The sequence below is a fragment of the candidate division WOR-3 bacterium genome, from assembly GCA_016934535.1.
Classification (GTDB): domain Bacteria; phylum SDB-A; class SDB-A; order SDB-A; family SDB-A; genus JAFGIG01.
Genome location: JAFGSQ010000037.1, coordinates 1 through 57,671 on the forward strand (window position 1 = coordinate 1; position 57,671 = coordinate 57,671).

At 44.6% G+C, this 57,671-nt stretch carries 48 protein-coding genes and 1 tRNA gene (1 of these 49 running past the window's edge); 34 read left to right on the forward strand and 15 right to left on the reverse strand.

The window, feature by feature from the left end:
- Positions 1-828, reverse strand: an 828-nt coding sequence (locus JXL83_05925; GenBank protein MBN2363650.1) for a hypothetical protein, incomplete at its 3' end; no start/stop codon positions are given.
- Positions 825-4,565: a hypothetical protein gene (locus tag JXL83_05930; GenBank protein MBN2363651.1), complete on the reverse strand. Its 3,741-nt coding sequence runs from the start codon at positions 4,563-4,565 to the stop codon at positions 825-827. The genes JXL83_05925 and JXL83_05930, both read right to left, overlap by 4 nt.
- A 108-nt stretch (positions 4,566-4,673) precedes the next feature.
- Here JXL83_05930 and JXL83_05935 point away from each other — a divergent pair, with 108 nt between their 5' ends.
- The 4 genes from JXL83_05935 (at position 4,674) to JXL83_05950 (ending at position 9,218) form a co-directional block, all read left to right on the forward strand.
- A complete protein-coding gene (locus JXL83_05935; GenBank protein MBN2363652.1) occupies positions 4,674-4,853 on the forward strand; it encodes a 4Fe-4S binding protein in 180 nt (59 codons plus the stop codon).
- A gap of 124 nt (positions 4,854-4,977) precedes the next feature.
- The gene (locus JXL83_05940) at positions 4,978-6,213 is read left to right on the forward strand and encodes an SLBB domain-containing protein (GenBank protein ID MBN2363653.1); all 1,236 of its coding nucleotides are present in this window, start codon (positions 4,978-4,980) and stop codon (positions 6,211-6,213) included.
- A gap of 15 nt (positions 6,214-6,228) precedes the next feature.
- A complete protein-coding gene (locus JXL83_05945; GenBank protein MBN2363654.1) occupies positions 6,229-7,443 on the forward strand; it encodes a 6-phosphofructokinase in 1,215 nt (404 codons plus the stop codon).
- 11 nt (positions 7,444-7,454) lie between these two features.
- Positions 7,455-9,218 (forward strand): phosphoenolpyruvate carboxykinase (ATP), encoded by a 1,764-nt coding sequence (locus JXL83_05950; protein MBN2363655.1) that lies wholly within the window; start codon positions 7,455-7,457, stop codon positions 9,216-9,218.
- Positions 9,219-9,236: 18 nt separating this feature from the next.
- Here the strand turns inward: JXL83_05950 and JXL83_05955 are convergent, their stop codons facing one another.
- From JXL83_05955 to JXL83_05985, 7 genes are read right to left on the reverse strand one after another with little or no spacing between them, the layout of a single operon-like run.
- Positions 9,237-12,629: a translocation/assembly module TamB domain-containing protein gene (locus tag JXL83_05955; protein MBN2363656.1), complete on the reverse strand. Its 3,393-nt coding sequence runs from the start codon at positions 12,627-12,629 to the stop codon at positions 9,237-9,239.
- Positions 12,630-12,681: 52 nt separating this feature from the next.
- Entirely contained in the window at positions 12,682-14,478 is a 1,797-nt protein-coding gene (locus tag JXL83_05960; GenBank protein MBN2363657.1) for a BamA/TamA family outer membrane protein, read from the reverse strand.
- Between the two features lie 19 nt (positions 14,479-14,497).
- On the reverse strand, positions 14,498-15,754 hold the full coding sequence (gene serS, locus JXL83_05965; GenBank protein MBN2363658.1) for a serine--tRNA ligase: 1,257 nt from the start codon (positions 15,752-15,754) through the stop codon (positions 14,498-14,500).
- Entirely contained in the window at positions 15,747-18,134 is a 2,388-nt protein-coding gene (locus tag JXL83_05970; GenBank protein ID MBN2363659.1) for an AAA family ATPase, read from the reverse strand. Before JXL83_05970 ends, serS begins: the two co-directional genes overlap by 8 nt.
- Complete coding sequence (locus JXL83_05975) at positions 18,131-18,448, reverse strand: acetyl-CoA carboxylase biotin carboxyl carrier protein subunit (protein ID MBN2363660.1); 318 nt, start codon at positions 18,446-18,448, stop codon at positions 18,131-18,133. The genes JXL83_05970 and JXL83_05975 overlap by 4 nt, the downstream gene beginning before the upstream one ends.
- Before the next feature lie 9 nt (positions 18,449-18,457).
- Positions 18,458-20,002: an acyl-CoA carboxylase subunit beta gene (locus JXL83_05980; protein ID MBN2363661.1), complete on the reverse strand. Its 1,545-nt coding sequence runs from the start codon at positions 20,000-20,002 to the stop codon at positions 18,458-18,460.
- A gap of 11 nt (positions 20,003-20,013) precedes the next feature.
- Positions 20,014-20,310, reverse strand: coding sequence for a DUF3467 domain-containing protein (locus JXL83_05985; GenBank protein ID MBN2363662.1), 297 nt, complete (start codon positions 20,308-20,310; stop codon positions 20,014-20,016).
- A 134-nt stretch (positions 20,311-20,444) separates the two neighbouring features.
- Between JXL83_05985 and JXL83_05990 the strand changes: the two genes are divergently transcribed.
- The 17 genes from JXL83_05990 (at position 20,445) to mreC (ending at position 40,939) form a co-directional block, all read left to right on the forward strand.
- Positions 20,445-21,104: a DnaJ domain-containing protein gene (locus tag JXL83_05990; GenBank protein MBN2363663.1), complete on the forward strand. Its 660-nt coding sequence runs from the start codon at positions 20,445-20,447 to the stop codon at positions 21,102-21,104.
- A 172-nt stretch (positions 21,105-21,276) separates the two neighbouring features.
- Positions 21,277-23,388, forward strand: a complete 2,112-nt coding sequence (locus tag JXL83_05995; protein ID MBN2363664.1) for a ComEC/Rec2 family competence protein — start codon at positions 21,277-21,279, stop codon at positions 23,386-23,388.
- A 25-nt stretch (positions 23,389-23,413) separates the two neighbouring features.
- Positions 23,414-24,733: a saccharopine dehydrogenase NADP-binding domain-containing protein gene (locus JXL83_06000; GenBank protein ID MBN2363665.1), complete on the forward strand. Its 1,320-nt coding sequence runs from the start codon at positions 23,414-23,416 to the stop codon at positions 24,731-24,733.
- Positions 24,734-24,785: 52 nt separating this feature from the next.
- Positions 24,786-25,964: a radical SAM protein gene (locus JXL83_06005; protein MBN2363666.1), complete on the forward strand. Its 1,179-nt coding sequence runs from the start codon at positions 24,786-24,788 to the stop codon at positions 25,962-25,964.
- A 35-nt stretch (positions 25,965-25,999) separates the two neighbouring features.
- The gene (locus tag JXL83_06010) at positions 26,000-27,220 is read left to right on the forward strand and encodes a MiaB/RimO family radical SAM methylthiotransferase (protein MBN2363667.1); all 1,221 of its coding nucleotides are present in this window, start codon (positions 26,000-26,002) and stop codon (positions 27,218-27,220) included.
- Positions 27,204-29,765 carry a DNA mismatch repair protein MutS gene (mutS, locus tag JXL83_06015; protein MBN2363668.1) on the forward strand — a complete coding sequence of 854 codons (2,562 nt, stop codon included), beginning with the start codon at positions 27,204-27,206 and terminating at the stop codon, positions 29,763-29,765. Before JXL83_06010 ends, mutS begins: the two co-directional genes overlap by 17 nt.
- Positions 29,758-30,663: a hypothetical protein gene (locus tag JXL83_06020; GenBank protein MBN2363669.1), complete on the forward strand. Its 906-nt coding sequence runs from the start codon at positions 29,758-29,760 to the stop codon at positions 30,661-30,663. The genes mutS and JXL83_06020 overlap by 8 nt, the downstream gene beginning before the upstream one ends.
- Before the next feature lie 6 nt (positions 30,664-30,669).
- Positions 30,670-31,914, forward strand: coding sequence for a hypothetical protein (locus JXL83_06025; GenBank protein ID MBN2363670.1), 1,245 nt, complete (start codon positions 30,670-30,672; stop codon positions 31,912-31,914).
- 26 nt (positions 31,915-31,940) lie between these two features.
- Positions 31,941-32,159, forward strand: coding sequence for an exodeoxyribonuclease VII small subunit (gene xseB / locus JXL83_06030; protein ID MBN2363671.1), 219 nt, complete (start codon positions 31,941-31,943; stop codon positions 32,157-32,159).
- Positions 32,156-33,037, forward strand: a complete 882-nt coding sequence (locus JXL83_06035) for a polyprenyl synthetase family protein (GenBank protein ID MBN2363672.1) — start codon at positions 32,156-32,158, stop codon at positions 33,035-33,037. The genes xseB and JXL83_06035 overlap by 4 nt, the downstream gene beginning before the upstream one ends.
- On the forward strand, positions 33,034-33,510 hold the full coding sequence (locus JXL83_06040; protein MBN2363673.1) for a divergent PAP2 family protein: 477 nt from the start codon (positions 33,034-33,036) through the stop codon (positions 33,508-33,510). Before JXL83_06035 ends, JXL83_06040 begins: the two co-directional genes overlap by 4 nt.
- Complete coding sequence (locus JXL83_06045) at positions 33,507-35,402, forward strand: 1-deoxy-D-xylulose-5-phosphate synthase (GenBank protein ID MBN2363674.1); 1,896 nt, start codon at positions 33,507-33,509, stop codon at positions 35,400-35,402. Before JXL83_06040 ends, JXL83_06045 begins: the two co-directional genes overlap by 4 nt.
- Positions 35,402-37,474, forward strand: coding sequence for a sensor domain-containing diguanylate cyclase (locus tag JXL83_06050; protein MBN2363675.1), 2,073 nt, complete (start codon positions 35,402-35,404; stop codon positions 37,472-37,474). Before JXL83_06045 ends, JXL83_06050 begins: the two co-directional genes overlap by 1 nt.
- A 12-nt stretch (positions 37,475-37,486) precedes the next feature.
- Positions 37,487-38,167 (forward strand): hypothetical protein, encoded by a 681-nt coding sequence (locus tag JXL83_06055; protein MBN2363676.1) that lies wholly within the window; start codon positions 37,487-37,489, stop codon positions 38,165-38,167.
- A 2-nt stretch (positions 38,168-38,169) separates the two neighbouring features.
- Positions 38,170-38,928: a uridine phosphorylase gene (gene udp / locus JXL83_06060; GenBank protein MBN2363677.1), complete on the forward strand. Its 759-nt coding sequence runs from the start codon at positions 38,170-38,172 to the stop codon at positions 38,926-38,928.
- Between the two features lie 128 nt (positions 38,929-39,056).
- A complete protein-coding gene (locus JXL83_06065; protein MBN2363678.1) occupies positions 39,057-40,070 on the forward strand; it encodes a rod shape-determining protein in 1,014 nt (337 codons plus the stop codon).
- 47 nt (positions 40,071-40,117) lie between these two features.
- Positions 40,118-40,939, forward strand: a complete 822-nt coding sequence (gene mreC / locus JXL83_06070) for a rod shape-determining protein MreC (protein MBN2363679.1) — start codon at positions 40,118-40,120, stop codon at positions 40,937-40,939.
- 1 nt (position 40,940) lies between these two features.
- On the opposite strand, the gene JXL83_06075 is transcribed toward mreC, so the two are convergent.
- On the reverse strand, positions 40,941-41,528 hold the full coding sequence (locus JXL83_06075; protein ID MBN2363680.1) for a class I SAM-dependent methyltransferase: 588 nt from the start codon (positions 41,526-41,528) through the stop codon (positions 40,941-40,943).
- Positions 41,525-42,307 (reverse strand): hypothetical protein, encoded by a 783-nt coding sequence (locus JXL83_06080; protein ID MBN2363681.1) that lies wholly within the window; start codon positions 42,305-42,307, stop codon positions 41,525-41,527. The genes JXL83_06075 and JXL83_06080 overlap by 4 nt, the downstream gene beginning before the upstream one ends.
- A gap of 81 nt (positions 42,308-42,388) precedes the next feature.
- On the opposite strand from JXL83_06080, the gene recJ reads away from it, so the two are divergent.
- Genes recJ through JXL83_06100 form a run of 4 tightly spaced genes read left to right on the forward strand, consistent with a single transcriptional unit; the run spans position 42,389 to position 46,214 of the window.
- Positions 42,389-44,074, forward strand: a complete 1,686-nt coding sequence (recJ, locus tag JXL83_06085; GenBank protein MBN2363682.1) for a single-stranded-DNA-specific exonuclease RecJ — start codon at positions 42,389-42,391, stop codon at positions 44,072-44,074.
- On the forward strand, positions 44,071-44,715 hold the full coding sequence (locus tag JXL83_06090) for a polyphenol oxidase family protein (protein ID MBN2363683.1): 645 nt from the start codon (positions 44,071-44,073) through the stop codon (positions 44,713-44,715). The genes recJ and JXL83_06090 overlap by 4 nt, the downstream gene beginning before the upstream one ends.
- Positions 44,712-45,989: a TonB family protein gene (locus JXL83_06095; GenBank protein ID MBN2363684.1), complete on the forward strand. Its 1,278-nt coding sequence runs from the start codon at positions 44,712-44,714 to the stop codon at positions 45,987-45,989. Before JXL83_06090 ends, JXL83_06095 begins: the two co-directional genes overlap by 4 nt.
- A 39-nt stretch (positions 45,990-46,028) precedes the next feature.
- On the forward strand, positions 46,029-46,214 hold the full coding sequence (locus JXL83_06100) for a 4-oxalocrotonate tautomerase family protein (GenBank protein MBN2363685.1): 186 nt from the start codon (positions 46,029-46,031) through the stop codon (positions 46,212-46,214).
- A gap of 11 nt (positions 46,215-46,225) precedes the next feature.
- Here the strand turns inward: JXL83_06100 and JXL83_06105 are convergent, their stop codons facing one another.
- From JXL83_06105 to trmFO, 4 genes are all read right to left on the reverse strand, one after another.
- A complete protein-coding gene (locus JXL83_06105; protein ID MBN2363686.1) occupies positions 46,226-47,650 on the reverse strand; it encodes a transglutaminase domain-containing protein in 1,425 nt (474 codons plus the stop codon).
- The gene (locus JXL83_06110; protein ID MBN2363687.1) at positions 47,647-48,921 is read right to left on the reverse strand and encodes a serine hydroxymethyltransferase; all 1,275 of its coding nucleotides are present in this window, start codon (positions 48,919-48,921) and stop codon (positions 47,647-47,649) included. Before JXL83_06110 ends, JXL83_06105 begins: the two co-directional genes overlap by 4 nt.
- Before the next feature lie 16 nt (positions 48,922-48,937).
- Positions 48,938-49,369 carry a ribose 5-phosphate isomerase B gene (gene rpiB / locus JXL83_06115; protein MBN2363688.1) on the reverse strand — a complete coding sequence of 144 codons (432 nt, stop codon included), beginning with the start codon at positions 49,367-49,369 and terminating at the stop codon, positions 48,938-48,940.
- A 106-nt stretch (positions 49,370-49,475) separates the two neighbouring features.
- Complete coding sequence (trmFO, locus tag JXL83_06120; protein ID MBN2363689.1) at positions 49,476-50,789, reverse strand: methylenetetrahydrofolate--tRNA-(uracil(54)-C(5))-methyltransferase (FADH(2)-oxidizing) TrmFO; 1,314 nt, start codon at positions 50,787-50,789, stop codon at positions 49,476-49,478.
- Positions 50,790-51,080: 291 nt separating this feature from the next.
- On the opposite strand from trmFO, the gene JXL83_06125 reads away from it, so the two are divergent.
- From JXL83_06125 to JXL83_06165, 9 genes are all read left to right on the forward strand, one after another.
- Positions 51,081-51,785, forward strand: a complete 705-nt coding sequence (locus JXL83_06125; protein ID MBN2363690.1) for a tyrosine-type recombinase/integrase — start codon at positions 51,081-51,083, stop codon at positions 51,783-51,785.
- A 1-nt stretch (position 51,786) separates the two neighbouring features.
- Positions 51,787-52,644 carry a rhomboid family intramembrane serine protease gene (locus tag JXL83_06130; GenBank protein ID MBN2363691.1) on the forward strand — a complete coding sequence of 286 codons (858 nt, stop codon included), beginning with the start codon at positions 51,787-51,789 and terminating at the stop codon, positions 52,642-52,644.
- A gap of 108 nt (positions 52,645-52,752) precedes the next feature.
- Entirely contained in the window at positions 52,753-53,646 is an 894-nt protein-coding gene (locus JXL83_06135; protein MBN2363692.1) for an AAA family ATPase, read from the forward strand.
- Between the two features lie 2 nt (positions 53,647-53,648).
- On the forward strand, positions 53,649-54,365 hold the full coding sequence (locus JXL83_06140) for a DUF3108 domain-containing protein (protein ID MBN2363693.1): 717 nt from the start codon (positions 53,649-53,651) through the stop codon (positions 54,363-54,365).
- Positions 54,362-55,420: a mannose-1-phosphate guanylyltransferase gene (locus JXL83_06145; GenBank protein MBN2363694.1), complete on the forward strand. Its 1,059-nt coding sequence runs from the start codon at positions 54,362-54,364 to the stop codon at positions 55,418-55,420. Before JXL83_06140 ends, JXL83_06145 begins: the two co-directional genes overlap by 4 nt.
- Entirely contained in the window at positions 55,386-55,991 is a 606-nt protein-coding gene (gene rdgB / locus JXL83_06150; protein MBN2363695.1) for an RdgB/HAM1 family non-canonical purine NTP pyrophosphatase, read from the forward strand. Before JXL83_06145 ends, rdgB begins: the two co-directional genes overlap by 35 nt.
- 12 nt (positions 55,992-56,003) lie before the next feature.
- Positions 56,004-56,076 (forward strand) — tRNA-Pro (locus tag JXL83_06155).
- 28 nt (positions 56,077-56,104) lie between these two features.
- Entirely contained in the window at positions 56,105-56,509 is a 405-nt protein-coding gene (locus tag JXL83_06160) for a hypothetical protein (GenBank protein ID MBN2363696.1), read from the forward strand.
- On the forward strand, positions 56,484-57,671 hold the 5' portion of the coding sequence (locus JXL83_06165; GenBank protein MBN2363697.1) for a DUF1926 domain-containing protein. It continues 918 nt past the right edge of the window; only the first 1,188 of its 2,106 coding nucleotides appear in the window; it begins with the start codon at positions 56,484-56,486; its stop codon lies off the right edge, out of view. The genes JXL83_06160 and JXL83_06165 overlap by 26 nt, the downstream gene beginning before the upstream one ends.

The window sequence follows — 57,671 nt, forward strand, 5'->3', positions numbered from 1 at the left end:
TTTTATGAATTTTTCAATTTCGGAAACGGAAGAAGGAAGAGACGAGAGGTCTCCTTTGACCGACGAGAAATAGCTCTCGACGGAACCCATGAGCTCTTTCCGATTTTTTGCAACAAATTCTTCAAGAGATTTTAATGCCGTTTCTCTTTCGGCCAGTTTCTTCTCTTCACTTAGCTTCAGAAAATCAATTATCTCTTTGTAATTGGGTTCCGAAAGGAGTTTTTCAATGTTTGTCGAAGCAGACAAGAGATATGAAGACAGGTTCTCGATAAGAAGAGCCTGGTTTTTTTCTATCGAATTGTTAACGTCAACAGCGAGAGTATCGAAAAAGTCTTTTTCGTTGTTTCCGAGGTCTTTGAAAGAATTTTCAATGTTCTTTAAATCTACTTTCTGTTTGATTTCGGAAAGGTTCGCGACCGTTTCTTTAAGCAGACCGAGCATTTCGTTGGATTGAGTATCTTTGGCCTGCGTTTTCAGTTCTTCGAGAAGAACGGTTGATTTTGTTATCAGTCCGATTATTGTATCCGAAACTGTCCAGTAGTTGTCGATTTTTTGCGGGATGGGTTCTATCGCTTCCCTGACAGTGTTTGAAAAGTCCTTCATGTTTTCGCGTGTAGGCAGTTCTTTTATCTTTTCTCCTGTCAGAGTCTGGTCGTTTTTCAATTCGATGAAAGATTCTTTAAGTTCTTCGGATTTGTCTTTGATTTCTTTTAAAACGCCGACGATTTCTAGGAGTCCGCAATTGTCACTCTTTGTGTCGTAAAAATTGCAATCGGGACCGCATAACTTTACTTCTCCCGGCGTTGATGAAAAAGGACAGTTCTTCATAATTCCTCAATTGCTTTTTGGATTGTTTTTTCATCGAATAAACCGCTGTTTTTTCTAATTTTTGTGTATATCAGGGGGGGGGATTCAGATAGTATTTTCCCCGCTAAATCGCTGTAAATTCTTTTTTCATTGTCATTTAAATAGTTTGAAGCCGTTTTTAAAACGGACATGGCAGAAAGAAAATCAGACATTTCGACGTGACATGAAATGAGAAGTTTCAAAAATTTACCCAAATATTCCTGGCCTGATTTCATGCCTGAAGATTTTATCAAATTAATTGCCCGGGGATAATCTCCAGCGGAATAAAGACAGACGCATTTCTCGAACAAAGCTTCGGGTGTGTTTGCGTCATTGAGAAGAGCGAGAGCTTTTTTCGGGTAACCTGCGGCTCTGATTTTTCTGGCGAGAGAAAGATTGTCCGAGGAAATTTTTGTTTTTTCGATTTCTTTCAGTCTTTTTACGTTTGCCCAAGAAATGAATTTTTCATCCCCCGTGATCGCCTTGTAGGACTTCAAAAATTTCTGAGCTCTTTTTTTATCGTGAGATATTATAAAATCCAGAGCCGCGTTGAGAACGTGCTCTTTCTGAGAGGAATTCAGATTTGAGGAATCGAGAAGCTCTACTCTTTTGACGGCCTGCTGTATCATGTTATTTTTTATCATGATATCGAGAAGAATCAGCTGAAGGCTGAAGTTGTCGCTGGACGGAGGTATCTTTGCGAATCTAAAAAGGATTTCTTTAGTGATCTGATCGGGAAGATCGCCGGCGATATCTTGTAAAATACGTGCACTTTCCTCGAAATTCTTTTTTTCGTACATGATGTAGCATTTTAGTACTTCAGCTTTGAGATTTTCAATTTGTGAAATTTGAGGGAGTATTTCTTCCGCGAATCCCGGATTCAAATCAAAAGCTCTCGAAAAGGATTCGACAGCCTTTTCTTCGAATCCGTTCTTGGATGATATTTCACCGTGTTTGAGGAAAAGGTCGGGATTTAGAAAACCTTTGTCAATGATCTCTTCTATCAGCGTCGCAAGAATTCCATTTTCAAACGAGTCCTCGGTCTTGATTTTCAGAAGGATGTCTTTGGCTTCGTCATAACGGTCGTTCCTCATAGATATTTCGGCCCATATCAGTTTATAAATGTTTTTATCTGGTTCGGACGCGATTTTCTTTTTCGAAAACTCGGTTATAGATCTGTTGGAGGGATTTCTCGATACAATTCTCTTTATTGTCGTGTACAATACGTCGAATTTCTGGCATTTGTCAGATATTGTTATCATGATGTTCAGATTCTTTTCAGAGTCGCTGTTCGTTATTATCTTTTCCATTTCCTCAAGAGATCTAATCGCGAAAGATTCGTCGTAGGAAACGCTGAGCTGGAATTCCACGGCGGCTTTGTCGAGTTCTCCTTCTGACGAAAGAATTTTTCCCAGATAAAATCTCAGGCTCGCATCGGTAGGAGCTTGCTGAAGCTGCATCTGGAATTCTTTAATGACTTTGTCGGGAGATACGTATGACTTGGAATAAAGCTCGTACAGCAATTCCGATGATTTTTCGAATTTACCGGCTTTTGAATAAGCCTTTGACAGGATGTATAAAACTTTCGGATCTTCCGATGTTTTTTTTACTTTTTCGAGCAGATCTATTATTTGGTTTGAATAATTTGGTGAAAAATCGAGACTCTTCGATACGTGATTCAATCCGCCCTTGACGTTACCTGATTCGAAAGCCACTTGGCCTTTGATTAGATTAAAATAAGATTTATCCTCAGGAGGTAGTTTCTCGGGAATTTTTTCCATTTCAGTGTCAAGTTGAGAAAAAAGTTTTCTCTTGAGTAGAAAATCCAGATAACCGAACAGAACGCGGTGGTCGTCGGGATAATGGTTTTTCAATTTCTTGAAAAGATCGAGAGTCCACGTGTCTTCTTTTGGATAATCCATTAAATCACGTAATTTATCCAGTGCCAGAGAAAGATTTTTCTTTCTCAGCAATATTATTATATTGCTTTTGAGGACGTCTTTGTTTTTGGGGAATTTTTCTGAAACTTTATCAAGAAGATCGTTAGCGAGGTCTTTTAAGTCCTGGCGTTCTCGGCCCAGTATCTGAATGTACTTGAGAGCGTTTTCAGGATTTTCCGATTTGATTGAAGAGAGGATTTCAGCGACAAAAGAAACGTCTTCTCTCTGAATTTTTTCGGTGAATATTGATGTAATTTGTGAGACATTTTTGCTGACGTCGGGGTATATTTCGCTCAGGACGTCGAGTTTGATGAGAAGTTCAATTATTGTTTTTTCATCTCTTTCCAGGAGAGCTTCGGATGTTTTAACAGCCAGATTCATTTTATCGAAGACGGACGCGAGGACAAAAGAAACGTTCAATTTCAAATTGTCGGAAAACCTCTCCATGAGGCCGGAGCATATATCGTAGGAATATTCGATGTTTTGAATAAAACCCGAGAAGGTCAGGAAGTCAGCGATCAGGATCGCCTTGTCGAAAGTACCTCTCTCCGCGCTGATTTTTCCAAGCAAATAAATGGCTTTGTAGTTTTCGAGGTTCTGTTCAGTCGCGTCCAGCAGGCAGGATTCGGCTCTTTCGTAAGATTCCGGATAGTTTTTCAAAAGCACTTCAATTATGTCGACGGCTTTGCCTGATTCTCCTTTCTTCATATAGATGTCAATGCAAAGGTTGTATATCTGTTCGTCAGGGGATTCAAGCAGAAGGTCTAATTTGCCCGAAACCCATTCGATGTATTCGTTTTTATCCGTGAAAAATTCGAGTTCCGCCGATGCTTCCGAAAGTTTTTTTTCAGTTATCAACTGTTCAATATACTGCATTCTCGCTTTAATGTTTTTTCTGTCCGTCTGAAGCATTGATTTGAGGTATTTTCCTTCGGTTTCTTTCGGAAGATTCGATTTGTTTACAAGTTCAAGCGCTTTGTCCTGATTGTTGGTCGAGACGTATAAATTGAAAAGGAAATCCATTGTTTCTAAGCTGAGCTGATTTTTTGACGATATTACATTTATTATCTTTTCGGCGCATCCGGTATCTATCTGAATAGCTCTGTTGAAAGATTCAATGGCTTCCCTGTCTTTCCCGAAATTGAGATTGAACTTGCCCAGGTAAATGTGAGAAACAGGAGATCTGTATTCGCTTTTGGCCATCCACGCGAGTTGACTGGTTATCAGATCCGCTCTGTCAGGAAACTCGGTGGCGACTTCCTCAAAAAGAGTAATGGCGGCGTCTTTATCGACGTAAAGCGTCAGGGAAGCTATCGACATCAAAAGGGAGGATCTTTTTTTTAGGTTAGCGGTACCCTGAGGGAAATTTTTAAGTATCTGGTTTTTTGCGGTGATGTCCTTTGTGACATAATCCTTGGGCACGTCTTTAAGGAAATCGTTCGCTTTGTCGAAATCCCCCTGCTCAAGATATAAAGAACCTATGAAGAGACCCACTTCGGAAAGTCTGTTGCCGAGAAAGAATCCGTCTTCCGCTCTGCTTATCGTGTTCTGTATGTTCTCGGGAGCGAGCATGTGAGCCATAGTCAGGTTCCTTGTGGCTACAGGCATGTTCATTTTTGCCTGCATCCTTCCCAGTTCAAGATAAATGCTGTAATCCTCGCGGTTGCGCGATTCTTTGTCCAGAAGATCGAGGGCTTTTTTATTTTCACCCTGATCCTCGAAACTTCTGACTTTTTCGAGAATTTTGTTTATGTCTTTCCCGAGTATAAATTCAAACATAGTTATCTATATTTTACATAATTGGCATTAGCGGTCAAGGTCAATGAAAGAAGAGCTTGCATTTTTTATGAGCCCAAATATAATAAAACAATAATTAAAGGAGGTAAAATGAGACCATACGTTAACGAAGCCGACTGTATTGCCTGTGGTTTGTGCAAAGACGTTTGTCCGGCAGATCCTAAAGTTTTTGAAATAGAAGATAAAGCGAAAGTAGTACATCCGGACGCATGTACGGGTTGCATGGAATGCCAAAACAATTGTCCGGTCAGCTGTATTGAAGTCAAATAAAATTCTTTTATTTTCTTATTAAAGCTCCCTGTTCCGGGGGCTTTTTTCTTTATCTGTGATGTTGAAAAATTTCTCCGTATAATTTATAATTGCGGTTTTAACTGATTCAAAGGAGCGCCGGAATATGACGTTTTTTATTTTTCTCATGGAACTCATGGTCGTCAATCAGGTCAGAGACGACGTTTATCTCATCAACCCTGAAACTTATACTCTTCACCCGAGAGACAGGCTCCAACTGGTCATTTCAGGAGCTCAGGGTTTCGTTCAGGACCTCGTGGTAAACGGTGACGGAACGATGATAGTGACGGTCGGCTCTCCCGCAATTATAGCCGAACCAAGTGAAACACCGATTCCCGGAGAGACAAGCATGATGACTGCCGATTTCGCATCGGGGATGCCCCTCGGAGTAGTATACGCCGAAGGCAGAACGCTGAAGGAAGTCGAAGAAGAAGTCAGGACACTGGTCAGAAAATATTACACAGGTGTTGAAGTCCGTTTGATTATAGTAAGACCGAGGCATTTTATAATTATGCCGACAGGGGCGGTTCAAAGCGGAAATACTCCTTTGGAAGTCACTCCCCTTACGAGAGTGTCTTACGCTGTCGGAACTCTTTTGCTGAAATCCACGGCATCACTTATGAACATCGAACTGAGGTTTCTCGACGGGACAGTAGATACGGCCGATTACATACAATTCCTCAGGACCGGTGATATAGAGTATGACCCGCCTTTCAGGGAAGAAGGCGTCGTCCTCTATTTTCCGGAAATGAAAAAATCCGTGACAGTTTTCGGTGCAGTGCATCCTTACGGCACTTCCGACGTGATTTGGTCGACAGACACTCTCGAGACTTTTCAGAGTGTTTCGGCAGTCCATGAAATATTCGACGGCGAAAATTTAAAAGATCTTATCGAGATCGCCGGAGGATTTCTCCAGAACGCCGATGTATCAAATATCACGGTAAAGAGAAACGGGACATTGTTCAGGATAAACGGCAGAGATCAGACCGCTTTGGCGGATTTCGTCCTCGAAGACAGCGACACGATAATGATACCTGAAATAAGGAATTCAATAATCGTTTTGGGAGGAGTGAGAACTCCGGGGGAATATTCTTTCGTTCCCATGAAAACCGCTTTTGAATACGTCAGCATAGCCGGAGGCGTCACCGAAAGAGGAATGCTTAACAAAGTCACGGTGTATTCTTACGACGGCGTTCACAAGGGCGACGGAATAAACACGCCGGTGGAAAGGGGAGACGTCGTCAAAGTCCCGGAAGTGACTCTCAGATGGTGGCAGGATTACGCAAGTATTATGGGCACCTTGATAAGTATAGCATCATTTATCGTTCTCATATCTCAATAACATGGAGGTTTGAAAATGGCCGAACTCGTCGGAAAAGCTGTCGTCGCGCAGGGCGGTGGGCCAACTGCAGTGATAAATCAAACGCTCGCGGGGATCGTCTTCAGATCCAAGACCTGTTCACACATTTCCAAGCTTTACGGATCCATAAGAGGAGTCAGGGGGATAATTGACGAGAATTTCGTCGATCTGTCTTCTGTTTCTTTTGAAAACATGAAGAAGGTTGCTCTTACCCCTGGCGCCGCTCTCAAAAGCACGAGAGACAAACCCGACCCGGAATATTGTCTTAAAATATTCGACGTGTTCAGAAAGCATGACATAAGGTATTTTTTCTACATCGGAGGAAACGATTCCGCCGACACCTGCAGGATAATTAACGAACAAGCGAAGGATAGCAATTATGACCTAAGGGTCTTTCATGTCCCCAAGACAATAGACAACGATCTTTTAATCAACGACCACACTCCGGGATACGGATCGGCGGCTAAATTTGTCGCTCAGGCTTTCGGAGGAATAAACTGCGACAACGATTCTCTCGGGGGAGTTTATATCGGAATAGTAATGGGAAGGCACGCCGGTTTTCTCACCGCCGGGTCCGCGCTTTCGAAAAAGAACGAAAGGGACGCGCCTCATCTGATTTTTCTTCCGGAATACCCTTTTGACACAGGCAAGTTTCTCGCGGGTGTTGATCGCGCCTTTTCAAAATACAAAAGATGCGTCGTAGCTGTCAGTGAAGGGATTACAGACGCCGGTGGACAGCCAGTTATAGCAAGCCTTTCAAAGGGGAAAAAGGAATTCGATTCACACGGCAACATACAGCTATCGGGAACCGGCGCGCTGGGAGACATGCTTTCCGAACTGGTCAAGTCTGAACTCAAAATAAAAAGAGTCAGATCAGACACTTTCGGCTATCTTCAGAGGTCGTTTTCCGGATGCGTCAGCGCAACTGATTCAAAAGAAGCGCGGGAATGCGGAGAAATGGCTGTCGTTTATTCGTCCGTCACGGAGAATGACGGGTCCGTTACAATCCACAGAACGGGAGAATACGAGATCGAATACAGACTGTCTCTTTTGGCGGACATCGCCGGAAAAACCAAACTGATACCGAAGGAATTTTACGATTCCGGTGAAAACTTTGTCACGAAGCTTTTTTATCAATACGCCGGACCACTCGTCGGTGAATTGCCTGAAACGGCGAAACTGTCGGCTCGGCAGATTATAATACAAAAATGAAGGAGTAAAAAATGATGGCAAATGTCATTCCAGCCGGCGTCGAATTGATAGACAATCCGGATCAGGAGAAATTCAGAGATCTCACTTTGAAATACGGGCCTGCATCGATGAAAACGGCATACGGAAACATGCTCAAACTGACTAGAAATAAAGCGAGAAAAGCCGAGTACACATATATAGTTGCAGAAGAAAGCGCCGCCAAACTATTTTCAAGTAAAATCATCACTCGCGAAAAAGCTGACCATTACATAAAAAATGCCTGCGATTACATGAAAAAGCAGGGAAAGATGATAAAAATTGACCGATACGCCGGTATAGGCAAAAGAGCTGTCGGAGTGACATGGTATTACGATCTTGTGTCGGCTAATCTCGGCGCCATGCAGCAGATACTGTCGTTTCCCAGGTCATCGGTCGAAAACGCTGAATCTCTGAAAAAACCTTTTGAGCCGGTTTTCAGACTTGTATTTTTGGCCGGTTTTCCCGCGCAGGGTCTTCCCGGAAATCAGGCCATTATTTTTGACATTGAGAATTACATCACTTACGTTATGGGACCGGATTATTTCGGAGAAAGCAAAAAAGGCATGCTGAGAATGCTGAACGAGTATGTCTATCAAAAGGGCGGCCTCGTTCTTCACGCGGGAGCGAAAACGGTCAAAACGAAAGACAAAGAGATTTCGGTTGCCATCATGGGACTTTCCGGAACCGGAAAAACTACGACTACTTTTTCTAAGCAAGGCGAATACAGCAAACCGATCCAGGACGACATGATTTCTCTTTGGCCCGACGGCACGTTTTCGATAACGGAGAACGGGTGTTTCGCAAAAACATACGGTCTTACCGAGGCATCGGAACCTGTTATATACCGGGGAACGCTCAGCCCATCCGCCTGGGTGGAGAACGTCTATCCCGACGAAAACGGCAAATTCGATTTTTCTAAAGAAATTCTGGAGCCCGGCGAAGTCGCAAGGCTTAAAAAAATGTTGGTAGAATCCGGGGCCGACTCCGTAAACGTTGAAAAATACATAAAGGGAGAAGTGAAATCCGGCGAAGTGGTCGATGAATACCTTACTCCCGCCGATGGCTGGGATTTTGTCGTGTGGACTCAAAACGGAAGATCCATAATTCCGATGAGCGACATCGAAAACGCTGCCGATTTCAACAATCTTCCCCCTTTGAAGTCTTTGGGGATTTTGAACAGAGATGAAGGGAAAGACGCGGCGACTCCGGGAATAGTCCTTTTCTCCTCTCCGGAACAGACGGCCGGTTACTTCATGCTCGGAGAGACTTCTAAAACTTCGGCCGCAGGCAAAGACCGCGGTAAAACACGATCTCCATTCACTCAGCCTTTTTTCCCGAGAACCCATAAACTCCAGGCCGACAGGTTCAGGGATTTGGCCGCATTATTCGACAATTTGCAATCCTGGATGATGAACACGGGATTTGTTGGCGGCGACGCAAGGGACGTCGAGAATAAAAAGGCTCTGAAAGTCAAGATTTCGCATTCCTCGGCGATGATAGAAGCTTTGTTTGAAGACAGAATCACCTGGAAAAAAGATCCTGATTTCGGTTATCAGATAGTAGATGTCGCCGACGGAGCCAATTCGTGGCTTCTCGAAAGAGTACCCGCCGAGATCCTCAATCCGGTTTTGTTTTTCGAAAAAAGCGGGAGAATGGAAGAATACCGGTTCTGGGTTCAGAAAATGAAAAGCGAAAGGCGTGCTTTTCTCGAAAAATTCAAGGTCGAAAGCAACATTATTGAATCTGTCTGCGGCTGAATCGTTTGTTCAAGCAGTTCAATACCGCCATATCCACTGCAGACCTGCTCCCATGATGTCATCGGAGTCCTTGTTAAGGATGAAGGAAGTGTTCTTCCATATCCTGTAGGTCAAAGTAATATCCGCAGGGGTGTTGTTGAGAATGTCTTTCTTGTATTCGACATAGACATCGCGAGTGACGTATTTGGCGAGGGTCAGTTTGGCGCTGTTCGACGAACCCAGTTGAGTCTCGAGATTTATTACACTGAGGTTCAAAGCCCTTTCGAGTCTTGAAAATACTTTGGTCCTGAGAAGGTAGTTTACCGCCCTGTTAGGCACGGCAGATGCAATAGTTGAAATCGAAGTTATGTTGCTCCAGGTCGTGTTGAAAGTCAGCAGTGAAATGATATCCTGTTCAGACATTTTCGGTTCAGATGTCAGTGTCAGGGAAGGTGAGTTGATGTTGCCTGAAAGCCGGGCGATTATTGTCACTTCTCTCGACTCAGGAGAAGTCCCGTTCGCGGGATCGGAGTAATATATTTCAGTCTTTCCGTAAAAATCTATTTCGCCGTCAATTTGAGTCGAGTCGGTTATGAGCAGCAGTTGTCCCTCGGTTATCCTGAAACTCCTGTCGAGATAGAAAATGCTGCCGCGTTCTGCGATCAATTCGCCTTTCGTGCTGATCAAGCCGTCGAATGAAGAAACATTGTAAGTCCCGCTGAGTTCGACTTCGGCCATTTCGTGCCTGAATATAATGTTCCCTGAAGAACCGTCAATGAATATTTCCATGTCAGGTATTTCCTGGTTTGCGGCAGGCTGTGACTGTGTTTCTGAAACAGGAGAGATGAGAGCCTGATTTATGAAAGCGTCGCCTCTTATAGACGAGTGAAAATTGGAGTCTACTTGAATTTCGAGATTGCCCGTGACGTTTGCCCAAACTCCTTCGAATCCCGTATAGTCAACGTCCTTGAAATCTATTTTTATCCGGGAATTGAACGACCTGTAACCTTCGGTCATTACCAGGTCGCCTTCGACGCCGAAATGTCCCCGTGAATTCGTGCCTGCGACGCTGAAATTTATAGAGTCGTCGTGAAAATCGGCTTTAGCCGAAATGTTTTGAGCTATTTGACCTGCGGGTTTGATGAACGCGGCGCCTTCGACAAGCTCAACTTGTCCGTAAATGTCCGGATCTTTGTACGTCCCTTTTATGGAGGCGTTTCCCCTGACATTCCCGGAGAGCATGACAGCAATGTCTGAGAGGAATTCAAGAGGCCAGAGGCCTATGTCGTCGAAAAGAATTTTAAGATCGATCTCGTCTTCAGTCCCGAAGGGGAGATAACCCGAAATTGTCGAGGTTCTATTTTGAAAAACCAGCTCGCATGTATCGATTTTCAAGCCTCTCAAAGTCGTTTCGCCTTCCAAGTGAGCGAAGTCGAGAAAAAGCAGTCCGGACTTGACTTTTCCCGTACGGATCAGAACGTGAGCCCGTGGGTCTGAAAGCGGGCCCGAGAAGCCGGATCTAAGGTTTAGATAACCGTGTATAGGGGGTAAGGATGGAAAAAACGGATTCAAGTTCATGCTGACGCTGTCTGCGTTGAGAAATCCTGATATGTTGTCCCCGTTTATCTCGCAGGAAGCGGAAAAATTCAGGCCGGAATAACCTTCGGCGTAAAATGTGTCCAGTGACAGACGATTGTCGGCAAAACTGACGATCAACGGCGAAGTCGTCAAAAGAAAAAACGAATCCGAGTTGATAGTTAAATTTTCAAATAAGATATTTGAATTTTCAGCGTCAAAAGCGAAAAAAGAACCGGCGTCGAAAAATTCAGAGGAGAGTGACACTTTTCCTTCGAGCAAATCGTCCGTTGTTTCTGCAAAAAGGGCAAACGTTTCTGCCGTGAACTTATTGTAAACCAGACCTCTTCCCGAAATCCTGACTGCGTCGGCGGTGAATTTTGTGGCTTCGAAGTTTTCAAATTCCATGTCTATGAAGCGGCAGTAAAAACCGTTGAATTCGGCGTCCTCAGCGGTTACGTCGGCGTTTAGAAATTTTCCATCATACGTCAGAACGCCGTTGAGCCTGCCCCGGATCTGCCGGTCCGTGATTTTAAGTTGCGACAACAGAGAAACATTGAAATCCTGAAGACGGCAACTTAAATCGTAACCGTTTTTTGAAAAATCTATCTGTGCTCCCAGGTTACCATACTCTCCTGTAACGCAGGCGATGGAGAGAGCGTAATGTCCCGCTCCTGCATTTAGCGTTCCGTAAAGTGAATTCAACGAGACATCGTTTACTGAAGAGTTGGCGAAAGAAAAAACCGCTTCGCAGACAAGAGAATCGGGATTCTTCAGTTCTTTTATCCAGCCTGCGGCCGTCCCGTTGGCAGTGAAATGATTTGGTGAAAATCCGGAAAGAAATCCTATGTCCAGAGATCTGATTCCTTGAAATTCCGACTGAAAAGACATCGAATCAGTTTTGGGAGCGTAAGAACAGTTAAGAAGCATCTCTCCGCCGCCCAAATATATCCTGGAGTTGTCTGTCGATATCATTTCATCTTCGTAGGAAATTTCCGAGGAAATCGAGTCGGCGAAATACTTGTCAAACGACAACCCTTCGGCAAATAAATTGAAATCGGCATATTTCAACCCTTCATGATATGTAAAACTTCCCTTTCCTGTAATTCTTCCTGAAATTTCTTTGCGCCACTCACTGACATCCGACCAGAAAGTGTCGATGACTGCACTGAATCTTGCTTCTCTCGAAAACACGTCGGCACGGGCAACAACGAAAGTGTTGCCGGTTCCGATTTCCACCAATCCTGATAATCTAAGGTCGGGATAGAGCACGACATCTGATTTTAAAAAAATCTGACTGGAAACATAACAGGTCGAAAAAGCGGCTTTTTCGACAGTTATGTTTATGCCTTCGGGATAAGACAGCAGGACAGCGTCGACCGATATGTCGGATATTTCTTTGGCGTCGTAAATGAGACGGCCGTTTGAAACAAATATCCTTTCGGCGGAAATTCTGGGGAAAGATATGTCTCCGGGCGGTTTACCGTCCTGAGGTTTAGGATCAAGATTCCAGTTGAGTACACCGGATTCGGAGTGCGTGAATTGCAGAAACAGCCCGTCCGAAAAGACTGATTTGACTTGCCTTTTGTTTATAATGTCAAAAAAGCTGAAATTGATTTCAGCGTAAGGACAGCTCAGAAGCAGTTCTTCTCTGTCGTTGTATACGTGAAGGTCTTTGATCCAGACAGAAGGCTTGGAAAAAAACCCGGCCTGTTGATAGGTGACTTTGATGTCGAAAATATTTTCGAATATTTTTACTGTCTCTTTGAAAGCGAATTCTTCGGCTTTACCCTGAAAAACGGACGCGATGGCAAAATAGAGAATCCCCGTTGCAAATAAAAGGGGGACGAGTCTCAATCGCGGAAAGAATTTCCTCCAGCGCTCTTTGGGTTTTACTGTCCGTTTATTGTCAGAAGGGATTGCCGAAAGCAAATTGGATCATTCCTTTGTAACGATGTTCGCCGACCATTGGCAATCCGTATTCGAGCCTGATCGGTCCGGCCGGTGTGTTGTAAATAATTCCGATTCCCAGTGAAATACCTACGTTTTCGTAAGGCGATATATCTTTCGAAGAGTTCCACAATCCTCCTGCGTCGGCGAAGAATTCAAGCGCGAATTCGCCTGAGCTGTAATGGATTTGCGTCATGGCGTTCATGAGGACGTTGCCGCTGTTGCCGCCGATTTCATCGGGGTCTCCCAGGGAACCCTCCGGATAGCCTCGGAGTGAATTCACTCCGCCCAGTGTGATTTTCTGGTCGGAACTTATGCCGTTTTCGAGGGACACCGAATAAGGAAAAGTCCATGTCGAACGAAGGAAAACGTAGTATCCGAATTGCGACGGTTTCGCCAGCCGCACCCAGTCCCAGCCGAGTCTGTAGAAATAATTGTCACCGCCAAGGGGTCTGCCGGCCATCTGAAACCTAAAATTCTGTTTTAGACCGGTAGTGGGAGAAAACGGATTGTCCCTGGAATCGAAAGTGTAGCCGAATATAAGACTGTTTGTGAATTTACTGTATGTAAATTGCGGCTGATCCGTTCCGGATGAAGATGTCGTGTCAAGCCATGCTTTGTGAAAGACGAGGCCTGAATAAACAACGCCGCAGGCGGATATCCTTTTGCCCAGAGAAGGCGAAAATTCAAGGTATTCAATGTTTCTTTCTCCGATACCTTTTCTTTCGCCTTTAAGAGAGCTCGAAAAAATAAGCGAAGTGCCTAAAAAATAAGGTTCGGAATAGTTCAATTCCGCATTTTCAATGTAATCACCTTGAAAATCAGTGTCGTAGGAGACAGAAACTGAAATCCTCTGAGCGTTGCCGAAAAGATTGTAGTTTCCCCACTTGAGATTTATACCGGTTTTTCTGTCGCTTTTGTAGTTCAGTGAGACGAGGAAAAATGACATTTTGGATTCCTCGACCATGATTATGACTTTCAAACTGTCTTCGTGCAGTTTTGACGGCATAGGTTTTACCGAGACATACGAGAAAAGACCCGTGTAATAAAGATTGTTCCTGACCCTGGCGAGCATATCGGGGAAGAAAAGCTGTCCGCTTTTCAATCTTGATTCCATCTCTATTATTTTTGTTCTCACTCTGGAATTACCAAGTATTTCGACATTGTTAATAAAAACTTTGTTTCCAGTGTCTACGGAAATAAAAATGTCGCACAAAAGTGAATCCGCACTCAAAGGAACGATTGTGTCTTCGATCTTTATGTTGTAATATCCTCTGTTTATGTATTCTGAGGCAATTTTTATCTGTACCATCGTGAGGTTAATCTGATTCAAAGGCTTTCCCGGAAGGATGTCGTGCTGTTCAAAAGCCGACATGTCTGTTCCGGAATCACACCCAGACAAACTCACTGAATTGATGACCGACCTTTCTCCTTCATTTATCTCGTATTTCAGGACGTATCCTCTGGGTGTGAGAGAATCGGTTTGATTGAGAACAGCCGCTTTGAGAAATCCGAGCTGAGAGTAATAAGCGAGTATGTTTTTGACATTTTTTGAGCTTGAGAAAGGGCTGTATAAATCGTTTTCGTCCGAATAAAGATAAGGCCGTATGTCTTTTACACTGACCTCTTCACAACCGGTCAATTCGACTTTGTATATTCTGGCAAAAGAACTGTACGGGTCTTTTCTGGTTCCGCAAGAAAAAAGAAGCAAAAGTGCAGTCGTAATAATTATGGGTTTAAGTTCGAGGTGTTTCATGATTGGACAGAAAAGCGGATCAGAGAGATAAAGTCTCCCTGCCCGGGAAGTATTTTTTCAAAACTTCAGGAACCGACACTTCTCCGTTTTCCTGCTGATAATTCTCCAATATGGCTATCATCGTTCTCGGGGTGGCAAGAGCGCTTCCGTTTAAAGTGTGAACGAATGAAATTTTACCTTCTTCGTTTTTAAAGCGGATGTTGATCCTGCGTGATTGAAAATCCCTGAAAAGCGACACCGATGACACTTCGAGGTACTTTTTCGACACGGGAGCCCAAGCTTCCAAATCGTATGTTATCGCGCTGGCAAAACTCATTTCACCGGTGCAAAGTTTTCTTGTCCTGAAAGGTATTTCTAATTTTTTAAGCACGAGCTGACTTTCTTCGAGAAGTTCCTCGAGACTGTTTCTGCTTTCCTCGGGTTTCGACAGATGCACGAGTTCGACTTTGTTGAACTGATGCATTCTCATTAGACCTTTCGTCTCCTTTCCGTAGGATCCCGCTTCACGCCTGAAACAAGTTGTGTAAGCGCAGATTTTTACAGGCAGTGATTCACAGCCGAGTAATTCCTGGGAAAACAGGTTTGTAACAGGCACTTCTGCGGTCGGATTGAGGAAGAGGTCGTCTTTTTCAATCAGATACATGTCCTCCTCGAGTTTCGGAAGCTGGCCCGTGCCGAACATCGCGTTTCTGTTGACGAGATAAGGCGGCAATAACTCTCTGTAACCGTTTTCGGAGTGCATCTCCATCATAAACATAATAAGAGCGAGTTCAAGCCGTGCTCCGTTTCCAGTGTACAGAGGGAAAGCGCTTTTTGAAACTTTTCCCGCGGAAGCGAAATCGAGAAGTTTTAATTTTGAAGAAAGCTCAAAATGGTCAAGTCCCTTTTTCTCGGAGCCGGGTTTGCCCCAGGAATAAACCGTTTCGTTGTCTTCGGCTGATTTTCCCGTTGGCACGTCCTGGTCCGGCACATTCGGTATCCAATACAGGGCTTCTTTCCATTTTTTGTCAGTTTCGGCGAATTCCTTTTCGTCGGACTTTATCTCGGAAGAGAGTTTTTTTGACTCCGCCAGGAGATCCTGTCCGTTTATTTTTTTTGCAGATATTTCTTTTGAAAGAGCGTTGAGCCTGCTTCTCTTGTTTTCTATCATCTTTAAAGAGAACTTTCTCGCTTCATCAATTTCAAAAAAAGCGTCAAGATCGCATTTTTCTCCTTTCGACGCGACGGCAATCTTCACATATTCTCTGTTTTCTCTTATATATTTTACGTCAAGCATATCTTCCTCTCTTCACGGCGTATGATTTTTCGAAGTAATTTTTCAAACCTTCTTTTATGCGTTTTTCTATGTACTGCATTTTATTTCTTTCGTTTCCGGTGTCCAATATCAGACAAAGCGTTTCGTCAATTGAATTCACGGAATATATAGAGAATGATCCGGCGGCTGACGATTGTCGGATGTCTTTCCCGAGCATCAGCGAATTTTCGTTGTCTTTGGGTATTATGAGCGATCCGTTCCTTATTTTTTTCATTTTACACGTTCTGTAAAAACCTTCTATTTTTTCGTTGATTCCTCCGACTGCCTGAACATTTCCTGTCTGATCGACTGATCCGGTAACGGCAAAATTCTGTTTGACAGGGATTTTGGAAATGCATGACAAAAGAGCGCATATTTCTGCGACGGAAGCGCTGTCGCCGTCGATAATGTTGTAGGACTGCTCGAAACAAACGGATGCGTGTATGGACAAAGGGGATTCCTCGGCGTATTTACCTCTGAGATACCCGCTTATGATATTGACTCCCTTTGTGTGGATTTCTCCTGAAAGGTTGGATTTTCTGTCTATGCTTATTATGCCTTTCTCTCCGGGTGACACCCGCGCTGTTATCCTCGCCGGCAGTCCTACGGGGATGTCGTCTGTGTCAATAATCGTCAGGCCGTTCACTTGACCGATCTGACTTCCTTTGAGAAAAATTTTAATGACGTTGTCACGTATCAGTCTGAGGTATTCTCTTTCGAGAGACGTTCTTCTGAATCGCATCATGTCTATTGCTTTTTCGACGGATTTTTGGGTGACCGTTTTCGCTTTTTTGTTTTTCTTGGTTTCCCAGTAACTGCTTTCCTTCATCAGATCGGATATTTTTCCGAATTTTGTGCTTATCAGTTTTTTGTCCCCGGCGAGTTTGACGGCGTATTCACAAATGCTGATCACCGACTCGCGTGAAAAATGCGGCAAATTTTCTTTTTTCGACGTCAGGGCGATGAAATTTGAATATTTTTTAAGGTTTCTTTTCGAAAGCAACATGTGCTCGTCGAACTTGGCCTTGATTTTGAATATCTTCGGGAAATCGGGATCCTTGTAATATAGCGCAGAATATATTTCGTCGTTCCCTATCATGACAACTTTAACGTCGATTTCAACCGGATTCGGTCTTAGATAACTTCGCGAGGAGAGAGGATTGGCCACGGGTGTTATTTCCAGTCTCTGGGTTTTGAGCGTTCTTTTAAGTCTTTGCCATGAATTTTCCTCCTGAAGGAGGTCAAATGCGTCGATTATCAAAAAGCCTTTGTGGGCTTTTAGAAGACTGCCGGCTTTAATGCTGGTGTGGATCTTTTCGCTCGAGCTGACGTTTTCGACAGTTCCGAACAGATTGTTCTCTGACGGAAAACTCTCGATAATGACTGGCCTTTTAATTTTTTTGTGGTTGTTGACGGCGACGTTTATGCTCATAATACTGTCTATGCTTTCTTTCTCGGATTTCCATTTTTCTTTGTCCTGTTCGGCCTCCATGAGAGTTTTCCAGAGAGATATGTTGGTAAGCATATAGTCGAGGTAAAAATCGAGATAATCTTTCATTTCCGCCGAAGAAGTGAGCTCTTTCAGGTCTTCGAAAATGAGTTTCAGAAAAGGGTATGCCGTGTCTATGTCGAGCTTTTTCTTTCTGTTTGAAAAAGCCGTTCTCAAAGTTTTAAAATCGTTCAGATATAAAGCTATCGTTTTTTCGATCTCGTCTTTTTTTTCGAGAAATTCCTTCAGTTTTTTGTTTTTTAGCTGGTTTTTCTCAACCAGTTCGGTAAGTTCGTTGAAGCTGAAAACTTTTTTTTTGTGAACGGGCATAAGTTCCATTTTCGAGCCTTCTCCTTCGGTCTTCATCCACCTGAATCCCGAAGTTTTAACGAGTTTGTCGATTTTGGAAAAAATTCTGTTCTCTTCCTTTTTTTCTTTTTTTTCAAAAGTCATAAGTTCCGACATGTATTTGTCGTTGAAATAAATGGCCGATATAAGATTTTCAAGATTCTCGAGAAGTTCCTCCAAAGCCCGTGAAAGCAGTATTCCTTCACCTTTCGAGAGTTTGATTGAAACAGGCTCTTCGGGAATGTCGAAGTTGTATAGAAAAATTATGTCTTCAAGATTTTTTTCGCCTCTTCCTATTTTTTTAGTAAGAAACTTGTGAAGAGTGCTTTTTCTCCCCGTACCGGCTAATCCGGAGATGAATACGTTGTAACCCTGCCCGTCTATCTCAATGCCGGTCGTTATGGATTCTATTGCTTCCCGCTGACCTATTATGTCTTCGGTGGGATTCAACTCGGAGGTGGTTTTGAATTTGAAAACATCTTCTGGGCAGGACCATGTGAGCTTGGAAGCGATTATTTTTTTCAATCATCGCTCCTGTATATAACTACGTCCCCTTTTTTTACTTTATCACCCGGTTTGATTTTCAGAACCATTACTTTTCCGCGGTATTCGGAAAAGATCTTGTTGTAGGATTTCATCGCTTCAATTACGTAAAGGATGTCTCCTTTTTCAACCCGAGAGCCTTCGCGGACAAAGATTTCTTTTATTATTCCGGGGATCGGAGATTTCTCTTCCTTCTGCGTGTTTTTTTCAAAATTGACGCCAGGATTTTTTCTTTTGAAATTATTGGTTATATAAAAAGAGTCGTCGACGTTGAGTTCTATCTTTTCGTTAAACATCATTCGCTCCTAAACAGGCATATTGCCGTGGTGTTTCCAAAGCGACTGCCTCGACTTTTCCCTAAAAATGCCCAGCATGTTTATCAGTATCTGGCGGGTTTCTTCGGGTTCAATGACGGCGTCGACGAAACCCTTTGAGGCGGCGACATAGGGATTTGCGAATTTTTCCTGATATTCGGTTATTTTTTCTTTTCTCGTTGCGTCTGGATCCTGGCTGTTTTCTATTTCTTTCTTGAAGAGTATGTTCGCGGCGCCTTCCGGTCCCATGACTGCGATTTCCGCGGTCGGCCATGCCGCGACGAAGTCAGCACCGAGGTGTTTACTGCACATCGCAATGTAGCCTCCGCCGTATGCCTTTCTTATAATAACTGTCAGTTTAGGTACAGTGGCTTCGGAATAGGCGTAAAGAACTTTCGCGCCGTGACGAATGACTCCCGCGTGCTCCTGATCTATGCCCGGAAGATAGCCGGGAATGTCGACAAAAGTCAGAAGGGGAATGTTGAAGGAATCGCAAAATCTTATAAAACGAGCAGCTTTATCCGCCGCGTTGACATCGAGAACTCCAGCGAGATAATAAGGCTGGTTGGCGACTATTCCGACAGAATGTCCCCCGAGTCTGCCGAAACCGACAACTATGTTTTTTGCCCAGTTCTCGTGAACTTCCAGGAACTCGGACTTGTCGGTTATTGAGCTTATAATGTCAAGCACGTCGTATGTGACTTTCGGATCGGATGGTATCGTTTTTGTTATGTCGAATTGTTTTTTCGGGTTTTCTGCAGGGATGAGAGAAGGCATCTCTTTGTTGTTGGCAGGGATGTAAGACAAGAGAGCTTTTATGAGGGAAAAAGCTTCCGGCTCGCTGGGAGCAACGAAATGCGCGTTGCCGGTGATCTCGGCGTGGGTCATTGCCCCGCCCAAATCCTCCATGGAAATTTCTTCACCTATGACGGCTTTAATAACTTCCGGACCGGTTATGAACATATTGCTTATTTTTTCGACAACTATCACAAAATCGGTGAGGGCGGGTGAATATACCGCCCCTCCTGCGCAAGGACCAAGTATGACCGATATCTGAGGCACAACACCCGAGAGTTTTGTGTTTTTATAAAAGATGTCGCCGTATCCCGCCAGTGCGCCGACTCCTTCCTGAATTCTTGCTCCGCCTGAGTCGTTTAGGCCTATGAGAGGCATGCCGGAATCTCTTGCCATGTCCATGACTTTCACTATCTTCGAGGCGTGACCTTCTCCGAGAGATCCGCCTGCGACGGTGAAGTCCTGGGCGAAAAGAGCCACGGGTCGGCGGGAAATTTTTCCTACGCCGGTTATCACTCCGTCACCGGCAAGCATGACTCCGTCCAGTCCGTATCCTCGAGCTTTGTGTTCGACGAAGAGGTCTGTCTCAAAGAAACTGCCTTCGTCGATCAGAGCTTCGATCCTTTCTCTGGCTGTCAGTTTGCCCTTGTCTTTCTGCCTTCTGATTGATTTCTCGCCGCCTCCGGATTTCCACTTCTGAACTCTGACAATGAAATCGGCAATTACAGATTTAATGTCCATTTTTTACCTCTTTAGATGTTGTTGAAACCCATTACGTTCTTTTCGGGTTCATCGGTTTTTATGATGCCGAACTTGTCCTCGAAATCTTTCACGCGTTCTTCGAGAAGTTTTATCAGTCTTTTTGCTGTCTGAGGGGGCATTATAATTCTGCTGTTGATCTTTGCTTTGTTTTTTCCCGGTACAAGCCTCGCAAAATCAACTACAAATTCGGCAGGTGAAGACAAAATTATGACAAAATTGCTGTAAGTTCCGTCGGAGACCTCGTCGGGGAGTTCTATGGATATCTGCGCCGGAATTTGTTGTTTCATCAATCCTCCGTTTTTATGAAAATTTGCATACAATCATTGATTATACTTTAAATTTTCAAGCCGTGGCAAGATAATAACTTGCCATGGCAAGATAATGACTTGACAGAAATCTGTTCAATATTTAATATCTCAAGATGGAAGATTTCTACGAAATCCTCGGAGTGACGTTTAATGCCACAGACTCTGAAATAAGAGAAAGATACATAGCCCTTGCCAAACAGCATCACCCGGATCACATTGAAGATAAAACGGGTCTTTCGTGGAGGAAAGCAAACGACAGATTCGCTGAGATAACAAGAGCATACAAAACCCTGATAGACAGAGACAGAAGGAACGAATATGACAGAAAACTTTCCGGAGAGGTCGACAAAAGCCTCGTCGTTCAGGCGAAAAACCTTTTTGCCCAAGCCAGAGCGGCTGTTAAAGCGAAAAATTGGTCCAGGGCCGAGATACTGATCGATGCCGCCATTAAAGTGCACAAAAAAACGGAGTATCTTGTTTATCTTTCGATGATTAGAGTATCAACGGGCCGGGAAGTAGCGAAGAACATTGAATCAATCCAGAGATCGCTCAAGGACAGAATTTTCGAAGGATTTTTTCACGCCGTATACGCCTGGGCTCTTTACGGAATGAGAAGATTCGACGAGGCCCGTTTTTCCCTCAACGAAGCTTTCAAATGGGATCCCGAATGCATCGAGGCCATTGATCTGAAAGAAGTTCTTGAAGGAGATTTCCCCGAAACGGCAAAGAAGGGTGTTTTCAAAAAAGTCAGGAATATTTTCAAAAAAGAGTGATTTTTTAAGAGAGAATATAGCTTTTTGGCTTTTTCTCTGCGCCTGTCTCGGAACATATTTTGCCGGTTGTCTTTTTCCGCTTAATATTGCGATAGTGTGTTCTGTCTTGTTATTGTCCACTGGTATTTTACTGGCGATAAAAAACAATACGGTCCTGTCCAGGTGGTTGTTTATGTCGGCTGCGGTCTTTCTGTATGTAATCTGGGGTTACCTGAAAATACCAGGACCCGGCTCCGAATACATCTACCAAGAGAGAATGGACTGTGAGATAACCGGCAGTGTCAAGCCGGTGACTAGAAAAAGCAGGCGCATTTCGATAACTCGTCTGAACGGCAGACCAGCCAGGTTCGACGCCTGTATTTTGACCTATCAGCCTCTCGAAGACGGCCAGAATGTCTGGGCTTTCGGGCATTTTGGCACTTTGCCTTTTTCGACGAATCCGCATCAATTTGACTACGGCAGATTTCTTCTCGAAAATTCGATGAGCGTCGTTTTTTATTGCGACAGTTTCATTGTCACCGGAAACAGCCGCTGCCTGTCCGATTTGACGAGAAACAAAATAAGGCGTCTAATACTCGAAGAATTTTCCGACGACAGCGCTTTGGCTTCTTTCGCTTTAGCTGTTTCGATAGGTGACAGGCTGTTCATAGATGAAGAAACCAGGGAAGATTTTCTTAAAAGCGGCATTTCACACATATTGGCCATTAGCGGACTTCACGTCGGTATAATTCTGTTCATAATTCTCATGGCGGCTTCTGCCGTCGGCGTCCCGAAAAAAGCTTCATACCTCGTCTCCATAATTTTGATTTTTCTCTATCTCTCTCTGACCGGAGGTCACCCGTCTGTATGGAGGGCGACAGTTGGTTCTTCGGTTTTTTTAGCCTGCCTCATCTTCGAGAGAGAAAGAAATCCGTATCAGATGCTCGGTATTGCGGGCACAGTGATTTTGACGAGAAATCCTCTTTCTCTTTGGAACGCGGGATTTCTGATGTCTTTCGGCAGCGTTCTCGGCTTGGTGTCTTTTATGCCTCCTGTTTCCGGTCTGATCAAACAAAAACAATTCAGCGCTCCTGTTACATATATGTTGCTCGGATTCGCTGTTGTCACAATTGTCAATATATGCCTTTTGCCCGTCATTTCCGTAACTTACGGCAGAGTTTTCCTTTTCTCTACTATGGCTAATCTCTTCGTCATTCCGATTTTGTACATTTTCATTCTCTCTCTCGGACTTTTTATTTTTTTTCCTTATTTCCCTGTTTTTTCGGGAGCCGTCTGGGCTGCCGGAAAGTCAATATTGCTCATTGCCGACGCTGTTTCAGTGTATTGTCCCAATGTTAGTCTGTCTCCATTTCAACCTTACGAAACTGTTTTGTTTGTTTTTTGCCTTATTCTTCTTAAACTCGCCTTCAAGAAAAGAAAACTTCTCGGCTGCTTTTTCGCATTCGCTTCAGTTTTTCTGGCCGTTTTTTTCGGAAGGAGGATTTTATTTGAAAAAAGTTACATACTTTTTTTCGACGTGGGTCAGGGAAACTCGTGTTTGGTCCATTCAAATGAAGGTCACAACTTCGTTATAGACGCCGGAAGAAACGAGCATTGCGCTCAAATTATTGTAAATTACATTGATCTTGAACATTCAGGATCTGTCGACGCAGTCTTCGCAACTCATCAGGATAAAGATCATGTCGGGGGAATGAAAAGCGTCATTTCCCGACTCGAAACCGAAGTCGTGTTTTTCAACGGTGTGCTGAAAGTAGAAGACTTTCTTTCCGATTACATGGTCTCAGCGGGCGATAGACTGAAAGAGCTATCTTCTGATGACACTTTGATTTTCGGTGAGATTTTCGTCGCCGTGCACTCTCCTGAAAAAGAAGGTAAAGCAGAATTTTCGGGAGATCAGAACGGATTTTCACTTTTTATGACCGCCGCCTCGGGGAATTGCCTCATTTTATTGCCCGGAGACAGAACACTTTTCTGCCGGCCGGAATTTTTATCATATGACAAGGTGGTTCTTCTCGCGTCGCATCACGGTGACGGCAGGGCTAATCCTCTGGATGTAATCGGTGAGATCTCTCCCGACATGACCGTTATAAGCGTTGGCAGAAACAATCCCTACGGGCATCCTTCAAAAGCGTTGATCGAATATCTTACGGCGTTGAAATCGACCGGTTTCAGAACCGACAAAGACGGAGCCGTTAAAATATTTCTTCCGGATTTGTCGGTCAAATGCTACAATAACAGAAGTTATCTTTGGCATTTTAGCCGGGAAGAAGTTCTCGGAAAATGAAGTTATACTGGTGAAGGAGACAATAATGAAAAAAATTCTTTTACTCGGGGCGGGACTTGTAGCAAAACCTTTGATTGATTATTTTTTGTCTTTTGAAGACATAAATTTAACTTTGGCCAGCAGAAGCGGCGACAAAGGTCTTTTGGCAGGAAGGCCGCGCGGAACCTCGCAGAAATGGAACATAGAAGACATCCCTGGTCTTCAGAAACTGATTGATATGCACGATCTCGTGATAAGCCTTTTGCCGGCGGACTATCATCCTGTCGTCGCCGAATGCGCTCTGAAATCCTCAAAGCACATGATGACAACTTCATACGTCAGTCCTAAAATGCGTTCTTTCGACGAAGAAGCCAAAAGCAAGAATCTTCTCTTTTTGAACGAATGCGGAGTTGACCCCGGAATGGATCACATGTCGGCGATGAAGATAATAGATACGGAAAAAGCAGCCGGAGGGAAAATCAAAACTTTTATTTCTTTTTGCGGAGGACTCCCTTCGCCGAGTTTTTGCGACAATCCTCTCAATTACAAGTTTTCGTGGAGCCCGAGAGGCGTCCTCGTCGCCGCGACCAGCCCTGCCAGATATTTGAAGAACGGAAAAACGGTCGAGATTGACGGGTCCGAACTTTTTCACTGCTGTGAATGCGTCGAGGTCGGTGACATAGGAATATTCGACGGATACCCCAACAGGGATTCTACTGTATACAAGGAAATATACAGCTTGAACGATATTGAAACCCTTCTTAGAGGGACCCTCAGATATCCTGAGCACTGTGAGCTTTTCAGCAGAATGGTAAAACTGGGTCTTTTCTCAAAAGAGAAAATGGATTTTTCAAACAATCCGACGTATTCGGGAATGACGTCGAGACTGATCCCAGATTTTACGGGCGGAGACATCAGGAAATCTTTGGCCAAATTCATAGAAACCGATGAAGACGGCGAAGTGATGAAAAAACTGGAGTGGCTCGGGTTGTTCGGAGACGAAGAACTTCCATATAAAAATGCCGCTCCGATAGATCTGATGACCGATCTCATGAAAAAAAAGATGGAGTTCAAGCCCGGCGAAGTTGACATGATAGTCATGAAGCACAGGTTCGAAATCCTGTGCAAGGACAGCAGATTGAAGGAAATAATATCTTATTTCGTCTATTACGGCACTCCGGACGGCGATTCGGCCATGTCGAAGTCGGTCAGTTTGCCCGTCGCCATAGCGGCCAAGCTGTTTTTGGACGGAAAAATAAAACTCACTGGCGTCAGAATACCAGTCGTTCCTGAACTATACCTCCCGATACTCGAAGAGCTCGAGAAACTCGGAATGGTTTTCAAGGAAGAAGAAAGATTCCTTTAAGGCTTGAACCGGGGATTTTCTTTGTGTTATTTTTGGACTTGAACGGCTGATTTTGCCGGAGACTTATTCAATAAAGGTATTCGGCTGTAAGGTAAACCAGTACAACGCCGAAATAATTGAAAGCTCTCTCTCATCGGCCGGTTATGTCAAAAAGAAAAATTTTCCCGATTTTACAGTTGTTTTTTCCTGCAGTGTCACCGAAGAAGCGCGCAGGGAATGTATTTCCCAGATAAAAAAATCAAAAAAAGAATCGGGCAGGATTTACGTCAGCGGCTGTTTTAAAGGCGAAGCCCAACGAGGTGAAGAGATTCTGAATGAAATCGGCGTCGAAAAAGCGGATTACCCTCTTGTCAGGAAGAGATCGAGGCCTGTTGTCTCAGTTCAGGAGGGCTGCGTTTCCTTTTGTTCTTTTTGCGTCGTCAATCCGATGAGAGGGAGATCAGTTACGAGAAATCAGGCGAGTGTAATACAGGAGATCTCGATGCTCGAAAGTTCGGGTTATCCTGAAGTTGTGATTGCCGGCATAAGTCTCGGCAAAACGGAAGGCGGATTCGGCAAGTTCCTTAAAAAACTTGTTTCGTCCACAGAATCAATAAGCTTCAGAATAGGCTCGCTCAATCCCCGCGATATCATAGACGACGCCGAATTCAATGAGATGTTGAACGAAAAACGCGTGTTGCCTCACCTTCATCTTTCCATGCAGAGCGGATCACCGGCAGTTTTGAAGGACATGATGAGAAAATACGAACCGCAAGAGGTTATAAAATTTGTTTGTCATTTCAGGGACAAAAGAGAAAATCCGGGTGTAGGGGTGGACATCATTGCCGGATTTCCGACAGAATCCCCTGAAAGCCACGCCGAAACAATGGATTTTCTTCAAAAACTGTCTCCCTCCTATGCTCATGTCTTTCCTTTTTCGGCGAGGAAAGGCACTCTTGCCAACCTTTGTCCCGACACTGTCGGATCGGAGGAGAGGACGAAAAGGGCTTTGGAAATCAGGAATATGGCTAAGAATCTCAGCAGAAAATTTCTCGAAAGCCTTGTCGGGACAACAAGACTTGCCGTCGTCGAAAGGAATAACGGCGGTTTATATACGGCGAGAACAGACAATTACGCCGTCGTCGAAATAATCTCCGATAAATATATGAAAAACTCTTCAAAAGTGAGAATTGTGATAGAATCCTTCGATCAGATAAAAAGAAAACTGAAAGGAAAGCCGTGTTCGGAGTGATGGAATCAAGATTCTTTCTGATATAATCTTCGTCTATGAAATACTATATAAAGACATACGGCTGTCAGATGAATTTCTCTGAGTCGAGATACATGGCAGAAGAGCTCGGTTCGAGAGGGCTGTTGTGGACCGACAACCTGAGCGAAGCGGACCTTATAATAGTCAACGCCTGCTCTGTTAGAAAGCACGCCGAAGACAGGGCGGTCGGATGGATAAGCTCGGTTTCGGGGAAAAAGGCAAAAATCCTCGCCGTGGGCTGTCTCGCCTCACACGTTCCGGAAAGGCTCAAAAGCGCCGGAGCCGACGAAGTCTCTGCAAAAATAGATTTTGAAAAAATTGACCGGATTGAAAGAGGGGAAGGTATTTTTTCAAATGATCTTAAATTCGACCGGATCGAATACGAAATTCCTGTTGTCGTCGGTTGTGACAGATTTTGCACTTATTGTATAGTTCCTTATCTTCGAGGAAAAGTCGTGTCGAAAAATCCTGAAGAAATTTTTAGCGACGTCGAAAAATGTGTGTCAAAAGGAGGCGAGGTATTCAGTCTCCTCGGTCAGAATGTCAACAGATATGATTACAAAGGTTACAGGTTTTCTTCTCTTTTAAACGACGTGTCATATATTGCAGGTGTGAAGAAAGTGACTTTTATGACGTCTCATCCCGCCGACCTTTCAAAAAAAACAGTGGAGACTGTCGCCGGAAACGGAAAGATACTCAAGCATTTTCATCTGCCCTTCCAGACCGGTTCTGATAAACTTCTCAAACAGATGAAGAGAGGTTACGACGTAAAAAAATATACTGATGACATAAGTATGATAAAGGATATTTATCCTGAAATGCGCCTGACAACTGACGTAATGGTCGGTTTACCCGGAGAATCGAAATGTGATTTTGAAGATACGCTCGATCTTGTAAGAAAAATAAGATTCGACGAAGCATACATGTACGCTTTTTCTCCGAGAAAAGGAACTCTCGACAACTTGATGCCCTGTCAAGCAGAGGAAGATGTCGGGAAAAAACGGCTGGCCGAACTTATAGTTTTGCAAAACGGCATATCTCTGGAAAAAAAGAAAGAGAGACTGAACACCATGCAAAGAGCTATGATTACGTCAATATCGCGTTTCGGCGGATATTCTCTGGGAATACTTGCTGATTTTTCACCCGTTTTAATAGACGCCGAATTTGAAAGGGGCAGGGAGTTGGACGTAATGTTGAGCGGATTGAAAGGAGCGACGCTTTTTGGACGGCCTGTTTGAGGATGCTCTTTCCGTACCGCAGACACCTTTTCTGAAGCAGTATTTCAGGGAAAAAAGCAAATTTCCCGACGCCATCCTTTTTTTCCGGATGGGCGATTTTTATGAGACGTTCTTCGACGACGCCAAAACGGTTTCGGAACTCACCGGAATAGCCCTGACTTCGAAACCGGCGGGTAAAAACACGAGAGTCCCTCTTGCAGGGGTTCCGGTCAAGGCAGTTGACAATTATATCAACAGTATTATAGGAAAAGGATACAAGGTCGCTGTGTGCGAGCAACTCGAGCCGCCCGGAAAAAAACTGATAAAGAGGGAGATAGTCAATCTGATAACACCGGGAACGGCGGTCGAGCCGTCTTTGGTCAGCCCTGAAAAAGATCTGTACGTATGCTGTATCATACCGGGGAAAAAAACCACGGGATTCGCTTTCGCCGAAGCTTTGAGCGGTGAGTTCAAAACCGGGGAAATACAGACTGAAAATCTCGAAGAAGAACTTCAGAGAATTTCCCCCAAAGAAATACTTCTGCCCGAAGGAATTGAGTTCGAAGCAAAAGACTGGTTTATATCGCGTCTTGACGACACATATTTCAGTCCTGCCGTGTCATCCAAACTTAAAAAAAAGCTCGGAACCGCAACTTTTTTGGGTTTTGGAATAGAGGACGGCTCCCTACCGGCTCTTGCGGCCTCCGCGCTTTTTGAATATTTGTCGAGGACGACAAACAGCGGAATGGACCATATGAATAAGCTTCAGAAGCACGATTTTTCAAAATCCATGACCTTCGACAGAACTACGGCAAAAAATCTCGAAATAATCGAATCTTCTTCTGGCGATAAAAACGATTCTCTGTTCGGAGTACTCGACTACACCGAGCTTTCCTGCGGAAAAAGACTTTTAAAAAAATGGCTGTCCGAGCCTCTTACTGAAGCGGAAAATATTGAAGAAAGACTGGACGCCGTGCAGGAATTGAAAGAAAAAAGCGGGATCCGAGACGAGTTGACTTTTCTTTTTAAGGATCTGCACGACCCGGTCAGGCTGTCAGGCAGGCTGGGGACGGGCAGAGCAACCGTTTACGAACTCACAAAATTAAAAAGCGTATTGAAGTGCATTCCTGAAATAAAGAAAACGGTTGGTGCGCTTACATCAAAAATTCTCAGAGACATATCTGAAAAACTGGATCCCCAAAGCGATGTATATGAAGTGTTGAAAAATTCTTTGGCTGAGATCGCTGAAGAAAGCGTCAAAAGAGGATTCAGAGAAGAGCTTGACCTTTTGAGGGATGACGTCAAAGATGCTTTGTCCAAGATCACTTCACTCGAGAAGGAACAGAAAAAAATCACGGGAATTTCATCCCTGAAGATAAAGTATAACGCCGTAATAGGTTATTACTACGAGATCACGAAACCGAATCTGGACCTTGTGCCGTCGGAATTCCGCAGAAAACAATGGCTTTCCAACGCAGAGCGATTCAGCGACAGAGAACTGGAAGAACTTGAAGAAAGAATTTTAAGCGGACAGCAGAAAATAAAAATCATGGAAGAAAATATAATAGACGAAATAAGGACTCTGTGCTGCTTAGCGTCGAAAACGACAAGAGAAAACGGCGAACTGATTTCATGTCTCGATGTTCTGATGTCTTTCTCTAAAGCCGCAGAAAATCAAGGATACGTAAGACCGAAACTCGCCGATAGCAATGTTTTACACGCATTGGAATCCAGGCATCCCGTCGTTGAGAAAAAGACGGGAAACGATTCTTTCGTTCCAAACGACATTTTTCTCGACGGTGAAAACGGCCCTTCTCTTGCCATAATAACAGGCCCTAACATGTCGGGTAAATCAACTTACATGAGGCAGGCGGCTCAAATCGCAATAATGGCCCAGGCGGGTTCGTTCGTTCCGGCAAAATATGCAGAGATCGGGTTGACGGACAGAATATTTTCGAGAATTGGAGCCAGTGACGACATTTCAAAGGGAATAAGCACATTCATGGCCGAAATGATTGAAACAGCCAACATTACAAACAACGTCACACCGCGCAGCCTCGTCATCCTCGACGAGATCGGAAGAGGGACAAGCACATACGACGGCATTTCAATAGCGTGGTCAGTCGCCGAATATCTTGTCTCGCGTATAGGATGCAGAACTTTGTTCGCGACTCATTATCATGAATTGACGGGACTTTCCGAAAAATATGATTTTGTCGAGAATCTTAATATTTCGGTTCAGAGATCGGGTGAAAAAATACTGTTTCGGAGAAAAGTGGAAAAAGGATCGAGCAGTCACAGTTACGGAATTGAAGTTGCGAGAATTGCAGGACTGCCCGTCGAGATTATTAAAAAGGCAAGGGAAATACTGAAAATACTTGAAAAAAGCGAAACCATCATTCATGATTCAGCGGCAGAATCATCTGAAATAATCGAAACTGACGGTTTGGAAAATGTAATAGTCGAATACTTGAAAAAAATTGACCCTGAGAATATTACGCCGAAAGAGGCGCTCGACGTCCTGTTCAGGTTAAAAAAAATAGAAAGGGAGGGAAAAATTGTTTGAAATTATTTATATTATCCTCTCAATTCTCGACTCTCATAACGTTTCCTGCCTGGAATATGAATCCGGTGCAGTTTACGCCGGTACTTTGGGAGGCGGGCTTTACATTATTGAAACGGAAGATTTTCTTGTCAGAAAATTGCCGGATTCCTGTCTGCCTTGTCCGTATGTCTCATCAGTCTACAAGCGTGGAAATATTTTTCTTGTGGGCACATATAACGGATTTACAGCCTTGAGCGAAGACGGCACCTGCCTGTTTTCGTACGTCTCCGCAGATCATTACGAGAGATTCGTGACGTCTATCGAACGATTCGGCGATCGCACGGTTCTCGGAACTTCGTCGGGAATTGTGGTTCTTGGAAACGGATCCGTTTTTAAAAGACCTGTGACTTCGCCGGTTTCCTGCATGGTTATAGCCGGTGATTCCCTTTTAATAGGCGCTATGGACGGAATCTACGTGATGAGAGAGGATTATGAATCCGAAAAGATTTCTGTCAACGGTTCATTTTTCAATCATCCGGTCAGATCTATTCTCGTCGACAGCGGATGGATATGGACAGGTCTCGAAGACGTTTACGAAGGATATTCACCTGGCGGGTTGTATCTTGTGGGGGGGCCAAATCTTTTTTTCAGATTGGATGTTTTGACCGGATTAAGGTACTACGGAGTCCGGGCACTCTGCATGGTCGGAGACTCACTGCTTGTAGCGACTTATGAAAATTCAACCGGATCCGGATTCGGAGCCCTGCAGATATTGTACGCGGGAAAGATCGAAGAATTCGAATCGCCGGGTATCGGATCATCTTTCAACAGAGCGGTGAACGATATTCTCTACATAAAGGAAAGAAAAGAGATCTGGATTGCTACGTCCAGAGGGATTGAGATAGTAAAAACGGAATAGGTTTGTTTGAAGTATATTGAAATCAAAAAACTGATAGACGGTCTCGAAAACCGCGAAAAAGGTATGATGAGGTATTTCGAGCCCAATTTGACCGGGCTCAGGAATGTCGCCGCTTCTATGAGCATGAGAAAAAGAAAAACGGTCAAAGTTGTCGGCACCAACGGCAAAGGTTCAGTCTGCGCTATTTTGACGTCAATTCTCGCTGAAAGCGGACTTAAAACAGTCACTTTCACTTCTCCTCATCTCGTCAATGAACTGGAGAGGATTAGAATAAATGGAACCGACGTCCCCGAGGAGATTTTTTATCCGGCGATTTCAAAGGTCTTCAGATACGCCGGCAAGTTTCTCACTTATTTCGAGGCGATGTTTTTAACAGCCCTGACAGTAGCTGAAGATGAAGACGCAGACGTTCTGATACTCGAGGCGGGGATGGGAGGTAAATTAGACGCTACTAACGCAGTTGAATGCGACGTGTTTTGCTGTACGTCAATTTCCATCGATCACTCTGATGTTCTCGGAGAGACAGTATTTCAGATAGCACTGGACAAGGCCGGCGGAATGAGCCCCGGTTGTGACGTAGTGTTAGATCTCAAAAAGCCATTGAGAGATCTGTTCGAGCTCCGGGCTTCCCTGAACGGATCGAGATTTTTTCCGGCGGACGATCTGATAGAAAAAGTGTCAGGGCGCTGTTCCGGCGAAGGAATCCTTTTCAATTGTCGAAATTTCGGAGAAGTATTTGTTCCCCTCAAAGGCATGTTTCAGATAGAAAATATCAAATTAGCCCTGGCGATAATAGAAAGACTGAAAAGCGAATTTAAAATCGAAACCCGTCATGTGCTGATAGGCGCTGAAAAAACAGTTCATTTAGGGCGGCTTCATTATGTAGGTCGAAATCCCCTGAAGATTATAGACGGAAGCCACAACGTCAATGGTGTGCGCGAAACCGTGAAATTTCTTTCGGATACACACGGGGGCTTGAAATTTTCAGTTTTTTTTTCGGCCATGAGGGACAAGGATTATCTTGGAATGATAGAAGCACTCGATTCTGTAGCCGGAGTGTTTTACGCATCTGGAATAACAGACAGAATTCTTAAAAAACAGGAATATGAGGAGGCTTTTAACAGGATTGGTCGCAAGTTCAATTATCTGGAAAGAGATGAATTCATTACGGAATTTATAAAAAACAAAGATGACAGCATAGCGGTCGGAAGCCTTAGAACGGCCGGCGAAATTCTTAAAGCGTTGACATAAAATAGCAATGGTGATAACTCTAAACTATGGAAAAATCAAAGAGCGTGTCTTTTGAGAAGATGATGTCGAGGATAGGCGAGATTGTCGACTCTCTGGAAGACCCGAATTTGCCTCTGGAAAAGTCTATTGATCTCTACGAAGAAGGCATGAAGCTCATAAAAAAGACCCGATCGTATCTTTTTGAAGCCGAAAAGAGGATCAAAATAATTACCGAAGAAGATAAGATCGAGGAAGCGGATATTTGATCTCAGTGGAAAACCGGCTAAAAGAGAACAGGGGACTGGTCGAAAAGTGGCTGAATGAGAACTTGCCCCAAAAATCCGATTTTCCCGAGATCATACACGAAGCGGTAAGATACTCGGTCCTCGGAGCAGGCAAATATCTGAGGTCATATCTCGTTCTCGAAGCTTGCAGAGTGTCCGGCGGCAAAGAAATAAACGCCCTTCCGGTCGCCGGAGCCATAGAGATGCTTCATTCGTACAGTCTTATTCATGACGACCTGCCGGCGATGGACGACGACGATCTGAGAAGGGGAAAGCCGACCTCTCACAAAAAATTCGGCGAGGACATAGCCGTTTTGGCCGGTGACGCCCTTTGCACTTACGCTTGGCAGGTTATAGCGGATTCAACACCTCCTGAAGTCTGCTCGGAAGTCGTCAAAGTGTTGGGAAAAGCGGTCGGCACAAAAGGAATGATAGGCGGACAGGTTGCCGATATGCACTGGCACCGGATGACTTTCAAAAAACAAAAAATGCTGAGATACATCCACAGACACAAAACGGCGGCTCTCATTTCGGCTTCTTTAACATGCGGTTCCGTTTGTGCCGGTGCCGACAAGGTTTTAACAGGTAAATTTGAAAGAGCCGGCATACTTCTCGGCATGGAATTTCAGATTGTCGACGATATTCTCGATGAAACGGGCGATGAGAAAAAAATGGGTAAAAAACTGAAAAAAGATTCTTCGAGCAACAAACTCACTTATCCTAACTTTTACGGTTTGAAGACTTCGAGGTTTTTAGCCGAAAATTACGCAAAAAGAGCCGAGAAGATTTTTTCGAAGATGGGCGAAAAAACCTCCGATTTGATTGAATTGACTCATTTCATACTGGAAAGATCAAACTGATGGAAATCCCTCGCAACGGAATTAGCATTGTACTCATAACTTTGTTTTCGGGATCTCTGGTTCAGACTGTTAAAGTTATAATAGGTGTTCTGGGAGATTACAGAAAATATAAAAAATTCATTCTCGGAAAAAACATAAAGAGAATAAACGAACCCGGCGGTATGCCTTCTTCACACTCTTCTTCAGTAATCACGCTGTCGTTTTTAGTCGGTTACTGGAACGGATTCACGAGTTTGCTTTTCGGCATAACACTCTTCTTTTCTCTAATAGTCATATACGACGCCGCAGGAGTCAGGCGTTCAGTCGGAAGACAGGCGCAAATCCTCAACAATATAATAGATGAAATGAACAGACTGGGTCATATGAAAGCCGGCAGGCTTAAAGAACTCCTCGGCCACACGGCTTTCGAGGTCTTTATCGGCTCTTTGATAGGTTTTGTCATCGCTTGGTTTTTCGGGAGGTTCCTTTCATGAAAACTAAAGAAAATCAATTTCTTTCAGGGATAAACTGTCCCGGCGATGTGAAAAAACTTTCAAACGACGAGCTTGCTGTCCTGGCGGATGAACTGAGGAAATTTATTATTGATGTCGTCGCAAAGAATGGAGGCCATCTCGCTTCAAACCTCGGCGCCATAGAACTCACCCTGGCAATGCTCAGCGTTTTTGACGTGACTCGGGACAAGATAATATGGGACGTCGGGCATCAGTGTTATGCATATAAGATTCTGACAGAGAGGAAACATCTGTTTCATACAATCAGACAGTTCGGAGGGATTAGCGGGTTTCCCAAAATCAGTGAAAGTCCTTACGACGCATACGGCACGGGTCACGCCTCTACCTCGATATCCTCAGCCGTCGGAATGGCCGTCGCCAGAGACGCTCTGTCTCAGAAACATGAAGTCATAGCGGTAATAGGCGACGGGGCTCTCACGGGAGGACTCGCCTGGGAGGGCTTGAATCACGCCAGCAGTTTCAGGGGTGACATAACAATCGTAATAAACGACAACGGAATGTCGATAAGTGAAAATGTCGGAATGATCTCGGAATATCTCAACAAACTTGTCACTGCGCCCGTATACAACAGGATGAGGGACGACGTATGGGAGCTTCTCGGACTTTTGCCTTCCTTTCTCAGCAAAAGGGCGAGGGATGTTGCAAGAAGGGTAGAGGAAGGTTTTAAAAACCTTCTGATTCCTACGATTCTTTTCGAAGAGCTCGGTTTCAGGTACATAGGCCCGGTCAACGGTCACGACATTAAATCCCTCATCGATGTTTTTAAAGGAGTCAAAAGGCTTAAAGGACCCAAAGTCGTCCACGTACTCACTCAAAAAGGCCGGGGTTACGATAAGGCGGAGAATGACCCCGAGGTGTTTCACGGTATAGGACCTGTCAAAAAATCCTGTGACGAAACGGATCCCCATAAAAATGCGGTTTCGTGGACGGACGAAGTATCGGATTTGCTTATCGAACGAGCCGAAAAAGATCCGTCAATAGTAGCAATAACGGCGGCCATGCCTCTGGGAACAGGACTGGACAAGTTTTGCAGACAGTTTCCGGAAAGGTTTTTCGACGTCGGCATTGCCGAAGCACACGCGTCGGTTTTTGCCGCGGGCATGGCGGCTAAAGGCTTGAAGCCTGCTATCGCTCTGTATTCATCTTTTCTTCAGAGGGCTTTCGATCCGGTCATTCATGACATAGCTTTGCAGGGATTGCCCGTTTCTTTTTTCATTGACAGGGCAGGATTTGTCGGAGAAGACGGCCCGACTCATCACGGTTTGTTCGATATCGGCTTTCTTTTGTCGGTACCCGGTATAGTGTTCATGTCGCCTGCCGACGGAAACGACTTAAAGCAAATGATGGACGTCTCTTTTGAATGCGGAAAACCGACTGTTTTGAGATATCCGAGAGACAAGATGAGAGATGGTCTTGAAGGATTTTCGCCCGAGAAGGTCGAGATCGGAAAACCTTCTTTTCTCGAAGGAGACTGCTCTCTAGCGATAGTGGGAGTTGGAACGTGCGTATACACAGCCGTTGAAGTGAGGGAGATGATGAGCGCCAACGACGGACTGACACCATGGGTAGTGAACGCGCGTTTCATAAAACCGGTCTCCGGCGAACTCGTAGATTTCCTGAAAGACAAAAAGGCAGTTATCTGTATCGAAGAGGGTTCAAAAATAAACGGATTCGGGGCTTTCCTCTCTTTGTCACTCGCTGAAAGCGGATTCTCCGGAAAGTTTTATTCGGCGGGAGTCGAAGACAGTTTTCAGCCGCACGGTTCGAGAGACGTTCTCATCAGACGTGCCGGTCTTGACGCCCGGAGTATTTATGAAAGAACTGCCGACCTTGCGGCCGGTATCAAGAGTTGATGAATTTTAAAAAACCGCCTGAAAAAATCCATTATTATCTCTTTTTATACGCTCTTATGTTTTTGTCGCTTTTTTTTTCCTCGAACGGTACTTTTTACGACCTCGGCATGAGAGTTTTCAACAGGATCGGGATTGTTCTTCTTTTGATTGTCTGCTCCGGATTCATAATAATGCTATTTGTCAGGACTCAAAAGAACTTTTTTAAGGCGATTACATTTCACGGCATCGCCACTCTTGTTTCAACTTTTGTTATGCTCGTTCAGCTTTCCGGAGGAGTACTCTGGGGTTTTTATTTTCCTTTGATGGTTCTCATTTCGTTCCGTTCGGAAAAGAAAAAAGCTTTGGCAGGTTTCTCGGTAATAGCTTTTGCCGAAATATCTTCGTCTGTGTTTTCAAATTCCGGCAACAACTTCGGACAAGATTACAATCCTCTTTCCCTTAGGCTCATTCAGTTGGTGTGTCTTTTCGCAACTGTCGAACTTTTTCACAGGATTTTCGTTTTCAGAAAACCTTCTGTCAGGCAAAGAGAGGCTGAATCTGCTTTCCTGCCTCCGCTTGAAAGAATAATTCCGTCAAAAAAGATTATATCCCGCAATGTCTCCAACATTCTCGGAGTGATTTTCAGCAATCCGAATGTCCGAACGGTTGTTTTGCTGTTCATTGAGAACTCGATCGAAGGAACTGTTTTTAAAATTTTTGATTTCAGGTCTTCGGCTGCGGATTTCATCGATGCTTCAAAATACGTGAAATATTCCGGCAGTCTTCTTTCAATTGCGGCTCGAGAGCCGAAATATTTTTTGTCGCGCAATTTTACCGGAGCCGCTTTTAATCTGGGTTACTACACGGACGATGTGGCGGTTAAATCCTTCTGCGCCTCTCCCGTCAGGATCGGCGAGGAAACGGTCGGTTTGCTTTGTGTAGACAGTGATGTTCAAGAAGCCTTTTCCGAAGAGACGGCTTTCGACGTTCACAGGTATTCCCTGATTCTTTCAGAAATCATTCAGATATCTTCTCACCTCGAAAAGAAAGAGATAGCTTCAACATTTCTTGAAATAATAAACGACCTGGCGGACAAATTCGTGCGTTCAATTTATTTCAAGGACGTCATAGAGATATTCACAGTCAAACTCAGGGAGACTTTCAATTATGAAGATTTCCTCATAGTCCTGGTCGATAAATACTCAGTCGTCACTCACACCAAATCCGGCAACAATATTTTTTTTTGCGACAGATTGGGAACCGATTTCTCGCTGAGCCCGAGATCGATAGCCAGGCTGGTCATAAAAAAGAACATCAGTTTGAATGAGACTAATTTTCAAAAAAACACTTCGGTTTCGAGATTCATCCTTCACCCTGATGACGGCAGTGTCAACGTGATGTCCTTTTTGGCCGCTCCGGTGCCTTCGAAGGAAGAACCGTGCGGTGCAGTGTTTTTGATGAGTAATTATTTAAACAACTACGAAAAAAAGGATTCCGAACTTCTCGAAGTGTTCGCACGCCTTCTTGGAGCGGCGATTTCGAGAGCTAAATTGTACGAAGAGAAAGAAAGGCTTTCTCTCAAAGACGGCTTGACAGGGCTTTACAATCACAGGTATTTTCAGGAACTCCTGGACGAAGAGATTTCAAGATGCAGCAGAACCACTTCGTCGTTAAGTCTCCTGATCATGGATATTGATTTTTTCAAGAAAATCAACGACGCTTTCGGACACAGGACGGGAGACACGGTACTGACGGGAATATCTTCTTATCTCGCAAATTCAGTCAGGAAATTTGATTCAGTCGCCCGCTACGGAGGTGAAGAATTGACGGTGATACTTCCCGAATGCCCCTACAAGGAAGCGGTCATGATATCTGAAAAGCTGAGACAAGGCATAGAGAGTCTCGAATGGCAGGATCAAAACGGAGTACCTTTCAAAGTGACGGTGTCAATAGGAGTCAGTTCATATCCTCTGAGGGCTCAGACAAAGGAAGATTTAATTGAAGACGCCGACGAGTCTTTATACTCCGCGAAAGAAGGCGGCCGGAATTCGACGGCTTACGCACAAAAGATATACAATATAAACATAACTTAATGTGAGGTGAAAATGAAAAAAATCTTTATCGGTCCTGTTTTTTTGCTGGTTTTTATTCTCGGCTTTGCCGCGGGATTCGTATTTTCCGCCGTCAGATTCAATTCCTCAAAAAACGTTGTCCCCATGAATGTCGGCAGCGCCCTGCCAGTCAAAGCTGAACAGGTTATTTCAGGCCTCAAGAGTTATTTGTCACAGTGGAAAGGAAGACTCGAGATATTGTCGCAAGGAGATTTACAAGACAGCCTTATAATAGTCTCTCTATATGATGTCGATCCGGTCAACGTGAAAGGACTAATGATTTCTGATTCATCTTCGAAGCGTTATTATCCGCCCGAAATCGAATTTGAGGCCGACAAAGGTGATTTTGGGTTCAATTTCAGCCTCGAACCATTCTACGTGGTTTACTCTTCGGAAAGGACGATCGCCGTTCTGTTGGATCAGAGTGTTCTCGAGAAGAGAGTCGCGCTTCAGGCGATGTCCAGCTCAGCGACGCCGTTTACAACTGTTTTGTTTTCCGGAGAAAAACAGGTCTTTTCCAGTGACGAAGCTTTTACCGCGCCATACGACACTTTGTATGCCTTTACAGACACAGGAAGCGTTTGGACTGACGGTACGATAGAAAAATACTGGAAAAAATTCCAGATTGAAAATGTCTTTCTGACAATAGTGATTCACTACGGAAAAGATTTGTAAATATGAAAGCTTATCACATAAAACTTTCCGAGAAAGATATCGGCGGTGTCAAGACGGCTCTTCTCCCCGGAGATCCCATGAGAGTCGAAAAAATCGCTTCTCTTGCCGGAAAAAATAATTTCAAAAAACTTACCAGCAACAGAGAATTCTTTAGTGCACTTTGCACGGTTCAGAATATTCCCATTCTCGTGATATCTACAGGAATCGGCTGTCCTTCATTGGCCATCGCCGTGGAAGAACTGGCCCATTTGGGAATTGAGAACTTCATTAGAGTAGGAACGACCGGAGCGATCCAGCCGGGCATACTTCCGGGGGACTTAATAGTAAGCACTGCGGCCGTGAGGCTCGATGGCACTTCAGGACACTACGCTCCGATGTCATATCCCGCTGTCGCTTCTTATGACATCGTCAACGCTCTTGTAAGATCGGCAAAAAAATTTAAAATCAGGCATCACATCGGAGTGACTGTAACGAGCGACACGTTTTACCCGGGGCAGGAAAGATACGACACTTTTACCGGCCACATAATAAGAGATTACAGAGGCTCCATGGAGGAATGGAAAAAGCTGAAAGTTCTCAATTATGAAATGGAATCTTCAGCTCTGTTCGTTATGGCAAGCGTTTTCGGTTTAAAAAGCGGAACCGTCTGCGGAGTAATTGTAAACAGGTCGGAAAATGAGAAACCGGACGACTCTTTTATAGAAAAAGTCGAAAAAGAAACTGGAACTGTAGCGCTCGAAGCCGCCACAAAGTTAAAATAACTTGACATCAGGTCTCTTTAAGTATATATAAAACTGTCAATTAAGCCACTTTATAAGTATACTTGTAGGAACGGAGTGATGTATTTATGGCTTTTCAGATAAATAGATTGAGAAAGACATTTTCGAGTATGATGTCCAATGATATGGCCATCGATCTTGGAACAGCCTCCACGCTGATTTATATAGAAGGCGAAGGAATCGTTTTAAATCAGCCTTCAGTCATAGCTTACCGTGTCAGTGATAAAAGTATTGTCGCCGTGGGAGACGAAGCAAAAAGGATGTACGGAAGAACCCCGGGCGGTCTTGAATCCGTGAGGCCGATGAAAGACGGTGTCATAGCCGATTTTTCTCTTGTAGAAGAAATGTTGAGGTATTTTATTCATCAACAGCAGAAAAAAGGACTCATGGGTCACCCGAGAGTTCTTGTCTCTGTCCCGACAGGTATAACTGCAGTTGAAAGCAGGGCAGTCAGGGATTCTGTCGAACACGCAGGAGCGAGAGAAGTCTTTCTCGTATACGAACCGATAGCGGCCGCGATAGGAGTTGACATTGATGTCCTTTCTCCCAGCGCAAGCATGATCATAGATATTGGCGGCGGAACCACAGAAATAGCGGTTATAGCATTGTCCGGCCTTGTAGCGAAAGGGTCTGCGAGAGTTGGAGGAGACGAGGTAGACGAATATATACAAAGATGGCTCAAAAATAATTTTCATCTGGACATAGGCCTCAATACAGCAGAGGAGATAAAGAAAAAAATAGGATCAGCTTTTGTCCTCGACGAAGATAGAGAGATGGAAGTCAGGGGAATGAATTACGACACGGGAATACCCAAAAGCATTAAACTCAGTTCGAGTGATGTCAGGGAAGCAATAAGAGAGCCTGTGAAAATGATAGTCGCTGCAGTACAGGAAACTCTGAAAAAAACAAAACCGGAACTGAGTTCAGACATAGTTGACAAAGGCATACTCATGACCGGAGGGGGCTCCATGCTTTACGGCCTTTCCGCATTGATACAGGAAGAGATAAACATAAGGGTCAGGGTGGCTGACAACCCAATTGAATGCGTAGTCCGAGGAGCGGGAAAAATACTGGCGAACATGGACAAGTTTGAAAAAGTAATCAAAAAAGGCGACGAAGAATAGACACTGAAACCCAGTCAAATCATAAGGTTGACACTTTCAGCCTTGTATTGATCCTGGTTTTTTCCTTTTTTCTTATAATTCTGGACTTCCAGGCAAGACACGTCGTACTATCGGTTGTTTCTCCGAATCCGGTTACGAAAGTCATGAAAATAGCTGCAGCTTTCAGAGAATACAAGCATCTGAGAGAAGAAAATGAAAAATTAAGAAAACAGCTCGCTTACATGGTCCTCAACAGGATTACATATGAAGAGCTGATAAGAGAGAACGAGAATCTGAACAAACTCCTGGGTTTCAGGCAATACAGTTCTTTCAGACTAATACCGGCGGAGATAATTTCCCGGTCGGAGGATTATGCCAACTTTTCACTGACGATAGGAAAGGGGTACAGAGACGGCCTCTACAGAAATTCGGTTGTTATCGGTGTAAACGGCATTGTCGGAAAACTGATAAAAGTCATGTCGAACTATTCAATTGTCCAGACCTATTACGATCTCAATTTCAGGATAAGTGCGATGGATCTCAGATCGAACCAGATAGGCATCGTCAGCTGGGACGGAAGAGGCAGAAACCTGACTTTTCAGGTCTCCGCGGATGTAGACATAGCCGAAGGAAGCAGAATAATATCTACGGGAATTGGAGGCATATATCCCAGGGGACTGGACATAGGAGTCGTCGGTCCCGGACCCTACGACAGGAGTACATTGTTTTTAAAAGTTCCGGTCATACCCTCTCAGAGTCTTTCCGCGATGGACAATGTCTTTGTCATATCAGGAGACCTTATTGAAAGCGACAGCCTTGAAATGTCTGATTTTCAGGGTGAATTGATTTTCGAGATATCGGACTGGCGGCTGAAGTTCACCGTCGATTAATTCAGAATTTCCGGCAATCGTAAATTATACTCGTCCATTTTCCTCTTTCTTTAATTATCTCTTCTCTGCTGAAAATGAAATTGCTGTATTTCAACTTATTTTCAACTTTTGACGGAGAGTGATAAAAAGATTCGATTTTGAATTTTTTGTTGAAGACGTTGAGCGAAAGAGGTGTTTTTTGAGGTATAATGTTGAAAACGAAACGGCCGTTTTGTTTTAGTATCTCATAAACAGATGAAAATAATTCTTCCGGGTGTTCAATATGAACCATGAGGAACGATGCGACAGCCAGGTCAAAACAGGCGTCTTTAAACGGGAGGCAGAGAGCGTCCGCGACCACCCGGAGATTTTTTGAACCGCTGTTTTTTTTAAGAATTTCTTTTGCCAGGTCCAGGCTTACTACAGTCAATGATCTTTTTTTCAACTCGGCGAATAATCTGCCGTCACCGGCGCCAATATCCAGTGTCAGAACCGATTTTTCAAGATGTTCGACGAATTCCGTTCTGTCGAACGAATCGAGATAGGCGTGGTGCTTAAAGTATTTTTCGCTGTAAAAGTTGTACCCTGTTTTGGAATCCAGTGTTTTCAACGCGTCCAGGAAATTATGTATGTTCCGGTGAGGATCTCGCTTTTCAGTTTCAAAGAGGCGAGAGGGGGAAATCCCATTGAATCCGATATTTTTTCGAGAAGTGGATGATAATGAGCGGGAAGGCGTCTCAGGTTGTATGGTAGCTTGATTTTCTCGACACATCGCAGTACGGATTGAAGGGTTTTTAAAGCCAAAGAAGGGTCTTCTTTCAGTCTGGAAAGTTTTTTTATGTCGATTCTGTCTTTTACAATTATTTTTTCTATGGAATATTCGTTTTTTTTCAGCATCAGGGTCTGCACGGCGCCCATTTTGTTTTTCGTGCATGACACGTCAAAAAAAACTGCAAGGTCGGGATATTCTGAAAGAGTGTAATATTCTCGGAAATTATTTTTTAGCCAGTGAGATCTTTCGGGAAAGAACCCGAATGTTTTCACGGAAGGGCTCACAAGGTTTTTCAGCTCGGGAGTGATGTCTTCCATGTCGAACAGACGGCTACATCCACCCGAAGGTGTTTTTTCTTTTTCGAGCATTTTTCTTAACGGATCATCAGGTGAGAGAAGCGGCAGTACAGAGTTTTTTAAAAAAAGGACCAAGTCGGGATTTTTAGTTATCGAGTTTTTTGATGTGACATCAATATTTTCTTCTCTGACCTTTAAACGGGAAGCTTTTTCATTGAGCGGAAGTTTCCTTGTGAGGAATTTTTCTTGTTCGTTCTCAAAATACCACGCAACGGGTTCCAGAAACGGGTATTTTGCGGTTAAAGTTCCGACGGATTTCACCAGATAAATATATCAGATACGGAAATAAATGTTAACATTTATGATGTTGACTTTGAAGTTCATATATTGCACTCTTTCCTTATGAAAGGTAAAATCTACAGGTGGATCTTTCCCCCTGACGTCTCCGCCACTCAAGCGACCGGGATATCCAGTAAATTCAATGTTCATTCTGTCGTCGCGAAACTGCTTTTGCAGAAATCACTGAGCGAAGAGGATTTTGACAAATTTCTCAACCCCGATTACAAAAACATTTCTTCGCCTTTTGTTTTCGGCAGTATGGAAAAGGCTGTAGACAGAGTACAAAAAGCAGTTCGAAAAGGCGAGAGGATTATAGTGTACGGAGATTACGACGCCGATGGTGTTTGCGCAACTGCAATGCTGACTAAAGTTTTGAATTCAGCCGGAGCGACCGCTATTCCATTCATACCCAACAGGCTCGAAGAAGGATACGGACTCTGCATTGACAACATAAAAAAAATGGACGAATTTTCGCTCATCATAACTGTTGATAACGGCGTGCGTTCGGTCGCAGAAGTTGAATTCATCAACGGGCAGGGAAAGGAAATTATAATCACCGATCATCATCCTCCTGGGCCAGACCTTCCGCGAGCTCTCGCAATCGTCAATCCTCATCTTGAAAACGAAATTACCCCGTTCGCCGGATGCGGAGTCGCTTTTCAATTGATAAGAGCGCTTGACGAAAAATTGGGTGACGTCGAACCCGAACAATTCCTTGACATCACTGCCATAGGAACTTACGCAGACATCGTTCCGCTTTCGGGAGACAACAGGATTATTGTCAGAGAAGGTTTGAAAAAAATAGCCGGTCAAAACCACGCCGGTATCACCTCGCTTCTGCAAATAGCCGGAAGAAAACCCGAAGAGGCCGACGAGTACGATCTCGGGTTCGTTCTCGGTCCGAGGCTTAATTCAGCAGGAAGGAAAGGAGACGCGAGTGCGGCTCTCGAGATTCTTTCGATTTCAGAAGATTTCAAGGCGGCGTCCATGTTCGCCAGAGAACTCGAATCGTACAACGATTGGCGAAGAAATGAAATGGAAAGGATAGAGAACGAAGCTCAGGAGATGATAACGAAAACGGAATCTCTTCCTCCGGCGATAATTCTCGAAAACAGCAACTGGCACCTCGGCATATTGGGACTCGGAGCTTCGAGACTGAGCGAAAATTTCAACAAACCCGCCATACTGCTGAAAAAAAACGGCGACATTCTCAAAGGTTCCGGAAGGAGCCCAGGCAAACAATTCGACATGATTAAGAACCTCGAGAAATGCTCGGAATTTCTTGAAACTTTCGGGGGGCATTCACAGGCGGTGGGAGTGACAATAAAAAGTGAGAATTTTGAAGTTTTCAGAGAACGCTTCTTTTCTCTGGTTTCAATCCAAAACGACGGATCAACTCCGGAAAAAACAATAGAAGTTTCCGGTGAGCACACACCTGCTTTTGACGATTTTCGCCTCTTTAATGACGTCTCAAGACTTTCTCCTTTCGGTTATTGCAACGATAAACCTTTGTTCCTTGCCAGAGACGTGGCTTTTGCAGATGTTAAAGTTGTAGGCTCAAAGCATCTAAAAATGCTCCTCGTAACAAAAAGAGGCAAAATAGATTCCATAGGATTCGGCCTAGGACACCTGGCGGACGAAGTCAGGGGCAAGTGCGGAGATGTAATATACAGTCTCAGCCTCAACGTTTTTAACGGAAGGAAAAAAATTCAGGCAAACATCAAGGATCTCAGGACAGGGGAAGGATGATAAACGCCGTTGAGATTGCCCGGCTGGATGGAGCTGTCTTCTTCACGGGCACGAGGCATTTTGTTTTTGAAGAAAAAAAGATTTCAAGTATAACCGGAGCCGAAGCTTTCGTTTTCCCTGTAAAACAGGTTCATTCAAACAAGACGGCTGTTTTTCCCGGCGAGAAGCCTCTTGATTGCGACGGTATCATCACTGAACAAAGACGTATCGCGATAGGTGTAAAAACAGCAGACTGTATGCCGGTGTCCCTATATGACCCGGTCAGGCATATCATCGCAATATTTCACTGCGGTTGGAGAGGGCTTCATGACGGCATACTTCAACTCGGACTTCAAAGAATGATTTCTCTGGGCGCTGAACCCGATAAAATGGTCTGTGTCATTCATCCTCACATTTGCTCAAAGTGCTACGAAGTTAAAGAAGACGTGTCCATGCTTTTTCCCGATAGTTCCGTCGTGAAATTAAAAGACGGACAGCGGCTTGACCTGTCCGGGTTTGCCGAAAGCATTTTGAGAGAAAGAGAAATTGAAAAATTCATCGTTTCACGGCTCTGCACGCATCACAATCCAGGGATTTTTCATTCGTACAGAAGAGACAAAGAAAACGCCGGCAGGATATTTTCCTGGAGCATGATTGAATGAAGGGTGAATCCGATGTCTCCAGAGACATCAGCGAATTGTTAATACAACTTGAGAAGCAATCCGGAGCGGATAAGGACGACTATTCCGGAAAAAACAAAATTCAGCCGAAACTTTCCAACGAAGGCGTTTTAAAAAACGAGACCGAGTCCGACGTTAATTTTGTCGCAGAACATGACATTGTCTCAGAGGAGAAAGTTATAGATTCCGATATAAGTTCTGAGATTATTTGCATAGAAGAACTGCTCGAAAAATCTGACATCATTGAAGAAAACGGGCAAAGTGATGTCTTTCTCGAACTTCTCTGCGAAAATTCTGATAAAGAATCCGCCAAGGAAATATCTTTTAATCTGTTTGCCGGAAGACCCCACGACAGAATGATGAAGAGTTTGGCAAAGGAGAAAGAGAACGGAGAAAACTTCAATTCGGTTATTCTGGGCGGCTTTTTATCTTTCTGGATGGTCATGATAATTGTTTTTACTTTTATTCCTAACCCTCCCCTGAACCTGGGGCTCGAGTCTTACTACGAATGGAAAGTCAGAATGGCGGACGATGAGATGTTTGAAAGAATATTCAGAAAGAGAGCTGAAACGAACGGACTTCAAACGCCTTCAAATGTTCACACAGTCTCTTTTGCCGGATCAGGCGCTTCATCGTCAACTTCTGTAAACGGCTTTTCCGTCACACAGCCGCGGGTTCAGAGAGCGCTGAGAGTGATGACCGCCCCGACCGTTTATCAAGGCGGACTGTCTTCCGGAGATGCTACAATTCAGGATCTGCTTGCCGACCCATCGTCGATCTCTCTTACAGGAGGGTCACCTTTATCACATTTGCCCATGGGCGGCGGCATGGTAATGAGGACTGTTGCATCAGACACTCAAGCCCTGAATTTCCAGTCAACAGGAGGTGAATTGACGCACAGCACCAGAATCGAGCTGTCTTATCCTCCTACTCTCACCGGAGATCCCGCGACGATGTCACAGAGGTCCAGTGAATCCATCAGCAGAGTCGTCACAAGGCATTTTTCTGCGGTGAGTCATATTTTCAATTCATCGAGAGAGCTGAATCCGAGCCTCAGCGGAAAGGCGGTGGTATCGATAACGATAGCTTCAAACGGTGAAGTGCTCGAAGCGGCCATAGTTTCTTCAACTCTCGACGACGGCAATTTTGAAAGAAGACTGTTGGAACTTGTCCGTAAATGGAGATTTCAGCCTCTCGAGGATTCTTCACTTGCTCCCGTTGTGGTTTCTGTTCCTTTCAATTTCATAGATTTTTGAAGTCCAAACATTTTTTTGACGCATGGAAGGAGAGACAAAATGCCTTACGTCGAAGTACGGGTGGCCGGAGAGTTAAAAAACGAACAGAAAAAAATGATAGCAAACGGAATAGCAAAGCTTCTCGAAGAAGTTGCGGGTAAACCGCAAAACGCGACCTACGTAGTGTTTGACGAGGTCAAAAGGAGCAATTGGGCGGTGGGTTCAAAACTGCTGTCCGAGTCCTGAAAGGTTTGGATTCAGTAATCCACTTCAAGGACTTTAATGTATAATTTTCCCATTACCGTCATGATTCTCGCCTGTTCCGCGCTGTTACCCCTCGAAATTGTCAGATGAGTAGCGTCGGCTGAATTCTGGCCGAAAGTGGGATCGACGGATATCCAGCCGTCAACGTAGGCTTCGCACCAGGCGTGATAGTAAAATCCGTCGTTGTTGGCGTAAACCACACCGACTGCCAGTCTCGAAGGAATTCCGCTCGCTCTGAGCAAAGCGCAAAGCAGAGTGGAATGCTCGTTGCAGTCGCCCTTCATCGAATTGAGGATGTCTGCGGAAGATGGAACGGTGAAAGTCGGTTCTTTTATCAGATTGCGGAAGACCCACTGATTAAGCGCATAAAGTTTTTCTCTGGGAATCCGTATGCCCGAAGTTATTTCCGAAGCTTTTTCGATTATCTTGGTATCTTTAGACTGTATGAGAGGAGAAGGTTCCAGGTAAACGAGAACAGAATCCGGAACAAAAGAACCTTCGGATAAATCCGTGTTTCTTATAATCTCTACGGTGTCGGCGTTTTGAATTTGATTGAAAGAAGATATATCTGTGGAGAGACCCTCTGCAACTATTAAAAGCCTGGACACGGACGTCGGATTCTCGATGCGCGTGTCAGACCGGACCCTGAACTGTTTGTAAATATCGGGCGAAAGTCCGGCCGATGACATATTCTCGGCGACCTCTTTCGGTTCGGCTATCAGAAGCATCTGAAGGGCTGATATCTCCTGTTTGACGAACATGTTGTTTTCGTCGAGCCACAGTTCGACCGGTATGCCGAGAAGGTCAACCGTGTAATGACGAAGTTCTCCGAAATCGAAAGTCGTATCCAAACCTCTGTTTATTATGTTTATACTGACGACTTCCTGAGTGCTCGGTTCGAATATTTCCATCGTCACAACGCTGTCAGTTCCGAAAAATCTTATGGCTTCAACTATGTTCAAAGGGAGCCTTTCGGACGCGATTTTTCTCGACTCCTCGGAGTTGTCTGTGAAAGATTTAAATGACAAACTGTCATTGCTGTAGATGCCGCTCATAAGAAGATTCTGGTCATGTGATTTGATGTTGTAGAAGAAACTGTCTACAAATCCTTCACTCGATCCGAAGCTGATACCTTTGGTTGATATTTCCATGTTCTTGGATCCGGCAGTAAGCTGCATGAACATGAATTCTTTTTCCGAAATTGTGCCGTCCGGGAGCGTTTCGAGAGAATACACAGAGTACCCGACTTTGTTTCCACCTATGTACAAACCGAGCCATTCGTCGCGTTCAGTGAAAGAAAAATCGAGTGCGTTCGTTATCGCCTCTGCCTGGGGATGTTGTATTTCAGGCTTTTCAGTACAGCCGGTCAAAAAAAACAATATTAAAAACGACAGAGCGAAGATCTTGGCGTTTTTCATCTTTCCAGCCTTTGCTCGTAAAGAGGGAAGGCCGATGTGAGATCGACCACTTCCGATTTGACGCTGGACAAAGCGCTTTCGTCATTGATGGCCGAAACAGCTTTGTCTATGAGAAGAGCTATTTTCTTCATTTCATTTGTTCCCATTCCCCTTGTAGTCACTGAAGGAGTTCCCAATCTCAGGCCGCTGGCGACGAAAGGTTTTTCAGGATCGAAAGGAATTGTGTTCTTGTTTGCAGTTATTCCGGCTTTATCCAGAGCTTCTTCGGCGGCCTTACCGGTAACGCCTTTGGATCGGAGGTCGACGAGCATCAGATGGGTGTCGGTGCCGTTTGTGACAAGCCTGAAGCCTTTTTGCTTCAGCGCTTCCGACAAAGCTTTTGCGTTTTCAACAATTTTGTGCTGATACTGCTTGAATTCGGGTTTCAGTGCTTCTCCGAACGCGACTGCTTTGGCGGCTATGATGTGTTCAAGAGGGCCTCCCTGAATTCCGGGGAAAACCCATCTGTTCACGTCGTTGTAATTGTCTTTTTTGCAGAGAATCAGTCCGCCTCTTGGTCCCCTGAGGGTTTTGTGCGTAGTAGAAGTCACCGCGTCTGCGTGAGGCACCGGAGAATTGTGAATTCCGGCGGCGACGAGTCCGGCTATGTGAGCCATGTCGACGACGAGTTTTGCCCCGACTTCGTCTGCAATTTCTTTGAATTTTGTGAAATCCAGCTCCCGTGGATAGGCGCTCGCTCCCGCGATTATCAGCTTCGGTTTCGATTCAGCGGCGAGTTTTTTCAGCGCTGAAAAGTCAATCTGTTCCGTTTTCGGGTCAACGGCATAATGAACCATGTTGAAGAATATTCCAGAAAAACTGATGGGATGTCCGTGTGTCAAATGTCCGCCGTGAGAAAGATCGAGCCCCATGACTACTGGTTTGGGGGCTCCTTCTGGCCATTCCTCGGGCTTGAGGAGGGCGAAATACGCCGCCATGTTTGCCTGGCTTCCTGAATGCGGCTGGACGTTGGCTCTTTCGGCTCCGAACAGCTCCTTAACTCTGTCCCGAGCTATTTTTTCGGCCACGTCGACAAATTCGCATCCGCCGTAATAGCGTTTTCCGGGGTAACCTTCGGCGTATTTATTTGTCATTACCGAACCCATCGCCTCAAGGACCGCTTCGCTGACAAAGTTCTCCGAAGCTATGAGTTCGAGATTGTCGGCTTGTCTGCGTGTTTCTCCCATGATCGCTTCGTATATTTCCGGATCCGTTATTTTTAAAGCGCTCATTTGTTCCCCCCTGATTTTAGTTATTGTCTATTTGCTGAATTCTTTTTTGGTGCCGGCCGCCTTCGAATTTTTCGTTCAGCCAGGCGTCAACCCAGCTTATCGCGAGGTATTCGGTCGTCAGATCGGAGGCCAGAACGAGAACGTTTGCGTCGTTGTGGCGCCTGCTCGAGAGGATCTGTTCTTTTGACGTGCAAAGAGCCGCCCTGACTCCTTTTATCCTGTTTGCGGCTACGCTCATGCCTATGCCTGATCCGCATACGAGAATGCCGAAATCGGCTTTTTTTTCAGTCACTTTTAGTCCAACGGCTGAAGCGAAAACCGGGTAGTCGGCCGATTCAGGGGAATGAGACCCTTCGTCTGATACTTCGATGTCTTTTTCCGACAGGTAGCGCGTGAGAGTTTTTTTCAAAAGATAGCCTCTGTGATCACTGCCGATGGATATGGTCATGATTCTTCCCCCGGTTGTTGCAAAAATATACAATTAATACATATATCCTGAGCAGGTCAAGTTTTTTGTGGAATCGCCACAGCAGTTATTGTCACAAGGTCATTATCTAAAACAGAATTTCCCGCAGAAAACCGTTCCTCCATTGAATTATCGCTTCCATCGAGCGGGAAGACATGTAAGCCTGCTTTTCTTTTTTGTTTTTAAACCTCATTTCCGGCGCTTCGACGAGGGAATAATTCGCGGCACTGGGCTGAAAGTCACTTTTTTCTTCATGAACGTGCCTGAAAAGTCCTCCCATGAGAGTGTGCTCGGGTGGAGGAACAAATTGTATGTTTTTTATCTTTGCGAGGACGCAGAACGCTGCAAGCATTCCTGATGCGGCGGATTCAGTGTAACCTTCAACCCCGCTCAACTGACCTGCAACAGCAGTCTTCAAGTTTTTAATGAACATGGTGTCTTTTTCTAAAATTTTCGGCGAATTGATGTATGTGTTTCTGTGTGCCTGACCGTATCTTATGAATTTTGCGCCGTTTAGTCCAGGTATGGACAAAAATATCTTTTTTTGTTCAGAATATTTGAGTCTTGTCTGGAAACCGACAATATTCCATCTTTTCATCTCTTTGTTCTCTCTTCTCAGCTGACAGACCGCGAACGGTTCCTTGCCGGTATGGGGATCTTTGAGTCCCCTGGGTTTCATAAGGCCGAATCTCAGCGTGTCGTAACCTCCCGCAGCTATTTCTTCAACGGGCATACATCCCTGGAAGAATACATTTTCGTCGTGATGAGATTCAGCCCTCTGTGCCAGGGCGAGTTCTCTAAGGAATTTTTCATAGGTTTCAGTGTCGAAAGGGCAATTGAGATAATCATCTCCAAAACCGTACCTGCCCGCCATGTAGCAGATATCGAGGTCAATATGTTCCAGTTCCACAATAGGCGACATCGCATCGGTGAAATAAAGAAAATCGTGTCCCGTCACATTCTTTATCCAACTGCATATATTTTCGGACGACAGGGGACCAGTGGCGATTATCCAGAGCCCTTCTGACGGCGACTTCACTTCTTCTCTGATGATTTTTATGTTGACGTTTTTTTCGATCGTTTCGTGAACTAGACGTGAAAAACCGTTTCTATCTACAGTGAGCGCTTTCCCGCCGGGAACGGATGTTTTTTCGGCGCAGTCGATGACGAGAGAACCCAGAGACTTCATTTCGCTTTTAAGCAAACCGTGCGCGTTTGTCAGTTCGGTGCTTTTGAAAGAATTTGAACAGACGAGTTCGGCCAGGCAATCTGTTCTGTGTGCCCCCGTTTTCACCAGTGGTCTGGCTTCGTAAATATTGACTTTAATGCCGGAATTCGTTAAGAGCTGTGCGGCCTCACAGCCGGCAAGGCCGCCCCCGGCGATGTTTACAGTTTCAGACATGTGCCTTCTGACGGAGTTAAGTTATATTTATATGGTTAAAGATTCATCCATAAAGTATAATTCTATGAATAAAAAATCTTAAGTAAAGTAATATATGAGATGAATGAATACGAATCTGAAATCAACGACTACCTGAAGAAACTTTCTGTACTGAAGGATTCTTCGGAAAAAACACTCAGGGCTTACAGATCCGACCTGCTCGCTTTTTTCTCGTTTGTCGGGACTTTTGCGGATATAGCCGGAATTGAGGACGTCACAACTGAACACGTCAGAGGGTATGTAGTCAAGTTAATGAAAGAAAATTGCAAAAAGACGACAATTGCGAGAAAGATTTCGGTAATAAAGAACTTTTTCAGGAGCAGTATGAAAGAAGCAAGTCCCGCTGAAAAAATAACACCCATGAAAAAAGACAGGTACCTGCCTTCTTACGTGACTGAAAAGGACATGGCTTCTCTTTTGAACAAAAAATCTCAGTCCGCGCCGAAAAATTTCAGGGACGAGGTGATAATAGATCTGCTATACAGCACAGGCATAAGATCCGAAGAACTCGCCCGCATTGACATAGGGGACGTAAATCTCGCTGAAAGAGAGATACGTGTTCTCGGCAAGAGAAACAAGACGAGAATCGCCCCTTTTCCCGAAGCTCTCTTGAAACGGCTGGCGGACTACATCCATGAAAGAAAAAATGAAAAGTCGAAAGACGGTTCCAATGCGCTTTTTTTGGGAAAACGGGGAGCGAGAATAAACACAAGAGAAATCAGAAGAATAGTGCACAGGGCGATTACCCCATTTATAACTGCTGAAAGGATGGGCGCTCACGTGCTCAGGCATTCTTTTGCGACTCACCTTCTCGACAACGGAGCTGACCTGAGGTTTGTTCAGGAACTTCTGGGTCATGCGAGCCCGACGACTACTCAGATTTACACGCACGTGTCTCTGAAAAGACTGAAAGACATTTACAAAACCGCCCATCCCCGGTCGGGGAAAAAGGACTGACATGAAGATAGAGTTCAGACCGAATGAACAGAGAAAAGTTGTCGTGTCGTCAGGCTCCGGAATAGCGGTTAAAGTATTTATCATCGCCTGTGTGAGCGTTTTTATAGTTCAGTTCTTTTCCGGTCCCGAAGTTGGCATGAACATTCTCGCGCAAAAGTTAGGACTGGTCCCGCTCAGGGTGTGGAAGAATTTTGAACTTTGGAGGCTGGTGACCTACGTGTTCCTTCACGGCGGTTTTTTTCACCTGTTTCTCAACCTGTTCGTATTCTGGATGTTCGGATCCGAACTCGAAACGCATTGGGGCAGCGGAGAATTCCTGAAATACATTACTATTGGCGGAATAGGCGCCGGGTTGCTTCAGGTAGTCGTAAGTCACAATTCACTAATACCGGTCGTCGGGGCTTCAGGAGTCGTTTTTGCGCTCCTTCTGGCGTACGGTTTGGAATTTCCGGACAGGAAAATTTATCTTTATTTTCTTTTTCCTGTCAAAGCGAGATATCTCGTCATGATACTGGGTGCCGTCGAGATTCTGATGATTATTTCCGACAGATCGTCCAACATAGCTCATCTGGCTCATCTCGGAGGCATGGTTTTCGGTTTTATTTATCTCAGGTTTTTAAAAAAAACGAAGATTTCGAGCAGAAATTCGCAGTTCAACATTCCTTACAGAGCCTTAAGTGAAGATGACAAAACGCTGAAAACAGGAAATTTGATCAGATTTTACGACGACGAGACTATAAAAAGAGAACTCGACAGGATTCTGACCAAGATTAAGTACCAGGGTAAAGAATCCATCACCGTCGAAGAGATGATGATTCTCAAGGAAGCCGGCAGGCGTTTCAGCAGAAATTTCAACTGAACAGTCAAGGGAGGATAAATCAGCGACATTGAAACCTTGAAAGAACTTTCCGAAACTTTTTCGGAGCTTAAAAGAAAACTTAACCAAGTCGTAATAGGCCAGGAGAGGATGACGGATGTAATAATCTATTCTCTTCTCTGCGGCGCTCACAGTCTGATAATCGGCGTACCCGGTCTCGGCAAAACCCTTACGGTACAGACAGTGGCGTCTCTTCTTGACCTCGATTTCAGGAGAATTCAGTTTACTCCGGACCTAATGCCATCGGACATCACGGGATCTGATGTTCTCGAAGAAGACGCACTGACCGGAAAAAGGGAGTTCAGATTCATAAAAGGCCCTTTGTTCGCCAACATTATTCTCGCTGACGAGATAAACAGAACTCCTCCGAAAACGCAGGCGGCTCTGCTCGAAGCCATGCAGGAGAGGCAGGTCACCGCTTCAGGCAAAACATACGCTCTGCCTTCGCCTTTTTTCGTTCTGGCCACTCAAAATCCAATCGAACAGGAAGGGACTTACCCTCTACCCGAAGCCGAACTCGACAGATTCATGTTCAGCTATACAATGGATTATCCATCGGCCCAGGACGAAGCGAAGATAACGCTTGATACCACATCCGAAAGGGACGTCACCTTCTCTCCTGTTCTTGGTAAGCAAAAAATGGAAAAATTCAAAAAGCTTGTCGAGAAAATCCCCGTTTCTCAGAGTTTGGTGAACAAAGCGGTTGAAATCTCGAGAGCGACCAGACCGTCGAAGTCTTCACCGAAATGGGCTTCAAAATACATACTTTGGGGAGCGGGGACGAGGGCTTGCCAGAATCTGATTTTCGGTGCCAAAGCAAAAGCCGCAAGCGAAAACAGAAGCACACCGAATGAAGACGATTTGTTCTTTTTTATTGATTACGTTTTAAAACACAGACTGGTCCTGAGTTTTACCGCAGAAGCCGAGCAGGTAAACCATCAGGACATTTTGGAAATGCTCAAGAAAGAAATAAACCGGAGGTAACAGTGAAAAAATTCCTTTTGATAGCGATTATGCTTTGTTCAGTTCTTTTATCCGCCGAAGTTCCCTGGTCGGTGGGGGAGAACCTGAGATTTTCAGTACAATACGGAGCCATTACAGCGGGGGAAGCGGTCATGGTAGTTCAGAGCTACGAAACCGTGTCGGGAAGACAGACATATAAAATTGTCAGTTACCTGAGAACGAACGACTATTTTTCCAAAATATTCAGGATAGACGACACTTATCAGAGTTTCATGGACATTGAACTTCTGTCTTCGAGGAAATTTGTAAAGCACATCGAAGAAGGATCATACAGGGCTGAAAGAGAGATAATTTTTATTCCGGAATTGAACGTCGCGCTGTATGACGAAGAAAAATTTCCAATTGAAGATAACACGCAGGACCTCCTGTCCTGCATATATTACGCCAGAACGCTTCCTCTCGAAGTTGGCGAGAAATATCCCATAAACATTCATGATTCAAAAAAGAATTATTCCGGATACATAGACGTCCTCCGTTCCGAAACAGTCAGCACTCCTCTTGGGGAGTTTGAGTGCGTTGTAGCAAGAGCCACGGTAGAAGGGGCCACTATTTTTGCCAGCAGAGACGGTCTTGAAGTCTGGTACACTAACGACAACTGGCACATACCGGTTCTCGTCAGCCTTAAAATAATGGTAGGTTCGATTCAAATGGTTTTGGTCGACGCGGACATGGGAAATTGAACTCCCCTGTCAAACTCACTTCAGTAATAATTGCTGGAGGCAAAGGCGAACGGTTCTGGCCTCTGAGCACCTCCGAAAGGCCGAAGCAGTTCATAACCCTTTGGAACGCCGACAAAAAGAGCATGCTTGATGTGACTTATGAAAGGCTGGAAACTCTTTCGCCTGGCGACACCTGGATACTTACAACATCGTCGCTGAAAGAGCCTCTCAAAAAAGCAGGGTACGGGGAAAACAGGATCATTTTTGAACCGGAGGGAAAGAACACTGCCATGGCTGTCGCTTTTGCCTGCGTGATGTTCGAAAAAGCGACCATCGGCGTTTTTCCCGCGGACCATGTAATAGAAGGCGAAATTAAATTCCAAAAATGCGTGGAACAGGCCTGCGAACTGGCAGAAAAAGGCGACATCGTCATTTTCGGAATTGAACCGGACAGAGCGGACACGGGATACGGATACATAGAAATCGGAAAAAAAACAGGTGATAATTCGCACGAAGTTTCTCAGTTCAGGGAGAAACCGGACCTCGCGACGGCGAAGTCTTATTTAGAGAAAGGCAATTACCTCTGGAACGGAGGGATGTTCGTATTCAGAACCGACGTAATGCTTGAAGCATTCAGGAAACACGCTCCACATTTCGATGAATCCATATCTTTGCTAAAAAATTACGCGAAGACAAAAGACGGAATTTTCCTCGAAAGAGCTTATGCGGCAGCGCAATCACAACCGATAGACATAGCAATAATAGAAAAAACCCGAAACGTCAAATGTGTTTCGTGCGATTTTTTCTGGGACGACGTAGGATCCTGGCTCGCGCTCAGAAGACTGAGAAAACCCGACGCAGACGGCAATGTTGTGATTGGAAACGTGTCAGTTGAAAACGTGAAAAATTCCATACTTCTTTCGGAAGATTCTCTGCTGGCAATGGGATTGTCTGAAGCAGTAATCGTTCAGGGGAAACACGGCACACTGATTTCCAGCGTCGAAGAAATCGGTTCTTTAAAAAAAGCTATAGGACGTCTTAGTGAAAATTCTGCTGGCGACAAACAACAGGGATAAGCGAAGAGAAATTTCTGACGTACTCTCCTCGGACCGGATTGAACTCGTCTTTCCCGAATCTTTGCCTGAAACGCCGCCATTTGTCGTCGAGGATGGATTTTCTTACGAAGAGAATTCGCTTAAGAAAGCCCGCGCCTTTTCGCTTTGGGCTGGAATGAGCGCCCTGGCGGACGACACCGGACTCGAAATTTCCGCTCTTTCCGGTGAACCGGGAATTTATTCGGCAAGATACGCCGGCGAAAAAGCTTCCTACGAGGACAACGTCAGGTTGCTTCTTGAAAACCTCAAAGACCAAAGCGACAGAAGAGCAAAATTCGTTTGTGTGATATGTTTATACACTTTTTTAAAAGAAAGTTTTTTCTTCAGGGGCGAAATCGAAGGCTTTATATCGTTTTTTCCCTCGGGAAATAAAGGATTCGGGTACGATCCCGTGTTTGTACCAAATGGACACGGCGTGAGTTTCGCTGAAATGCCTGAGGAATTAAAAAACAAGATCAGCCACAGGGCAAAAGCTCTTGAAGCGTTTTCTCGGTGGCTGAAATCCGTTGACCTTCGGATTTTGGGCGTTTAAAATGCTTTTATTCGGGGTGTGGCGCAGTTGGAAGCGCACCTGCTTTGGGAGCAGGGGGTCGTTGGTTCAAATCCAATCACCCCGATAAAACAAATTAAACCTGAAGGCGGAACTTGAAAAAAAAAGTAATAATTACTCTTTTTTTCCTTGCCGTTTTCATATCCGGTTTTGTATTGGGTCTGGCACAACCGCCGTGGGTCAGAATGAACGAAAATCACCCCGGACATCTGGAATCACTCCATGAGTTTCCCGACACTTCAAACCTGATTTTGTCGGAACATGAAGACAGTTCAAATGACGTCGAATCGGCAGCCGTCCTGACTGTATTGCCCGAAACTTTACAAACTTCAGGGATAATTTCCGCTGAAACTGTTCATACAGACCCGCCAGGCGAATCAGACACTGCCGTAGATAATACTGAAGTCATTTTTCCGGTTGAAACACAGCCTGAGACGACTGCGGTTCTGACTGATACCTTCACAGCGCCGATAATTGACGACACTCTTGAAAGGTTTTGAAGCTTTGCCAAAAAATTATTTCATTCTCGGACTTCACTGCCATCAGCCCGTTGGAAATTTCGGGTTCGTTTTCGAAGAGAATTTTAAAATGGCCTACGAACCCTTCATAGAAATGATGAAAAAATTCGACAGAATAAAAGTCGCGTTGCATTATTCCGGTCCTCTTCTCGAATGGGCCGAAGAAAACAATCCGGAGTTTTTAAATAACCTCGCATCTTTCTCCTCCCAGGAAAGAATCGAAATTATTTCGGGGGGATTTTACGAGCCCATACTTCCCGCCATACCCAGATGGGACGCGCTGGGACAGATAAAATACATGAACGGGTGGATATTTGAAAGATTTGGCGTTAAACCGAAAGGATTATGGCTCGCTGAAAGAGCGTGGGAGCCGCATCTACCTTCCTTGCTCTACGACGCCGGAATGAATTTCACATTTCTCGACGATTTTCATTTTTTCGGAGCCGGTGTCGCTGAAGACAGACTTGGCGGATATCACGTCAGTGAAGATCAGAATAAAAAAATAAACGTCTTCCCGATTTCGAAAGACCTGAGATACGCCATTCCGTTTCACCAGGTCGAAGAGGCCGTAAGACTTGTAAAATCGGCGCCGAAAAATCTCAATGGAGATTCTCTTGCCGTTTTGTTCGACGACGGGGAAAAATTCGGAACGTGGCCCGGAACTTTTCAACACGTATATACAGGAAGCTGGCTTGAAAACTTTTTCAGAGCCATTTCTGAAGATCCCGAAATTGAGATGATACTGCCTTCGCAAGCGGTGGCGAAACTTTCTCCGGCAGGATTGACCTATTTTCCGGCTTGTTCATATTTTGAACTGACTCAGTGGTGCCTGCCCACCGAAGCGAGGATTGATATTGAAACTTTTTCTGAGAATGTGAAAAAAAACGGAAATAACGAGAAATACGAAGGATTTTTAAGAGGCGGATTTTGGAGAAATTACCTGTCGAAGTATCCGGAATCCAATCAGCTGAACAAGAGAGTCGCGTTGATTTCCGAATCATCGCTCGACGATGACTGCCGGCCAGACGAAAAAAGGAAATGTATTTGGAGAGCACAGTGCAATTGCGGATATTGGCACGGTATATTCGGAGGGATATACCTGCCGCACCTCAGAGAAAGCCTCTACAAAAATCTTCTGTCGGCC

Coding starts and splice junctions, on each gene's coding strand:
- JXL83_05930 (MBN2363651.1), bottom strand. CDS start 4,565: ATGTTTGAATTTATACTCGGGAAAGACATAAACAAAATTCTCGAAAAA.
- JXL83_05935 (MBN2363652.1), top strand. CDS start 4,674: ATGAGACCATACGTTAACGAAGCCGACTGTATTGCCTGTGGTTTGTGC.
- JXL83_05940 (MBN2363653.1), top strand. CDS start 4,978: ATGACGTTTTTTATTTTTCTCATGGAACTCATGGTCGTCAATCAGGTC.
- JXL83_05945 (MBN2363654.1), top strand. CDS start 6,229: ATGGCCGAACTCGTCGGAAAAGCTGTCGTCGCGCAGGGCGGTGGGCCA.
- JXL83_05950 (MBN2363655.1), top strand. CDS start 7,455: ATGATGGCAAATGTCATTCCAGCCGGCGTCGAATTGATAGACAATCCG.
- JXL83_05960 (MBN2363657.1), bottom strand. CDS start 14,478: ATGAAACACCTCGAACTTAAACCCATAATTATTACGACTGCACTTTTG.
- serS (MBN2363658.1), bottom strand. CDS start 15,754: ATGCTTGACGTAAAATATATAAGAGAAAACAGAGAATATGTGAAGATT.
- JXL83_05975 (MBN2363660.1), bottom strand. CDS start 18,448: ATGTTTAACGAAAAGATAGAACTCAACGTCGACGACTCTTTTTATATA.
- JXL83_05980 (MBN2363661.1), bottom strand. CDS start 20,002: ATGGACATTAAATCTGTAATTGCCGATTTCATTGTCAGAGTTCAGAAG.
- JXL83_05985 (MBN2363662.1), bottom strand. CDS start 20,310: ATGAAACAACAAATTCCGGCGCAGATATCCATAGAACTCCCCGACGAG.
- JXL83_05990 (MBN2363663.1), top strand. CDS start 20,445: ATGGAAGATTTCTACGAAATCCTCGGAGTGACGTTTAATGCCACAGAC.
- JXL83_05995 (MBN2363664.1), top strand. CDS start 21,277: ATGTCGGCTGCGGTCTTTCTGTATGTAATCTGGGGTTACCTGAAAATA.
- JXL83_06000 (MBN2363665.1), top strand. CDS start 23,414: ATGAAAAAAATTCTTTTACTCGGGGCGGGACTTGTAGCAAAACCTTTG.
- JXL83_06010 (MBN2363667.1), top strand. CDS start 26,000: ATGAAATACTATATAAAGACATACGGCTGTCAGATGAATTTCTCTGAG.
- xseB (MBN2363671.1), top strand. CDS start 31,941: ATGGAAAAATCAAAGAGCGTGTCTTTTGAGAAGATGATGTCGAGGATA.
- JXL83_06045 (MBN2363674.1), top strand. CDS start 33,507: ATGAAAACTAAAGAAAATCAATTTCTTTCAGGGATAAACTGTCCCGGC.
- JXL83_06050 (MBN2363675.1), top strand. CDS start 35,402: ATGAATTTTAAAAAACCGCCTGAAAAAATCCATTATTATCTCTTTTTA.
- JXL83_06055 (MBN2363676.1), top strand. CDS start 37,487: ATGAAAAAAATCTTTATCGGTCCTGTTTTTTTGCTGGTTTTTATTCTC.
- udp (MBN2363677.1), top strand. CDS start 38,170: ATGAAAGCTTATCACATAAAACTTTCCGAGAAAGATATCGGCGGTGTC.
- JXL83_06065 (MBN2363678.1), top strand. CDS start 39,057: ATGATGTCCAATGATATGGCCATCGATCTTGGAACAGCCTCCACGCTG.
- recJ (MBN2363682.1), top strand. CDS start 42,389: ATGAAAGGTAAAATCTACAGGTGGATCTTTCCCCCTGACGTCTCCGCC.
- JXL83_06090 (MBN2363683.1), top strand. CDS start 44,071: ATGATAAACGCCGTTGAGATTGCCCGGCTGGATGGAGCTGTCTTCTTC.
- JXL83_06095 (MBN2363684.1), top strand. CDS start 44,712: ATGAAGGGTGAATCCGATGTCTCCAGAGACATCAGCGAATTGTTAATA.
- JXL83_06100 (MBN2363685.1), top strand. CDS start 46,029: ATGCCTTACGTCGAAGTACGGGTGGCCGGAGAGTTAAAAAACGAACAG.
- JXL83_06105 (MBN2363686.1), bottom strand. CDS start 47,650: ATGAAAAACGCCAAGATCTTCGCTCTGTCGTTTTTAATATTGTTTTTT.
- JXL83_06110 (MBN2363687.1), bottom strand. CDS start 48,921: ATGAGCGCTTTAAAAATAACGGATCCGGAAATATACGAAGCGATCATG.
- rpiB (MBN2363688.1), bottom strand. CDS start 49,369: ATGACCATATCCATCGGCAGTGATCACAGAGGCTATCTTTTGAAAAAA.
- trmFO (MBN2363689.1), bottom strand. CDS start 50,789: ATGTCTGAAACTGTAAACATCGCCGGGGGCGGCCTTGCCGGCTGTGAG.
- JXL83_06125 (MBN2363690.1), top strand. CDS start 51,081: ATGAAAGAAAATTGCAAAAAGACGACAATTGCGAGAAAGATTTCGGTA.
- JXL83_06130 (MBN2363691.1), top strand. CDS start 51,787: ATGAAGATAGAGTTCAGACCGAATGAACAGAGAAAAGTTGTCGTGTCG.
- JXL83_06135 (MBN2363692.1), top strand. CDS start 52,753: ATGACGGATGTAATAATCTATTCTCTTCTCTGCGGCGCTCACAGTCTG.